The sequence below is a fragment of the Elusimicrobiota bacterium genome (assembly GCA_026388095.1).
Taxonomy (GTDB): Bacteria; Elusimicrobiota; Elusimicrobia; order UBA1565; family UBA9628; genus UBA9628.
This window is the reverse complement of record JAPLKL010000043.1, coordinates 1-56694: the sequence shown is the minus strand read 5'-3', so window position 1 is coordinate 56694 and position 56694 is coordinate 1. Positions and strand designations below refer to the sequence as shown.

The following is a 56694-nucleotide window of genomic DNA, read 5'->3' as shown; positions in this document are numbered from 1 at the left end:
CGCCGCCTCCGGCTCGTCGCGGGTGAAGCGCTCCAAAGGGTCCTTTTCCCAATAGCCCTTGATCTCTGCCGGGTCGCGGTCGTCGTCGCCCTTGGAATGGGCCATGAGCCGGTAGGTGTCCACCACGAAGAAGATCGGCTTGCCGGCCTCGCGCACGCGGCGCACGACCTCGGCGCAGCGCTGCGCCAAGGCGGCGTGGTCCCAGGTGTCGGCGCGGAATATGCCGATGCCGAAGGCCGCGGCGCGGCTCAAGATGTCGCCGGCCAGGCTCTGGGACTGGGGCGTGCTCTGGGCGTAAAGGTTGTTCTCCAGGACCACCAGCAAGGGCAGCTCCCACTTGGCCGCGATGTTCAGGGTCTCGTAGACCACCCCTTCGCCCAAGGTCCCGTCGCCGATGACGGCCACGGCGATGTCCTGGCGGCCGGAGAGCTTCAGCGCCAGCGCCATGCCGGCCGTGACCGGGACCATGCCGCCCTGCACCCCGCTGCTGAAGAAGTTGCGGGCCCCGATGTGCTGGCTGCCGCCGCGGCCCCCGCTGGCGCCGGTGCGCTTGCCCATGACCTCGGCGATGAGCCCTTCAACGTCGTTGGTGCGCGCCAAGTAGTGGCCGTGGCAGCGGTGCGGGGCCACCACGATGTCGCCCTCGCCCAAGGCCGGGCCCAGGGCCGCGGCGCAGAGTTCCTGGCCGATGCAGGTGTGGATGGTGCCGGATAGCTTGCCCTGCTCGAAGAGGTCCAGCAGGCGCCGCTCCACGGCGCGGATGAGCAGGCCCTGGCGGAAGAGCTCGCCGCGGTCCGGGGCCTTGTTCTCGCGGGCCATATCCGGGAGATTCTAGCAGGTTTGGCGCGGGCCGGGGATGCCGGCCCGGCCGCCCAGGCGCAGGGTCTTCTGTCCGGCCGCGGCCTGGGCGAAGACGAGGGCGGCCCTGAAATCCCGCGCTTTGAGGTAACGGGCGAGGAAGGCGCCGTGGAACACGTCCCCGCAGCCGGTGGTGTCCAGAGCCGCGTAGCGCTTCTGGGGGACATGCTCCACGCGGCCGCTGGACTCCGCGAAGTAGTAGAAGCCCTTCTCGCCCGCGGTCACCGCGATCTGGAAGCCGAACCTGCGGCGCAGGCGGCGCACCGCCTGCGGGATGGGCAGGCCGAGCTGGCGCGAGAACTTGTGCGAGGCGATGAACACGTCGCTCAGGGCCGCGAGACCTTCCCAGCCGGGCTTGACCGAGCCGCAATCGTACGAGGTGAGGATGCCGCGACTCCGGGCCAGCCGGGCCAGATTCACGGAGAGCTTCATGAGGTGGCCGTCGAAGTGCAGGCAGCGCGTCTGGAGCAGGCCCTGGCGCAGGAGCATGGGCACGGAAAGGCGCTGTCTGTGCACGTTCTGGTTGTTCCAGATGATGGTGCGGGAAGCGTTGCGGCGGTTGACCGCGATGAGCGAGACCGGCGTGGAAATGGACGGGGTCGTCTGGATGAACCGGGTGGAGACGCCGAAGCGCCGCAAGCCCTCCCGGATAAAGTCGGACCAGAGGTCGCGGCCTATGCAGGAGAGGACCGCGGTCTTCAGGCCGCAGCCGGCCGCGGCGCAGGCCGCGGTGCCGGCCGGCCCGCCGCCGTCCACCACGATGCGCCGCGCGGCCAGCTTCTCGTCCTCGCGCAGGCGCCGGTCCAGCAGGGCCAGCACGTCAACGGTGCTCAGGCCCACGCAGACGCAGTCGAAGCGCTTGGCCACGGGCAGGATTCTACCAATTAGAACAGAGCGCGGTCGTAATTGAAGCGGCTGCCGTCTTTCCGGGGCGAGGACTCCCATTCTGCGGCGGGCGACTCGCAGCCCACGAGGTCCATGACCAGGTGCTTGGCCCGGATGTCGGGATCGCGCAGGCCCCGCCAGTCAAAGGGCTCCACGGGCCTGAACGTCCAGAGTCCCCGTTCTAGGCGCGGCCGCATGCGGATGCCTCGGCGGTCAGCGAAGTCCTTGCCGAGCAGCTCGGGCCGCAGTCGGGCGCGGGTGGTCATCAAAGGGGGCCGGCCGTAGACGACGAGGGACACCGGCGCCGGGCAGGCCTTGGATATCTCTTCGATCTGTTCGCGGTCGGCCTCCATGGAGATGGTCACGCCGCGCAGTCCCATGTCCAGAAGCTGTTTGGCGGCCAAGGAGTTGAGGACCGGCAGGCCGGGGCCGCCTTCCATGGCCGCGCCCGCCTCCTTGGCCAGAAGCCAGCCCCCCAGGCTGTTGACCTCCACGCTCAGGCCATGGCGTTTGCAGCCTTCCAAGAGCGCCTGGAGTCCGGGGATATCGGCTTCGAAGAAGATGGGGGGCAGTGCGGCGGCCACGGACTTGCTGTGTCCGGACACAGTCTCCAGGGCCTCCGCCGAGAGCCCCTCCACCACGGCGCCGCCGGGCGGCAAAGACCCGCGCATGGCCGCGAACTGGCCGGCCTCGATGCGCAGCCGGTCCGGAGCGTCGCCGAGGCGCAGGCGGTTCTCGGGACTGGGTGCGGACTTGGCCAGGAGCTTGCGCACCTGCTCAGGGAGCTCGACTTTGACCTTGCCGTCCGGCTTCTTGCGCATGAGCCGCAGCTCGACGGAGAGCCGGTCCTTCAAGGCGTTGGCGGCCCGGGGCGGCAGGAGCAGTTCAGGCTGGCTGGCCCGCCTTCGGCCGAGCCTCAGGCCTTGGACGGACTTCTCGGACAAGTCCTGGAGCACCTCGGCCAGAGACACGGCCTTGGCCTGCCGCACGACCTTGGTCTTGGGCAGGCTCCACTGCCGGGCCTGTCCGCAGAAGCTGCATCGGCAGGACAGGCTCTTCTCTTCGACCTCGATGTCGAGGTCATAGGAGTCGTCGGCCTGAGCTTCGGCAGGCTCTGCCGGGGCCTCGCCCTTCTTGCGGCCCCAGACTCCGGTGAGGTCATCCCGTTTTCCTTCGAGATAGGCGCTGGTGTGCTCGCGGCCGGCCACGGCGCCCAGGCGCTCCGCCTCCGCGGCCAGGGTCTCGGGGGCCTCTCCGGAGAGGGCGCGGCGGTAGAGGCTCACCGCGCGCCGCACCCAGTCCGGGTTCTTGAGCCGGCCTTCGATCTTGAGGGCGGAGACTCCGGCCTGACGCAATTCCTTCAGGCTCCGCCAGGCCGCGAGGTCCTTCATCGATAGAGGCGTCCCAGCCGGCTCCCCCGCCGCTGTCCAGGGCACGCGGCAGGGGCTGGTGCAGGCGCCGCGGTTGCCGGAGCGGCCTCCGGCCCAGCTCGACAGCAGGCAGCGGCCGGACACGGAACAGCACAAGGCGCCCTGCACGAAGACTTCGATTCCCATACCCGGGATGCCCGAGCAGGCGGAGATCTCGGCTAAAGAAAGCTCGCGGGCCAGGACCGCGCGGCGCAGGCCGAGCTCGGCCGCGGCGCGGATATCCGCGCTGCTGGCTGCGCAGGCCTGGGTGCTGAGGTGGAACTCGAGCTCGGGGAAGGCGGGCTTGAGCGCCAGAAGCGCGGGGTCGCGGATGAGCACGGCATCAGCCTTGCAGCTTCGGGCGAGCTCCAGGATGCGGGCGGCCTCGCCGAGCTCGCGCTCGGAGAGGTCTATATTGAGGGTCAGGTAGACGCGCGCGCCTTTGGCGTGGGCCGCGGCCACGGCGCGGGCGAACTCGTCGGGGCTGAAATTGCGGGCGCGGCGGCGGGCGTTGAGGCTCTCCAGGCCGAGGTAGACGGCGTCGGCGCCGGCTTCCAAGGCGGCTTGCAGGCAGGCGAAGTCTCCGGCCGGGGCGAGAAGCTCCATGGGATTGCTCAGAGACATTTTGACTTATCGTCGTCTTGGCTTTCCAGGGAATAACGACTATAATCCGCTGTAGTCGGGGTTTCGAAAGGGAGGATCCCATGAATTGGATTTTACCTGCCGCGCTCGCCGCTTTTCTGGCCCTGCCGTCTGCCGCCCAAAGCCAGCCGAAGCTCACGGCCATGCTCGGCGCGCAGGCGCTTTTCTTCACCGTGGACGATCTGGAGAAGTACCCCCTGGTCCTGCTCCTGCTCAACGAGGGCGGCGCCGCGGTCGAGCCCGCGAAACTAGGGTCTCAGCTTTTCCTGGATGGCCGGCCGATAAAGGGCGAGCTGATCGACGCGTTCTTCTACAGCAGTCCGCTGGGGCCCGGGAAGAGCCTGGCGCCGGGCGACCATGCGAGCACCGGCCTGCTGCTCAGCCTGGTGGTGAAGGAGCCGGGCGCGCACCGTCTGGTCTGGAAGGGCAAAGGGTTCAGTTCGAACGAGGTCCGGCTGCTGGTGGTGGAAAAGGTCCAGAAATGAGCGCGGGGTGCGCACCATGACATTCATCCATGTCGTCCTGGCCGTACTGAATATCTGGAGTCCGCCTTCTTGCTCCGCGCAGACGGTGGATGCCCGCGAGATGTACCGGATCATCGACACGTACGGCCGCACGATCCGGGCCACGACTTTCTCGGACCCCGCGCGCATGGCCCATGCCTTCGAGGACCAGGAGTGCTATATCGGGGTCTACGACCGGGACCAGAAGTTCGCCAAGGACGCGGGTGGGCTTCTGACGGGCAACAACCTGATGTGCCAGGTCCTGCGGCGCAGGCAGGGGGTCCAGGTCTCCTTCATCGACGCGGGCTGTCTGGGCAAACAGATCCTGCCGGAGGGAGCGCCTGAGTCGCAGTTCCAGCCGATTTTGGACGACTGCGGCAAGCGTCTGCTGGAGTCGTTGCTGAGCGTTGCTTGGCGGGAGTATGTGACGCTGAAGGGGATCTCGAAGAAGGGCTGGGACCGCAAGAAGACGGATTTTGTGGATATGGAGGCGGACCCGAGGTCTGGGAAAGTGAAGACGCGGCCGGGCCGGCGGCCGGGGGGCCTGGCGGATGTGCAGGCGCGGCTCTTCGATCTGGGCAAGGCTTACGATAGGTTCTTGGGGCGGCCGGCTTTGGAGGGGCTCGCGACGAACACGCTTTGGGCTTTTGCGGCGGGTGAGAAGACAGTCGCGCTCGATGTGTTCAAGAAGGCGCCTTGGTGGGGCCGGGCCCAGACTCAGCCGCAGACCCAAGCGCCGCAGGCGCCCGCCCAGCCGTCTTCGTCCGGCGGCGTGGTGCCGCTGCTAAGATGATGAGAAGGACGATGCAGCCGATCGCGACTTCCTATGGCGAGATCCGGCCGTGGCGCGACAGCGATGCGCCCGCGCTGGTCAAATACGCGAACAACCGCAAGATCTGGCTGAACCTGCGCGACGGTTTCCCGCACCCTTACACGGCGGACAGCGCGCGCGCTTTCCTGGCCCTGGTGAAAAGCCAGGCTCCGACGACGTTCTTCGCCCTGGCCACGGCCGAAGAGGCGATCGGGAGCATCGGCATCAGCCTCAACAAGGACGTGCACCGCTTGACCGCGGAGATGGGCTATTGGCTGGCCGAGCCTTTCTGGGGCAAGGGCTTCATGACCGAGACGGTGATGAAGTTCACCGAGCAGGCGATGAAGGAGTTCGGCCTGGCGAGGATCTACGCCGAGCCATACGCCGGCAATGCGGGCTCCTGCCGGCTGTTGGAGAAGGCGGGATTCACCTTGGAAGGCCGACTGCGCAACAGTGTCATCAAGGACGGCAAGATCTTGGATCAATTCATGTACGCGAAGGTGAAACACGATGGCTGAGAAGAGGGGCGTCGGCGGGCTCATAACGATCGCCGTTTCCTTGCTGGTCCCTCTCTGCGCTTGGGCGAAGGACATCCCCAAGGTGGAAGATGACTGGGCAACGGAGGAGATCCTCGAATCTGGGAACCGCTCCGGCTGGCTGGTCTCGGCCCCGACCCGGGCCATGGCCGAGCATTTGGCAGGGAAAGCGGCGCCGCATGTGGTGACCGGGAAGCTGCTGCGCAAGGCTTTCCCGCTGGTCATGCCCCGGCGCACCTGCGAGTATTCCTGGGACATCAGGATCTTCCCGAAGGACATGGCGGAATACGCCTCGCTGAAGAGCGTGGCCGACAGCTTCATGAAGGGCAAGGCCCGCTCGGCCGATGAGCCGAAGCAGGTGATCCGCCTGCGCAAGCAGGCGGGCAGACCGGCCAATCAGGTCACGCGCTCCGAGCCCGGCGACGAACGGCATCCGTATGTGACGCATTCCTACCTGGCCGTGGACATCGGCACTCGGATGCTGATCTTCAGCTGCATCACGCAGACGCGCGCCGGCGGGGACCTGGCGGCGTGCGCCGAGGCGTATGCCGAGGGATTCCTGCGCGTATCCAGCTCGATCAAGCCGGTCGCCGCGCAGCCGGATGAAGGGCCCGGCGCGGCGCCGCTTCTGCGCTGAACGGCAGCCGCGGACGCGGCAAGGGCATCGAGGGCGGCCGACAAACACTGCATAGCGGGCGGTGTTGGCATATGCACTTCAGTCACCCAATCCGGGATTTGCGATGCCCGTTGCGAGAGGCATTGAGCCGATGGTGCGGGCCACGGTTCCCGTCATCTTTACTCGGCGAAGCAGCCCGGGCCGAGGGGGATCGATGCGCATATGCCGCGTCGGTCGTGTCCGACAAGCGCCTGCTGGAGAAGCGCCTCCCTTGCGAGCGCGAATGAGGCGCAATTGAGCGCCATGCGAGGGCAGATGGCCTACGTTTTTACAAAAATAACGCTGAAAATACATATGCTATTCACATCGCGCGCGCGATGCGAATAGCGCTGCAAAACAAAGGACAATTTTTTTAAAAACGAAGGGAACGAAAGCCCGTCAAAGAAATGAGAAGCCTGCCCAGGAAGGCGGAAGGCCGCCAAGACCGGTTGGCCGTCGAAAAAAATACAAAAAGAGCGCCCATTGAATGTGAGAACTGGCGGCATAAATGCGCACTCACTATCTGTCTCCGTTGGCCACCGCCTTGCTTTGTCCATACACTTGTATTACACTATAATCGATGGACATCCGGTAGGATCAACGCAAAAGCGATTGGCTTATGCGCACGCGGGGCGTTTCGTTCGAGGGAATTACCGACCGGAAGTTCACCAAGAAATGGATACAGGGAGAGCTTTCATGAAAAAGACCAATCTCAGCCGAAGCGAGAAGGCCATCGAGCGGGCATTGCTTCGTGGCGAGTATCGTCCCGTGAAACAGGCGGAATTCAACCGGATCGCCGAAGCTGTAGCCAGACGCAAGAAGGATGCCGTCTTGAATATCCGCGTCAACAGCCAGGACTTGGCAAGCATCAAGGAAAAGGCCAGACGAATGGGCATCCCGTACCAGAGCTTCGTTTCGGAGTTGATCCATCAGTACGCGGCTTGAACTGACAGGATTCCACAATATGACTAAGGGCAGATCCATGAACAGAATCGTCCCGATTTCCCATGCGCGGGCGCACCTGCCTGAGCTTGTCGCTTCCCTCGGGCAGAAGAAGCGCGACCGCATCGTCATCACCCGCAACGGCACCGCCTCGGCCGTCCTCGTGTCTCCCGAAGAACTGGAAACCCTAGAAATCCTGGCCGACAAAAAGCTCATGGCATCTCTCCTAAAGGCCAAGGAAGATGAGCATGCCAAACGTTTCATCGAGCACAAAGCCATCTTCGGGAACGCCTAAGGCCGATCTGATGCTTGAAGGAGAGACCGTCAGGTAGGCAGGAGCCGTTCAATGGCCCGTCGGCTTCTTGGGAACCGCCGCAGAAGCACATCCCTGCGCCCCAGCTCGAAATCCCTGAACTCGAAGCCCGGCGCCACGGTGCAGCCCGCCAAGGCGTAGTCCGCCCCCGGCCCCAGCCGCGCCCCGAACCAAGTCCCCGCCTTGACCACATGCTGGACCTTGCCCGGCCCCAAAGTCGTGGAGCGCGTCCGGCCCGTCCTCGGGTCGAGTTCCACCACGATCAACGGCCCGCCCGAGTGGAAATGCCAAAGCTCATCCGACTTGATGCGGTGCAGGCGGGAGACGCAGCCCTTCGGCAAAAGGAACAGGATCGCGGTCGAAAAGCACCGGCCATCTGGCAGACGCCCCGCCGCCCGATAGGTCTCCCGGTAGAATCCCCCCTCCGGATGAGGCTCAAGGCGCAGGCGCCGAACCAAGCCAGCACCTCGGCGAGACATCATGCTACTTGGCCTCGGCGGGCACGAAGGCGCCCGCACCCTGCAGGTTCTGACGCAAGCTCGCGGCCATGGCCTGGGCCAAGGCCGGCATCAGGGCCTGCCACTTGGCGACCAGATCCCCCGGCTCCTTCTTGAATCCGCCGGAAGTCCTCTTGCCGGCCTTGTCGTCCACCACGTCCTCATGCCGCCAGAGCAAAGTCATGTCCGAGGCGCGATAGAGCTTCATCACCGCGGAGAGCTCCGGCATCCAGCGCCCCTCCCCATCGGACGGCGCGCCGTAGGCCAGGTTCGCCTCCAGGACCAGCGCGTCGCGCAAGGACGCCAGGCCCCGGTAGCCGCGCGGCGCCGGCTCCGGGTCGACGCCGCGCACGTAGTAGCGCAACTGCCAATCCGAGATGTCCTGCGCCCGGTTAAGCTCGCTGAGCGCCGCATCCGGGACGCCGGCCTCGGCCGGCGTCAGCAGCCGGCCCGGCAAGCCGCTGCCGGCCAGCGCCTGCATGAGGCCGGGAGCAAAGAGCTGGGCCGGCTGCCACGCCGGCAGGAACCTCTGCAAATCCTGGGAGGCGTCGAAGTCGCGCTTGTCCTGGGACGCCTTCATCAGGATGCCCAGCCCGGGCACCACCTTGGCCGCCTGCTCGAGGTTCGAGCTCCTCTCGCTCATCACCGGGCCCGGCGCGGCGAACACGAACACCACTGTGCTCTGGCCCTGCGCCATGGCGCCCTTGACCATCGGAGCGTCCTCCAGCGACACGCAGGCGCCAAAGGACGCGGCGGCCGCCAAAACGAGCAGGCGAGGGCTCAGCAAGGCCGGTCAGCCCTTCCGGTTCTTCTTGAGGTAGTCCAGCAGGCTTGCGTAGGCCTTGCGCAGGACCTCTTCCTGCGGCAGGAACACCACGCGCAGATGCTTGGTCCCCGGCTTCTCCCCGAAGCCCGAGCCGTGCACCGTCACCACCCCCGTCTCACGGATCAGCCCCTTGACGAACTCCTCGTCCGAGCCCTTGATGTCGAGCTTGGGGAATGCGTAGAACGCCGCGTCGGCCTTGACGCAGGAGATGCCCGGCGCGGAGTTGAGCATCTCATGCGTGATGTCGCGCCGCCGGACCAGCTTCTCGCGGACATGCGCGATGAACTCCTTCTGCCCGTCCAGGGCCGCGGTGATCGCGTGCTGCATCGGATGGCTAGCGCACAGCCGCGCGCGCAGCAGCTTGTTGATCGCCGCCACGTAATCTTTCAGGAGAGCCGAATGGCCGCTCACCACGCCCCAGCCGATGCGCCAGCCCGGAGCCAAAAAGCCCTTGGAAAGCCCGTTGAACGTGATGACCGGCGCCTCCGGGTCCAAGGACGCGATGGAGACATGCTCCTGGCCGCCGAGGATCATCTTGTCGTAGATCTCGTCGGCGAAGACCAGCACGCCCTTGGACGCGGCCAGCGCCAGGATCTTGCGCAAGGTCTCGCGCTGGTAGACCACGCCGGTCGGATTGTTCGGGTTGATGAGCACGAGCGCCCGGGTCTTGTCGTCGATGCGCTTGCGGATGTCCTCCACGTCCGGCTGCCAGCCCTTCTCCTCGGAGAGGAAGTAAGGCTTGGCCACGGCCTCGAGCTTGGCCAGCACCGCCTCGTAGAGCGGATAGCCCGGATAAGGGATGAGCACGTTGTCGCCCTTGTCCACCAAGGCCGTCAGGCAGACCTCGATGGCCTCGCTGCCCCCGCTGGTCACGAACACGTCGCGGATGTTGGCGATCCCGTGGCGCGCGGCCTCGCGCTCGACCGCCTTGACCGCGGCCGGTATGCCGGAGGACGGCGAATAGCCGTTGTGGTTGTCGCGCATGGCCTTCAAGACCGCCTCGATGAGGTGCGGCGGCGTCTCGAAGTCGAAGCGGTTCGGGTCGCCGATGTTGAGGAAGAGCATCTCCTTGCCGGTCTTGGCCACCTCGTGGGCCAAGGCCACCACGTCGCGCACCGCGTAGGTGATGCCGGCCGTGCGCCGGGCCGGCCGGATAGAGGAAAGGGTATGCGCCACAGGGCCTCCTTTGCGTTTGCGGATGGTGTTTCCGCTCATGTTGAAAAGAATATCATTTCAGCCCCGGACATTGACTTGCCCGCGCCATCCTTGATAGATTGCACTTGGCAGCGCTCCCCCAGGCATGAGACAACTGGCTCTCTTTTCAGCGCTAATCCTTATGACCGCGACCTCCTGCTCCCGAGCCGAAGACCATGTCAAGCCCGCCGGCCTGGCCGGGAGCTGGTATCCGGCCGGCAAGGACGAGTTGTCGGCCATGGTCGACGGGTTCTTCGCCCAGGTGCAGTCCGTGCCCAAGGGCGCGGACATCGGCGTCATCATCTCCCCGCACGCGGGCCTGGTCTTCTCCGGGCCGGTGGCCGCCTACGGCTGGAAGGCCGCGCAGGCCAAGAAGATATCCACGATCGTGATTCTGGCGCCCAGCCACCACATCTCGTCTTCAGGCGCCTCGATCTGGCCGGACGGGGCCTTTTTGACGCCGCTGGGGAGCATCGCGGTCGACGCGGAACTGGCCAAGAAGATCACGGGGGCCGACAAGCGCTTCGGCTTCCGCCGGGACGTCTTCGAAGGGGCTCCGGGCCAAGCCGAGAATTCGGTCGAGACTCAGCTCCCCTTGATCCAGAAGGCATTCCCCGGCGCGAAGATCGTCCCCATCATCGTGGGCTTCCCGCCCGACCTCGATGTCCTGCGCGCCCTCGCCGGGGCGCTGGCCGCGGCCCTCAAGGGGCGCGACGATGTCCTGGTGGACGTGAGCGTGGACCAGTCGCATTTTCATCCCCTGAAAGACGCCCAAGCCATCGACGCGCGCGGGCTCAAGGCGATCGAGGCCATGGATGTCGACCGGTTCTGGGCCGGGCACGAGAAGGGAGAGATGGAAGTGGACGGCTTCCATGTCGTGACGGCCGCGATGCTCTACGCCCGGTTGGCGGGCTACACCAAGGCCAAGGTGCTCAAGCGCGCGACCTCCGCCGATGTCACGGGGGACCCGTCCAGCGTGGTCGGCTACGCCTCGATCATGCTCTACCGGGACAAGAAGGCCGTAGCCGCCGCTTTCCAGGCCGAGAAGGGCGTAGCTCCTTTGAGCGCGTCTCAGAAGTCCCGGCTTCTGGCCATCGCCCGTTCGACCGTCGAGGCTCTCGTGAAGACCGGCCACGCGCCGGAGGTCGCGGAGACCGACAAGCGGCTCAACGCGGAAGAAGGGGCGTTCGTGACCCTCCAGAAGCGGGGCCAGCTGCGGGGCTGCATCGGCAACATCCTGGGCAGCGGCCCTCTATGCAAGACCGTGCGCGCCATGGCCATCGCGGCGGCCTCCGAGGACCCCCGCTTCCCCCCGGTCTCGGCCGATGAGCTCAAAGACATCCACATCGAGGTCTCGGTCCTGTCCAAGCCCCGCGCGGTCAAGAGCGCCGATGAGATCGTCCTGGGCAAGCACGGCGTGATCGTCAGCCGCGGCTTCTCCAACCGCGGCGTGTTCCTGCCGCAGGTGGCCACGGAGACCGGCTGGAGCAAGGAGCGGTTCCTGTCGGAACTGTGCTCGCAGAAGGCGGGCTTGCCCGATGATTGCTGGAAGACGCCGGGCACGACTTTGGAGGTCTTCACCGCGGAGGTGTTCGGGGAGAAAAAATAGCGCAGCGCAGGCTCACTTAGAGTATAATACGGCCAGAGTCGTGTCCGGCAAATCTCAAGGAGGATTCATCATGAAAAAGTGGTTCGCGTCAGTCCTGATGTTCGCGGCTGTCTCCGGCTGGGCCCAGGCCCCTGCGGCCCCGGCAGCACCGGCGGCCACGCCGGCCGAGACCAAGGCCGCCCCGGCCCCGGCCGCAGTCAAGGTCGAGAAGATCCTCGTGGCCACGGGCGTGGAGAACCGGGAAGCGACCGGCGAAGCCACCACGTTCGGCGCCGAAGTGGGACAGGTCTACTGCTGGACGAAGCTCGCGGTGACCGAGCCCCCGGCCAAGGTCAAGTACGTCTGGTCCATGAGCGGCAAGCCGGTCTACGAGCACCCGATCGAGATCAAGACCTCCGGCCGCTGGTGGGCCTCCAAGAAGGTCCAGCCCGGCTCCTGGAAGGTCGAACTCCAGTCCGAGAGCGGCGAGAGCCTCGGCTCCGTGGAATTCACGGTGAGCGCTGAGGCCGCGGCTCCGGCTGCCGCCCCGGCCCCGGCTCCGGCCACCAAGTAGCCGCCGGCGTCGATGTCCTTTCTGACGTTCTGCTGCCTGGGCTTGGCCGCCTCCTCTTGGGCGGCCTCGCCCCAGGCGGAGCCCCGCTTCAAGGACCTCTCCGAGCCGGAGATCGCCCAGGCCCTGCGCGCCATCCATAAGTCCCATCCGGATTGGCCGGAGCGCTTCGAGGCCGTGAGCGCGGCCTTCCTGGGGATCCCTTATAACCTGGGGCCCATGGGCGAAGGTCCGAACGGCGAGTTCGACCACAGCCCCACGTACAGCTTCCGGTCGCTGGACTGCACGACCTTCGTCGAGGAGGCGATGGCGCTGTCCTGGGAGAGCGACCTGGACCGGGCCAAGGCGCTCCTGCAGAAGATCCGCTACCGGGACGGCCAGGTCTCATACGAGACGCGCAACCATTTCCCGGAGACGGACTGGAGGGTCAACAACGAAGCCGCGGGCTTCCTCAAAGACATCACCCGCGACGTGGCCGGCGGCCGGGCCATGGTGATGCACAAGCGCATCTCCAAGCGCGCCTGGTACCTCACCCACACCTTCAACGACATCAAGGGCTTCTCCGACCTGCCCAAGCCGGAGCTGGAGGCCAAGCTCAAGCGCATGCGGGAGCTGGGCGCGCAATTCCAAGACGAGGTCTCCACCATAACCTACGTGCCCCTGGCCGCGCTTGCGCAAGTCATGGACCGGATCCCTTCCGGCACGGTCGCCAACCTCGTCCGCGAGGACCTGCCGGACAAGCCCCAGGCCATCACGCACCAGATGCTCATCGTGGCCAAGGACGGCAAGCGCTTCGTGCGCCACGCCGCCTACGGCAAGACGATGGAGGAGCAGCCCGCTGACAAGTTCTTCTCGCGCTACGACAACGCTGCCTGGAAAGTCGTCGGCGTGAACCTGGAGCAGATCCTCGCCCGCTGATCAAGGAGCGTTCCCATATGAGAATCCCGAGAATCCTGGCCGTCCTGATCCTCTGCGGCGCGGCGAACGCGGCCCGCGCCGCCTTCACCGTGCCCGGCTTCGAGCTGGTCTACAGCTATCCGGTCGAGACGACCTTGGAGCGGCCGGAGCTGCGCCGCGCCGCCGAGGTCTGGCCCGAGGCCATCGCCGCGGCCCGGAAGACCATCGACATCGCCCAGTTCTACGTCGCGGTCTCCACCAAGCCCGAGCCCATCGACGCGGTCTTCTCCGCCCTGGCCGCGGCCGGCGCGCGCGGGGTCAAGATCCGCTTCCTGGTGCAGAAGAGCGGCGCCACCACTCCCGAGGGCCTCGACCGCCTCAAGGCCATCCCCAACCTGGAGCTGCGCGTCATCGAATGGGCCAAGGTCAACCCGGCCGGAAGCGGCATCATCCACGCCAAGTACATGGTCTTCGACGGCAAGACCGGCTACGTGGGCTCGCAGAACTTCGACTGGCGCTCGCTCAAGCACATCCACGAGATGGGACTTCTGGTCAGCGACGAGAGCATCGTCAAAGGCATGCGGGCCATCTTCGAGCAGGACTGGAAGGCGCAGGCCCTGGCTGCGGCCGGCAAGCCCGTGACGCCTTTGGCCAAAAAGCCGCAGCCCGCGGCCACGGACCGCCGCGCCTACTTGGTGGCCAGCCCCTGGTCCTTCGACCCGCCGGGGGTGGGAGACTCCCAGACCGAGCTGCCGCGGCTGATCGGCACGGCCCAGAACGAGATCGCCGTCACTTTGCTCGATTACGAGCCCCTGAGCTTCTCCCGGCCGCGCCGCTTCTACCCCCCCATCGACAACGCCCTGCGCGACGCGGCGGTTCGCGGGGTCAAGGTCAAGCTCCTGGTCTCGCACTGGAACATGGAAAAGCCCGGCATCGACCACTTGAAGAGCCTCTCGCTGCTGCCCAACGTCGAGATCCGCATCATCACCATCCCCGAGGCCGCCGAAGGGACCATCCCCTTCTCGCGCACGGTCCACTCCAAGTTCATGACGGTGGACGGCAAGACTCTGTGGCTGGGCACCAGCAACTGGAGCGGCGGTTATCTCGACGACTCCCGCAACCTGGAGGTCGTGGTCAAGGACGAGGCCCTGGCCAAGGAAGCCGCGGCGGTCCACGACCAGCTCTGGACCTCCAGCTACACCGAGGCCCTCGACATCGGCAAGGATTACCCCAAGCCGCGCAAATAGGCCAGCGCCATCCCGATGGCACGCTCGCACGGTCGCGGCCCGGCTCTGCCGGTCGAGCCCAGCCGAAAGGCCGAGGAGAGACAGACCACAAAGCTCATCGCCTCGGCGCTGCTCATCCTGCTTTGCCTCTACCTCGCCTTCCCCGACAAGATATACGTTTTCGATGGCGTCATGTTCTCCTTCGTCATCGAAAGGCACGTGCCCAACCTGGCGTTGGCCTTGCTCAACCGCAGGCATCTGCTCTTCATGCCGGTCATGCTGGGACTGCGCGACCTCTTGGTGGCGGCCGGCCACCCCGTGGCAGGCTATGAGCTCGTCCAGAAGGTCAACGCCGTGCTCGGGACGCTGGGCGTGTGGCTCTATTACCGCCTGCTCCTGCGGCTGACGCGGGACGCCGCGGTCTCCGGGGTCTGCGCCGTCTGCCTCGGGCTCTCCTACGTCTTCTGGGGCCGTGCCGCGGAAGGCCAGGTCTACCTCATCATGACCGTCGGCGCCTTGGCGACGGGGTGGGCGGCCTTGGAGGTCGTCGAAGACCCGCGCCCACGCCGGGTCGCGGGCTTGTCGGCGATCTTCGCCGCGGCGGTCCTGTTTCACGCGGCCAATGCCGCTCTGCTGCCCCTGGCGGCCGCGGCGCTATGGTTCGCGGCGCCGCAGGGAAGGCGCGCGGCGTTCTTCGGCGCTCTGCTGGCAGCCTGCTTGGGAATCGCCGCCGTGTACGCCGCGGCTTTCCACATCCGGGGGCCCGCTTCGCTGCTGTCTTTTCTGCTGGCGGCGACCGAGTTCCGGGCGACGCCCGGGACGGGAAGCTGGGGCTCGCTGCTGTGGGATTTTTTCTTCAGAGGCGGTCTTCGGCCCTGGTCGCGGGTTGAAACGGCGCTGCAACAGCTGAGCGGTTCGCTGGTCTTCTCGCCGGCTCAAGGCCTCGGCGCCGCGCTGGCCGGCGCCGGCCTCTTGGCGGCGCTGGCCGCCGCCGCCAAAGCCTCCTGGCCCAGGTTGGAGGCGGACCAACGACGAGCCGCGGCCCTGTTGGCGCTCTTGGGCTCGTCTTTTGCCCTTTTGGACTGCTTCTGGGGGGGAGGGGTATTCCTTTGGGGCCCGCCGGCGTTCGCGTTCCTCGCGCTGGCCGGCTTGTTCTGGGCGAAGCTCTTGGCGGGAGCAGCCGGAGCCAGCCGCAACAGGCAGTTGGGCCTGGGGCTGTGCCTGGCGTTGGCGATGGGCGGGTGGAATCTCAAGACCGGGATCTCCCCCCAAGGCCGCATCGAGAACAACTCCGGCTATCGCCAGGCTTTGTTCGTCAAGGCTCACACGGTCCCGACCTCTTGGGTCGTCACCTCCGGCTTCGGCTTTCCCAACTCCAAGGTGTACCTGACCCAGTTCTCCAAGCGCTCCAATTGGGCGCTGGAATATTTCTTGCGTGCCGCGCCCAAGCCGCAGGCCTTGGCCAACTTCCACGCTTTTCTGCAAGACGTGATGCGCCACGGCCTCCCCGTCTACGCGCTCTCCGACTTGCTGGACGACAAAGCCGTCCAGGACAGTTTTCGCGCGCTCTGGGGCGTCGAGCCGCAGGAGGTGCGCGATTGCTTCGGTCCCGGCCGCTTCTTGAGCGTCGCGGAGTACGGCCATGGATTGCGGGTCTATTTCTTCCTGCCTGACGAGCATCGGGAGGAGCTTTTCGCCGGTCTGGCGTTCAATCTCCTGGACACCAGCGACCCCGTGCTGGCCCAGGAGGCGCGCGGGTTCCTCGCGCAGATCGGGGCCGCGTTGACGCCGCAAGGGCGCCGGCGCGCCGCAGCTGTGCTTGAGGGCAGCCGCTATGGCGCCCAGCTCGCCTTCTCGGGCATGGAGCCCTACCTTGATGAGAACACCAAGCTCTACGCCCGGCAGTACGCCGAGCGGTTCATGCGGTCGCCGGGGCCGCGGGACAGAGAAGCCCTGTCCGCGATCCACGCCATCCTTGGCGCCGCCAAGAAACCCTCCATTTAGCTATAATCGGCTCATGGAACCCATCAGCGCTTTCCAAGCCTTGCTCCTCTCCGCGCAGCTCGCCGGCGTGGACGGCCGCGTTGCCCCGCCGCCCTCAGCCGCCCCGGCCCTAGCGCCTTTGGCCGCCCAACCCGCCCCCAGGGAAGTCCTGCGCATTCCGCTCCAGGAGATCGTCTCCCAGGCCGACCGCGCCGCCGAATCGCGCCAGGTCGGCCGAGGCGACATCGGCTTCAGCCTCGGTCTCGATCCTCAGGCCGACCTCTGGGTCAAATTCCGCCAGGGCAGCCGAGCCGCGGCCCACCCAGTCGCGGACCTGGAGCAGGGGCTCGACGAAGCATTCCCGGTGGAGGCCTATCATTTCGCCGTGAAGGACTGGATGATCCGCGCCTATCCCGCGGCCCAGCCGCAGACGCCGCAAGCCGATGTCTCGGTGGCGGCCTTGCTGCGCCGGACCTACGAGCTCGCCGAGCACGTGCTCTTCACGCCCGTGGAATACGCGGTACTCTACGAGGACGGCGGCCTCGTGCCCGGCTCGGTCTCGCTGATCCGCGAGGATGCGCAGGGCCAGCTGATGGTCAACTACAACAAGCTCGCGGACGTGCAGAAAGAGATCCAGTGGTTCCTGGGCGTCAACGGCGTCCTCTACGGCATGAAGGTCGAGGGCGGCCAGCTGGTGTTCTACTCCGAGCCGGTCCCGCCCAAGACGCTCTGGCGCGCTCCCGAGAGAGCACTGCCCTAGCAGGGCGCAGACGGACCGGGAAGAGCCCCAAGGTCGCATGACCACTATGTCCGGACACAGCCCGTCCTAGAACTGGCGAGCCGAAGGCTCGCCAGTCGCGCCGAAGGCGCCATTCTCCGCTCGACCACCGACCAGCCGGAGAGGTTCTTCTGCCCCGCTGCCGTGCGTTAAGGAGAACGCCAGGGACGCAAGGTACCTGCGCGCTTTCCTTACGGACAGGTGCGCGGGGCGGTTGCGGGCGAGCTGTCGCTCGCCCGCTCGTAAAGGGCTGGTACAGCCCCCGGCTAGGGGTGCGGGACGGGCGCGGCCGGAGCCAGCGCCGCCGCCGGCGTCCGTGGCTTGGTGCCCATGCGCGTCAGCCAGATCGCTCCCAGGCCCACGACCACGCCGCAGGAGAGCACGACGAGGTTGGCCACCACGAATATGCCGCCCAGCAAGACCCCGGCGGAGCCGAAGATCTGCAGGAACTTGCCCACGACCATGAGACCCACCAGCAGGCCATAGCCCAGCGCCGCTCCGGCCAAAGTCGGAGGCGCCGGCATCTGGCGCACCTCGCAGAAGCGGCCGGTCAGAACCAGGCCGCAGGCGGCCATGGACATCACGATGGCGGCGCAATAGACGAGTATCGCCACCGGGATGAGCGGGATGCCCAGGACGGACACCACCATCAAGAGCAAGCCCGGGAAGGTGAGCATGACGACCAAAGCCCCGACCCCGGCCGTCTTCCAGAAATCGGCCTTCATCAGCGCGGCCGTGGCCTCGACCTGCTTGGGCAGGAACACCGTCAAGAGCACGGTCATCAGGCCCATGCCGGCCGCGAAGATCAGGAACATGACGAACTCCAGGACGCGCTTGAAGGGCGAGAGCCTCTCGGCCAGCTTCGGGGCGTAGCGCAGCGAGCTCGCCAAAGGCATGAGAGTCTTGGCCAAGCCCAGGTCCGTCAGGCTGACCGTCCCCTTGATCACCGCCCCGTCGGCCTTGTGCAGCTTGCCGCCCAGCAAGGACAGGTCGCCGTCCACTTCGGCCTTGGGGTCCAAGGTCACGTCCCCGCCCATGTCCGCGGCGTCGCCGCGCACCGTGCCGGAGATGTGCAGCGGTCCGCCCATGACCGCCAGGTCGCCGTTGACCGTGCCGGACACGTCGGCGGGGCCTCCCAGAGCGGCCACGTCGCCGCGCACCTCGCCGTTGATGGTGACCGCGCCGCCCAAGGACACGCAGTCTCCGTCCACCACGCCGTCGACGACGATGGCGCCGGTGGCGGCCAGGTTCTCGCGCAAGGTCTCGCCCTTGGGGACCAGGACGTCGCCCTGGCGCGTGTTCCTGGCCTCCACGTTGAAGCTGGTCCGGTGCCGGGCCCAGGACGGGGCCGGCAGCGCGGCCGAGGCCGCCAAGGCCAAAGCCGCCAGACAAGCGCCGCGCGCGCTGCGATCGAAGTTCATAAATACCTCCCTAGTTGCGGCTCCGGGCGCACCCGGTCGATGAGCGAGATCACCAAGAGTATGGAAGCCATGACGGCGAATAGGACCAAGGTCAAAGCCGTGCCCCCGGTCAGGCCCAGCAAGGAGGGCCTCAGCCAAGCCGCCTCGGCCGACCACCACTGGCCCAGGACGACGCACTTGTCCATGAGCTGCAGGCGCAGCATGCCCCAGGCCAGCTCCGGCTGCCGGAACAGGTCCAGGGCGGCCATGCCGTTCTGCAAAGTCAGGCTGCGGTCCAAGAGCCACAAGCCGGAGGCCAGGCCGCAGGAGACGAAAGCCAGCGCCGCGGCCGAAGTCCAAAGCAGCCAGGTCTTGCTCCGGCGCCGCGCGGCCCAGGCCGCCAAGATCCGCGCCCGGGACTCCGGAGCCAGGCTGTAGGCGGGCAGCCCGGCCAAGGACCTCGCCACAGCGGCGAACGTCCTGAAGGCGCGGCCGCAGGCGGCGCAGGCGGCCAGATGCGCGCGCAGGAGCTCCTCCTCATCGGCGGCCAGCGCCCGGTCTAGCAGCTCCTGCATCTTAAACGCCGCTTGTCTGCAGTCCATGGCTTGCCTCATCAAGGTATACGGATGAACCGCGCCAAAAGTTTCATGCCCCGTAGCCCAGCGCCGCGAGTCTCCGGCGCAGAAGCTCCCGGCCCCGGAACAGGCGGATCTTCGCCGTGCCCTCGGGGATCTGGAGGACTTCGGCCAGGCTCGCATAGTCGAGGCCCTCGTTGTGGCGCAGGACCACAGCCTCCCGATAGAGCGCAGGCAGCTCCGCCATCAGCCGCTCCATGGTCTGCTGATCCCAGGCCGCCTGCGCCGCCCCCTCCACGGACTGCCCCGGGTCGCCGAGCTCCAGCGCGTCGGCCTCGTCATCCAAGGACACCGCGGCCTTGCGGGAGCGCAGGAAATCCACCGCCGTATTGTGCGCGATGCCCAGCAGCCAGGATCCCAAAGGCCGCTGCTGGTCGTAAGCCTCCAGGTTGTCGAAGGCTTTGAGGAAGGTCTCCTGGCAGAGGTCCTCGGCGTCGGAGGCGTTGCCGGCCAGCCTCAGGATGAAGCTGAAGACCCGCACCTGATAGCGGCCCAGCAGGGCCTCGAAGGCCGCGGCCTCGCCCACCAGGCAGGCCAGCACCAGGTCCCGGTCGGTCTTGGATTCCATCCTGCTAAAGCTTACGAAAAATCCGGTCGGGAAGTTTCGGCTCATGACAGGATTTTATGAAAGGCCGCTGATCCGTCCTGGCACTCCGGCGCGCTGTTGCGCGTCGGAGTCGCGGGCACGAAGCCCGCAAAAGCCCCGTTACGCAACAATGGCAACGGCTCCGCCCCCTTCGGGGGCGGTTCCGCGCGCCCTGCGGGCGCGCGTTCGTTTGAGGTCCTCGCGCTCGGCCATAGTCCCGGCAGGCTCCTATTCCGGGACTTATCCACCGACTCGTCCCTGGGCTAAGTTGGTGGATAAGTCAGCCCAGGATGCCGTTTGAATTCACAGTTTTATGCCATGTGCCGAAGTTTCATCGGATACATGCGCGGAACGCTCCTGTGGTACAATTACGCACGCGCATGGCACGACACAAGGACGATCCACGCACAGCAGACCCAGCGCCCACGAGCGACGGGTCCGCGGCATTCTCCCCGCTGATTCCGGTCTTGGTCTGCCTGTTGACGGCAGCAGCCTTCCTCCCGGCCCTCAAGGCGGGCTTCGTGAATTTCGACGATGACAAGATCATACTAGGGACGAAAGATTTCCGCGCGCTTTCTTGGAGCAATATCCAGCAGATGTTCGGGACCTTCTATGGAGGCAAATATCAGCCGCTGTCCTATGTGACCTACGCGCTGGATCATAGGCTCTGGGGCCTCAATCCAACCGGCTATCATCTGACCAGCCTGCTCTTGCATGCGGCGAATGCCGCTTTGTTCTACCTATTGAGCCTAGGTCTGCTTAGACTGGTCATGCCTCAGACAAAGGTCGGGATGTTGCGGCTTGCGGCGGGTTTCTCTGCGCTCCTCTTTGGGGTGCATCCCTTGCGAGTGGAGTCGGCCGCATGGATAAGCGAACGCGGCGACGTGCTTTCGGGTTTCTTCTATCTGCTGACTCTCATCGCCTATTTAAAAGCGCAATCCGGTTCCGGAGGGCAGGGCAGCCGCAGACTCTGGCTAGCCCTGGCGATAGCGGTTTTTCCCTTGTCGCTCTTGTCCAAGGGCATAGGGATCAGCATCCCGCTGACGCTGATTCTTCTGGACATCTACCCCCTGGAGCGTCTAGGCTGGGATGCGCGAGCATGGTTGGAACCGGCGAAACGAGCCATACTGCTTGAGAAAGTCCCCTTTTTCCTGCTGGCCCTGATATTGGGAGCGGTTGGATATATCGCCCAGGATCGATCCGGCGTCGTGACCTCTTTGCATGACTACGGACTGGGCCAACGCCTGGCGCAATCCGGTTATGGTCTGATCTTTTACCTTGGCAAGACGCTGTTTCCCATCCATCTTGTGCCATTGTATCGGATGCCGCACCGGATCGATCTTCTTTATTGGCCGTTCACGCTGAGTGCGCTGCTGGTATTGGCTATCAGCGGCGGCCTCATTTTGCTCCGCCACCGCTGGAGAGCGGGGATCGTCTTGTGGGGCTTCTATGTCGTGACCCTACTGCCGGTCCTTGGTCTGGTCCAATTCGGACCACAGATCACAGCGGATCGATACACGTATCTTTCCTGCCTGGGCTGGGCCGCGCTAGCCGGGGGATGCTTGGCGTCTATACTGGCCAGAAAAAACGACTCGTGGCATAGAAGCTGTGGCTTGACCGCCGCTGGGCTGCTGGTGGTCATATCAGGCTGCCTCTGCTGGAGACAAACGGCAGTCTGGCATGATTCGGAGAGCCTGTGGCGATACTCCTTGTCGGTCGATCCGACGAATGCGACGGCTCATTTCAATCTAGGCTCCGCGGTGATGGAAAAAACACCAGCGGATGCCATCACGCGATTCAAAGAGGCTCTTATACTCGATCCGCATTTCGCGGAAGCGCGGTACAACCTGGGCAATACGCTCGGCCGTCAAGGCCTATTGGATCAAGCTGTCTCTGAATATCGGATGATCCCCTCCGCCAGCCCGTATTACATGTTCGCGCGCTTTAATGCGGGCATCATCCTGTATAACCAGGGGAAGCTCGATGGATCCATCCGCGCATTTGAAGAAGCGTCGCATGCGAATCCTAATAACGCTCTGGCTTTCATAAATTGGGGCGCAGCGCTGGTCAAACAGGGGAAAGTAGAAGAGGGGATCGGCAAATACAAAAAGGCCCTGAACATAGACCCCAGTCTGGTTTTGGCCTATTACAACTGGGGCGCGGCGCTGATGCAGGAGGGCAAGTTCGATGAGGCCGTCTACCCTTATCAGCAGATCCTCAAGCAGGATCCCTCCTCCCAACAAGCTCGTGACCAATTATCCGCGCTCCTGCGGCATTTAGGGGCCCATAGAACAAGATGATTTGGTAGACTTGTCACGGATGGTCAAGACCGACGCCCAGCACCGCGCCGACCTCGTCAAATTCGGCCGGCTCCTATTCGAGAAAGGCTTCTGCCCCGCCACCTCCGGGAACCTCTCCGTGCGCCTTGACGACTGCCGCATCCTCATGACGCCCACCGGGGTCTCCAAGGGCGACATGAAGCCCGAGGACCTGGCCGTCATCTCGCCCCAGGGCCAGCACCGCTTCGGCCGCAAGAACGCCTCCTCGGAGAAGCAGATGCACCTGCTCATCTACCGGCTGCGTCCGGACGTCAGAGCCGTGGTCCACGCCCATCCGCCCAAGGCCACGGCCTTCGCCTGCGCCGGCATCGCCCTGGACCAGCCCATCGCCAGCGAGTTCTCCCAGGCTTTAGGCTCCGTGCCCCTGGCCAAGTACGGCACCCCCGGGACCCCGGACCTGGCCGCGGCCTTGGCCTACCTCGTGCCGCACCACAGCGCAATCCTCATGGGCAACCACGGCGTGGTGACCTACGGCCCCGACCTCTTCGACGCCCACGGCAAGATGGAGCTCGTGGAGCACTTCGCCGAGATCGTCCTGGGAACCTTGATCGCCGGCAAGCAGAACCTGCTGTCCCCGGACGAGCTGAGGCGCCTCAACGAAGCCGCCGTCCGCTACCGGGCGGCCGGCCAAAGGCCGTAGGCCGGACCGAAAGACCTAGCCCCAGGCCCTCCCCATAGCCCCATGCGGGATGCTCTACGATATCCTATCCTGATAGCATGAACAGAACATTCAAGCTGGCACTCATCCTCGCCCTCGCCCCGCAGCTCGCCGCGGCGCAGAGCCTCATGGACATGGTGCGCGCGCATCCCATGGACGTCCCCTCCGCCGGCATGGGCGCGCCGGTCATCATCCAGGCCGGCTTCAAGCAGGTCCCCAATCCCCAGTACCAGGACCCCAGCCAGCTCCCGCCACCCACTTTGACCAAGGAGCAGATGGAAACCCTGCTCCAGGGCATGGTCGCGGCGGAAGCCGTCACCTTGCCGCGCGGCTCCAGGCAGCTGACCCTGAGCGAGGCGGACGTGATGCGGCTCATCGCCAACTGCGTCACCATCGACCAGAACTACGTGGACACCATCCCCAAGGAGGTCTGGGACAAGGCCATCGCGGACATGAACATGACCGCGGCCAGGGAGTTCTCCAAGACCAAGAACTGGGACAGCACGGTCAGCGCCATGATCAAGGTCGCGACCGGCAAGATGCTCGACCCCTTCTCCGTGTACTGGACCAAGGAGGAGTTCAAGCGCTTCCAGGACTCCATGACCAACTCTTTCGTGGGCATCGGCGCCATCCTCAAGCCGGACGGGACCATCGACATGCTCGTCCCCGGAGGCCCGGCGGAGAAGGCGGGCTTGAAGGCCGGCGACAAGATCGTCAACGTGGACGGCACCGCCGTGAGCACCTCCGAGCAGGTCATCAAGAAGACCCTCGGCAAGGAGGGCGTGCCGGTGAACGTCCAGGTCCAGCGCGCAGGGCAGACTTTGCCTCCTGTCCGCATCGTCCGGGGCCAGGTCAGCACCCGCAACGTCTACGCCAAGATGGCGGCTGCGGACATCGGCTACATCTATCTCGGCCAGTTCAGCCCGGACTGCGACAAAGAGATGATCGCGGCCATCGGCCAGCTCAAGGAGAAGGGCGCCAAAAAGCTCATCATCGACGTGCGCGGCAACCCCGGCGGCACGGTCGACTCCGTCTCCTCGCTGGTATCCGAGTTCGTGAAGGACCAGCAGACCATCGTCAGCTTCAAGCGCCAGGGCCAGGTGATGTACTCCACCGTAGCCGACGGCGACGGACGCTTCCTCGACATGCCGGTCGTGGTGCTGGTCAACGGCGGCTCGGCCTCGGCCAGCGAGATCCTGGCCGGAGCCATCCAGGACGTGCGCGGCCCGGTCATCGTGGGCAGCCGCTCCTACGGCAAGGGCACCATGCAGACCGTCCTGCCCGACCAGCAAGGCCGGGCGCTCAAGCTCACCATCGGCCGCTGGTACACCCCTCGCGACCGCAGCATCGACGCCCAGCACGACCCCGTGACCAAGGAGAAGGTCAAGGATACCGGCGGCGTCATCCCCGACCATCTCATCGTCCTCACCGAGGACCAGGAAGCGGCAGTCATGAAGCAACTCTACCGCGAGATCCAGGGAGCGTCCCCGGACGGCGCCCCCGTGGCCGACCCGGTCTTGAGCAAGGGCCTGGAACTGCTTTCCAAGTGAGAAGAGCCGGATACTGGCTGCTGGCCGCCTGGCCCCTGCTGCTGGGGCCGGCGGCCTGCACCTGCAAGGGCAAGCCCCAGGAGGCCCGCTCCATGGCACCCGTCCCGGAGACCTTCAACGAGAAGCGCAAGCCTGAGGATTTCCCTGTCGAGAAGATCGAGAAGGCCAAGGACTTCGAACGGGGCGAAGGCCTGCCCGAGGACATCAAGAAGGCGGTCAAGAAGTCCCTGGAAAAGGCCAAGAAGCCCAAGACCGGCTGAGTTCCTCCGGACCCTCCTTGCCAGGCCGCCCTCCACAGAGGTAAACTGGCTCACCGTTCCCTATTGGAGGAGCCATGGTAAAGACCGAGACCTTGCTGGACCGCTTCGTGCGCTACGTGGCCGTAGACACCCAATCCAAGGACGACGTCGAGGATTATCCCAGCACCGCCAAGCAGCTCGACCTCTCCCGGATGCTGGTCAGCGAGCTCAAAGACCTCGGAGTCAAGGACGCCAAGCTCGACGAGCACGGCTATGTCTTCGCCACCATCCCGGCCAACCTCCCGAAATCCGACAAAGCCTACGGCAAGGTCCCCGTGGTCGGGCTCATCGCGCACGTGGACACCTCGCCCGAGGTCACGGGCGCCGGGGTCAAACCCCAGGTCATCACCTACCCGGGCGGCGACATCATCCTCCCCGGCGACGCCTCCATCGTCATCAAGGCCGACGAGAACCCGGAGCTCAAGGACTGCGTCGGCAAGACCGTGGTGACCACGGACGGGACCACGCTGCTCGGCGCCGACGACAAGGCCGGCGTGGCCGTCATCATGTCTTTGGCCGAGACCCTGCTGAGCAACCCCAAGATCCTCCACGGCGACATCCGCATCGCCTTCACCCCGGACGAGGAGGTCGGCTCGGGCACCAAGTTCTTCGACCTCAAGGCCTTCGGCGCCCAGGCCGCCTACACCATCGACGGAGAGAAGGCGGGCGAGCTCAACAAGGAGACCTTCAGCGCCGACAGCGCGGTCGTGACCGTCACCGGCCGGGACATCCACCCCGGCATGGCCAAGAACGTCATGGTCAACGCCACGCGGGTGCTCTGCGAGATCGTGGCGCGCACGCCCAAGGACGTCTCCCCCGAGACCACGGACGGCTACCAGCCCTACATGCACCCCTACATCATCGAAGGCGGGGTGGGCAAGGCCACGCTCAAGGTGCTCTTCCGGGACTTCAAGACCGAAGGCCTCGCCGTCCTGAAGAAGAGGCTGGAGGACATCGCGGCCGAGGTCCAGAAGCTCTTCCCCAAGGCCAAGATCGAGGTCAAGGTCACCGAGCAGTACCGCAACATGGGCCCCATCCTGGAGCAGAACCCGCTGGTCCTCGACACGCTCTTCGAGGCGGTCAAGCGCGCCGGCCTGCAGCCCAAGTGGTCCCCCATCCGGGGCGGCACGGACGGCTCGCGCCTGACCGAGATGGGCCTGCCCACGCCCAACATCTGGACCGGGGGCGTAGGCGCCCACAGCAAGAGGGAATGGCTCTCTTTGCACGGCATGGAGACGGCGCTGGCCACCGCGGTCAACCTGGTCCAGGTCTGGGTGGAGAAGAGCCGCCAGTAGCGGCCGGGCTTACTGGCCGCCGGCGAAGAGGCGGACCATCCCGGTCAGGTAGGCGTAGAAGCGGTCGACTTGGGCCGGGCTCAATCGATCCCGGCTGGGGTCCAAGGGCTTTCCCTTCGCCGGGTCGTAGAGCGCGCTGTCCGCGATGAAGCCCGCGGCGTCCGCGTCCAAAGCGAAAAGCTGCAAAGTGAGGGCCGGCCCCACGCAGTCCGAGACCAGGCGCACCGGATAGACCGCGTTTCCCGGTCCGCTGACGGCCTGGGAAACGTAGAGCGCGTTGCGCGGCTGGAAGCCCGCCGCGCACTCCTGCCCCGGGACCACCGATTCGGAGACCGCCACGAAGACCTTGTAATCGGTGTCTCCCACGCGCAGGTCCTGCGTCAAGGTGGGGTTGCGGCGGGCGCGCTCGAGCATCCTGGCCCAGGTCTCGGGGTCGCTCACGCGCTCGGGGCCCTTCGGGGCGGGCCTGGGCCTGGCCTTCAAGGCCCCCCCCAGCGCAAGCGGCTGGGAGCGGACCGCGGCGCGCAGCTCGGCCAGAGGCGCCTCGAACTCGGGCAGACCTGAGGCCCCGGCGGGAGCCGCGCCGATCAGGACGCAGAAGAGCAGGACAGCTCGGGTCATGGCGACAGCTCTCCGTCGAACATGGCCTGCAGGCCGCCGGGCTCGAGGTCGAAGACCGGCATGGAGGCGACCTTGGCCTGGGCCGCTCCGGTATGGGGCTGCTGGGCGATCAAGGGGACGGCCGGCGCGGCCACGGCCTTGCGCAGCTCGCCCAGGCGCGCGTAGAGGATGTCTCCCGGGCAGGTCGTCTGCTCCTGGTCGCGGTGGCCCAGGATGCGGTCCGCCGGGATGCCATAGGTCGCGGAGAGCCAGCGCGCCAGCGCGGTCAAGGATTTGAACTGCGCCGCGGTGGGCTTCTGGTACTTGGGCTTATGGAAGTCGCCCATCAGCGAGATGCCCACGTTGCCGTCGTTCTTGTCCTTGACGTGGGCGCCGATCACCGTCATCGGCCGTCCCTCCCAGATCTGGCCGTTGCCGTCGATGATGAAATGGTAGCCGATGTCGATCCAGCCCCGGCCGTGCTGATGGAAGCTCTGGATGGCCTGCAGCTCGTCGATGGCGGCCTCGCGGCCCATGGGCTGTCCGGATTCCGTATGGTGCACGGTGATGCGGTCGGGAAGCATGGGCTCGTAGGGCTTGGTGGCGGGCTTGGCGCTCCAAGCCGAGCGCGGCTGGACGTCGGGCTTGAGCCCGGCGTCGGCGGCGACCGGAAGGGTCCCCAGGGGCTGAAACGACGCGGAGGAAGAACCTCCGTCCTCCTCCTCCATGGCCGAGGCGTCCAGGCCGAAGAATTCTATCCAGCCCGGCGAGCCGGCCCCTCTGGACTTGGCCCGCAAGCGCACGAGGTCGCCCTTCTTGCCGGACACGGCCGCTTTAGCCCAGAAGCGGCCGCTCTTGAAGCGCTCCCCCTCCGCCGCGGCCCAGGGGCCCCAGTCCGGGCCGCTCTTGATGGACGCCTCGAAGAGCAGCCCGGGCCGGCTGGCTATGCCCTGGAAGAGCAAGGCCTTGAAATCCGCCGCGACCGGCTCGCTCGCGCCGGACTCCCACACGACGCCGTCGGGACCGGGCTGGGCCGGCAAGGCCGCGCGCTTCTTCATCGCGAAATCGCTGAAATCGACGCCCCTGCCGACCTCTAGAGCTTGGGCAGGGAGGGCGAGCCAGGCCGCCAATGAGGCGGCAAGGAGTATCTTCATCTGACTGCTCATATGATATCTTTCAAAGGCCTTCCGGACTTGGGTCCAAGGGCCCCCTGGGATCTGGACCTTAAGACCCATCACCTATAATACGGCCCAGGAGCGTTTTAGTTCCCCGCGGGCCACACCGAGGAGGGAATTACCCCATAGCCGCCCGTATAATTCCGCATTGCGGCCCAATGCGCAAGAAGAGTATTGTGTCAAGAAAGGAGGCATATGAAAATGAAGCGGAATGCAGTGATCCTGGGTCTGGCCTGCGTCGTCGCGGCGAACGCCGCGTGGCTCGGAGCGCAGCCCACGTCCGGCCAGAAAGCGAAAGACGACGTCAAGCAGACGGCCAATGACGTGAAGACGTATGTCGGCGAGAAAAAAGCGGACTACGAGAAGCGGACCAAGGCGGAACTGGACGAACTGGACGCCAAGATCGATCAGCTCGGCAAGAAGATGTCGGCCCTGAGCCAGGAAGGCAGGAAGAAGGCCAAGGCCCAAGTCAAGGCGCTGAAGCAGAAGAGGAAGGCCGCCGGGAAGAAGTTCGACAAGGTGAAGGCCGCCTCAGAGAAGGAGTGGGACAAGTTCAAGGCCGGGGTCGACGACGCGGTGAGCGATCTCAAGAAGGCCTTCGAGGACTTCAAGGCGGATATGAAATAGCGCCACCGGCCGCGGCGTCTTAGTCCCCCGCGAGCCTCCGTCCGAGCTCCTGCAGGTCGGTGCGCGAGGTCAGGTCCAGGCTCAAGGGCGTCACGGATACCACCCCTTGCCGCGCCACGGCATGGATATCCGAGCCCTCCTCCAAGGCTTCGAGGTCCACGGTGATGCGCACCTTGCCGTCGATCATGGGGGTGCGGGAGGACATCTCGTCGAACTCGAACACGAAGTAGGGCTGGCGCGAGACCTTGGTCACGCGCCAGGGCGTGTCCGGGCCGGCGCCGGCCGGGACGTTGACGTTGAGCACGTCTACGTCCGGCCCGAGCCGGCCGGCCAGGAGCTTCTCCGCGAAGAGGCGGGTGAAATGCCGGGCCGCGGCCCAGTCGAGTTCGCCGTAGGCGAAGTGGTGCTCGACGCCGGTCTGGCGGGACACGGCCAGCGCGGGCACGCCGTAGCTGGCCGCCTGCAGGGCCGCTCCGACCGTGCCCGAGGAAGTGATGGTGGTGCCGACGTTCTCGCCGTAGTTGATGCCGGAGACCACCAAAGCCGGCAGGCCCACTGGGAACAGGGCCCGAACGGCATGCTGGACCAGGCGCGCCGGCGCGCAGTCCGCTTGATAAGCCTCCAGGGGGCGGCCGTCGACCCGGAAGTCCACGGGCTCGAGCACGGCGTCCGGGTGCGCGGTCAGGCTGCGTCCGGACGCCGTCTGCTGGCGCTGGGGCCCGACCACCACGACCTCCCCCAGGCCCAGGACCGCCTCGGCCGCGGCGCGCAGTCCGGGGGAGCCGATGCCGTCGTCGTTGCACACGAGGATCTTCGGCGCGGCCATGGGATATTATAGTTTTTGGAGACGTTGCCCGTGGACCAGCCGATGCCGATGACATGCCAATATAATAGAATGTCTCGGTGGAAGCCTCCCCAGCGCGGCCCCCTCTGCGCGTCCTCGTCGCGGAGGACGACCCTTCCATCGCCCTCCTGATGCGAGACTGCCTGGCTCGGGCCGGGCATCAGATCGACGTGGCGGCGGACGGCGGCGATGCCGTCGCGCGTTTCTCCTCCGGACAATACGACTTGGTCCTCATGGACATGCGTATGCCCGTGCTGGACGGTCCCGCCGCGGTGGCCCAGATCCGTCAACGGGAGAAGGAGCGCGGCGCCGCCCGGCCCCTGCCCATCATCGGCCTGACCGCCGGGACCGCGGCTGATGAAGCCCAGCGCTGCCTGGCGGCCGGGTGCACCGCCTTTCTGCGCAAGCCCTTCAGCAAGAAGCAGCTGCTGGCCGCGGTCTCCAGCGCAGGCGAAGCCCGCCCTCCCCTGGCCGCGGACGCCGGCAGCCCGGGCGGCCCCGCCTCCCTCGACCCCGGATTGGCGGACTTGCTGCCGGCGTTCATCTCCCTGCAGCGCCGGGATATCGAATCCATGACGGCGGCGCTGAGCCGCGCCGATCATGCCAAGCTGGCGGACTGCGGACACCGCCTGATCGGGGCCGGCGCCAGTTACGGATTCGCGGCGATCAGCCGCATCGGCCGCGACCTGGAGCAGGCGGCCAAGGATCAGGACGCGCCAGGCATCGCGGCGCTCCTCCGGCGATGGGCCGAATGCCTGGACCGCGTCCCCGTCCCCGCCGGCGGCCCAGGACCCGCCGTCCCTGACGGTCAGACGGGCTCCGCTGCCGGAAAGGACGACGGCCGGGCGCAGGTCATCCTGGTCGTCGAAGACGACCCCAGCCTCCTGCTGCTCATCGACAGTTGGCTGGCTCACTCCGGCTTCAAGGTGCTCGTCGCGGGCGACGGGCAGGCGGGCCTGGCGCAAGCGAAGATCCTCAAGCCGGACCTGATCCTCAGCGACGTCATGATGCCCGGCCTCGACGGCTACGGCATGTGCGCCAAACTGCAGGCCGACCGGGAGCTCGCCGTGGTCCCGGTCATCTTCCTGACGGCCTTGGACCAGGAGAAAGACCGCGCCGCCGCCCTCGCGGCCGGAGCCGTCGAGCACATCGCCAAGCCCGTGGGGCGGGAGACCCTGCTGGCTGCCGTGCGCAAGCACCTCGCCACCGGCAGCCGCTGGCAACGCCTGCGCCGGGAAACCGTCTCTTTCCCGGCCCGCCGCGGCGACGACTTCAAGCGCTTCCTCGCCTTCGTCTGCCGGCAGAGCGGGGCCCCGGCCGAAGCCCGGGACCGCGTCGCTCAGGGCGCGTCCCGCGACATCTACGCTCTGGCCGCGGAACTGGGCCTGAGCGCCGCGCAGATGGCGCGCCTGGCCTCGGAGTTCCTGTCCTTGGAGCATCTTCCGCATATCAATCCCAATTCCGTCCAGCTCGGCGCCCTGCCGCTCCCCTTCTGCCGCGAACATCAGGTCATAGTCATCGAGAAGGAACCGGGGCGCAACGCCTTCGTGGTGAGCAATCCCCTGCAGGCCGAGCTCTTCGACATCCTCAAGCGCTATCCCGAACTGGGTGACCCGCGCCGGCCCTTGGTGACCGACCCGGCGAACATCCTGCGGCTGCTCAAGCAGCCGGACCGCGAGGCCGTGACGGAGCTCCTGCGCACGGACAGCAACAAGGTCTCCGTCAGCGACATGGCCCACAACATCCTAGAGAGCGCGGTAGCGGACCGGGCCAGCGACATCCACATCGAGCCCAAGGAGTCGAGCACGCTGGTGCGCTTCCGCGTCGACGGGGACCTCCGGGAGGTCTACGCCCTCAGCCGCGACTCGGGGCAGATGCTGGTCAGCCGGCTCAAGGCCCTGGGGAGGATGGACGTCGCCGAACGGCGCAAGCCCCAGGACGGGACCCTGCAGACCACCATCGCCGGCCGCTCCTTCATCGTGCGCCTGGCCACCACCTCCACTCCCCAGGGAGAAAGCGTGGTCATGCGGCTGCTGGAGCCCTGGGCCAAGCCCAAGTCCTTGGAGGAGCTGGGCATGGCGGCGACCCAGGTCGCGCACATGCTGGAGTTCGCCCGGCGCCAGCACGGGCTGCTCCTCGTCGCCGGCACCACCGGCTCGGGCAAGACCACCACGATCTACAGCCTCCTGCAGCACATCGATTGCCTGACGCGCAGCCTCATCTCCGTCGAGGACCCGGTGGAGTACCGCATCCCCGCGGCCAACCAGCAGCAGGTCGACGAGAAGGCCGGACTGGACTTCGAGGCCCTGCTGAAATCCTCGGTGCGCCAGGACCCGGACATCCTCTTCCTGGGCGAGGTCCGCGACGCCTTCTCCGCCAAGATGGCGATCGATTTCTCCAGCACGGGGCACCTGACCCTGAGCTCGGTGCACACCACCAGCGCCACCAAGGCCATCTTCCGTCTGGAACGCCTGGGCATAAGCCGGGGTTCCATGGCCGACAGCATCCTGGCCGTGATCGCCCAGAAGCTCATCAAGCTCGTCTGCCCGCACTGCAAGGAGCTGTCCCCGCCCTCCCCGGAGGAGATCGAGATGCTGGCCGCCTTCACCAAGGATATCCCGGAGCGGGTGGCGCACCCCAAGGGCTGCCCCCGGTGCGCCCAGACCGGCTATCTGGGGCGGGAAGGCGTCTATGAGATCGTCGCCTTCTACCCGGAGATCTCCGAGATGGTCCGCCAAGGGGCGCCCGTCACCAAGATCCGGGACTTCGCCCGGCAGCGCGGCGACTACCTCATCAGCGACCACGCCATGACCAAGGTCCGCGCCGGCCTCTTCGCGGTCAAGGATGTGGTCCGGCAGGTCCTCATGGAAGATGCCGAGCAGCCTCATGAGGGTCCGGAATCAGAGACGCCGGCCGCCCAGGCCCAACCGGAATCGGAGATCCTGGTAGTCGAGGACGATCCGGCCACCCTCGCCTGGGTCCAGCGCGTCCTCGCCAACGGCGGTCACCGCGTCACGCCGGCCGGAGACGGGGCCGACGCGCTCATGCAGCTCGCCGTCAGGCGCTTCGACCTGATCCTTTCCGACATCAACATGCCCAACCTCGACGGCCTGAAGCTCCTCGAGATCAAGAGTCTCAAGGGCATCGACACGCCGGTCATCTTCCTGACCGCTCAAGCCAGCCCGGAGCTGCAATCCCAAGCCTTGCGGCTGGGGGCTGCCGGTTATCTGCGCAAGCCGGTCGCCAAGGAAACGCTGCTGCTGAGCGTCCGCCGCGCGCTGGCCGAGAAGTCGTAGGAGAAACAACCCCTCCTCGCTCCGCGCGGCCTGCTAATACAAAGCGCCGCGGCCGGTGTAATGGGAACGACGCTCCCCCGTATCCAATGATGGAGGTCTATCTGCCATGAAGAACTTCCAGCGGCTGGCCGGAGTGCTGTCATTGGGGATCTGCGCCCTCGCCTACGGCGGGACGCCGCAGGAGCGGACCCTGCGCCCCGGGTATCTGGGGCTGGCGGTCGCGGTGCCGGCGGCCGACGCCGACGCGCTCGACCGGGCCGGACGGGCCGACGTCACGGCCCTCTGCCCGGCCGTCGGGACCGATCCGGCGCGGCAGGAGCCCGTCACTCCGCTGCGAGGAGTGCCCCTGGGGACCGTCTCCCGGAGCGGAGGCGCGGCGGTGGCGGAGCTGCTGTTCCCGTACTCGTACGACGCGCTCTACACGGCGCTGCTGCTCAAGCGCTGCGCGGCCGCGCGCCTGGCTCCCTCCGCGACCGGGACCCCGCCCTACCGGACCGCGGGAGACGTGCCTATCATGACCGAGTGGGTGACCGCGCCGGAGAAGCACGGTCCGGCCCCTATCGCCCCTCGCGAAGCCCATGCCGCGATGAGCTTCCGGGTCGCCGAGAGCCAACTGCGCTTCCTGGAGCCGGGAGACCGCGTGGACACGTACTTCGTCTGCCCGAGGTGGCCGGAGTACATGCGCAAGCCGGGGGAGGAATGGGTATCCATCAAGCCCGCCAACGCCATCCGGGTCCTCGACCTGTCCCGGACGCCGGGGCAGGAGAGCGCCACACTGGAGATCTGGAAGCCAAGCGCCAAGGATCTCGGACAGATGGCCCGGGACTGCACCTTGTTCCTGGCCCGGCGCGCTCCGGGCGACCAGAGCTCCGCCGGGATGACTGGGGTGACGCTGACTTCCTACGGGTTCGACCAGCGCTGGGAGCATTGGGGACGACGGGCGAAGGAATAGGGCTGGGCGCTAGGCCTTGCGGCCCTGCCCGACATCCGGATAAACAGCTAGAATGGATGGGCTTTATGAGCATAAAGGGGAAGAGGTCCGGATGAAGCGCTGCGGCTGGGGCGAAGGCCACGCCGACTACCTGGCCTACCACGACGAGGAATGGGGCGTCCCGGTCACGGACGACCGCAAGCTCTTCGAGTTCTTGATTCTGGAAGGGGCGCAGGCGGGGCTCTCCTGGCTGACCATCCTGCGCCGCCGCGAGGGCTACCGCAAGGCCTTCGCGGGCTTCGACCCGGAAAAGGTGGCACGGTTCGACGAGAGGGACGCGGCGCGGCTCCTGCGGGACACCGGCATCATACGCAACCGGCTGAAGGTCCGGGCCGCGATCCGCAACGCGCGGGTCTTCCTCGACATCCAGAAGGAGTTCGGCAGCTTCAGCGCCTATCAATGGCGCTTCGTGGGCGGCCGCCCGATCCAGAACCGCTGGAAGAGGCTCTCCCAGCTGCCCGCCAATTCCAGGATCTCCGATGCCTTCAGCAAGGACCTCAAGGCGCGGGGTATGAGCTTCGTGGGCTCGACCGTGATCTACTCACACATGCAGGCGGTGGGCATGGTCAACGACCACCTGGTGGGCTGCTTCCGCCACCGAGCCGTGCCCCGGCTCGCCGCGCGGCTTGGATCGTAGATCAGGAAGCAGCTCGAACCTCGTTGGCATGCGCGTACGGCCTCAGAATGGGATGACGGCTCCTCGTTATGATACGATGGTGCGTATGACGTTTAAGACGTTGCTGTTGATCGCGGCCGCGGGGGCCCAGCTCGCGTGCAAGGCCGCATTCCATCCTCCCATCAAGGTCGGCATCCTCCATTCCCTCTCCGGCACGATGGCCGCCAGCGAGAAGCCCGTGGCCGATGCCGTCCTCTTGGCCGTCGATGAGGTCAACAAAAGCGGCGGGGTGCTGGGCCGGAAGCTCGAGCCGGTCGTTGCGGACGGCCGATCCGACCCCGATGTTTTTCAAAGAGAAGCCGAGCGGCTGATCACGCAGGAGCATGTCGCGGTCATTTTCGGCTGCTGGACCTCGGCCAGCCGCAAGGCGGTCAAGCCGATCGTGGAGAAATACCATTCCCTCCTCTTATATCCCGTCCAGAGCGAAGGGCTGGAGCAATCCCCGAACATCGTCTACCTGGGGGCGGCGCCCAATCAGCAGCTTATTCCGGCTTTGGTCTGGGCCCGGGAGCATTTGGGCAAGAGATTCTTCCTGGTCGGCTCGGATTATGTTTTTCCCAGAATGGCCAACGCCATCGCCAAAGACGTGCTGCGCTACATCGGGGGCCAAGTCGTCGGCGAGGATTATGTCCTGCTGGGCGGGACGGATTTCGCGGGGATAGCGGAAGCGATCAAAAAGGCGAAGCCGGACGTTGTTTTAAACACCGTCAACGGCGACAGCAATATTTCCCTTTTTGAGGCTTTGCACGATGCCGAACTCCCCTCATCGAAGATCGCGATATTCTCCCTGAGCCTGGATGAGAATGGGATCAGCTCCATTCAGGAACACTTCCAGGCCGCTCGTCCCCAAGAAGCCGCTCACTTCATCAAGCAGCATCTGGCGGGCACTTACGCCTGCTGGAACTATTTTGAAAGCATCGACACTCCGCTTAATGCAGACTTTATTGATAAATTCAAGAAAGAATATGGAAAAAATCGCAGGGTCACGGATCCCATGGAGGCCGCTTACATCGGAGTCCGGCTGTGGAGCCAGGCCGTCAACGAATCCGGGAATGCCGATGATGTTCAAGAGCTGCTGGGCCACTTGAAGCTCATCACCATGCCTGCCCCCGAGGGCGTCATCAGCATCGACGACAATCTTCACGCGCGCAAGACCACCCGTATCGGCAGGCTCAATGACGCGGGGGCTTTCGATGTCCTCTGGACTTCAAAAGGCTCCGTCATCCCGGTTCCCTACCCTGATTTCCGTGATAAGGCCTATTGGGAAGGCTTGCTCGACCGGCTCTATCGAAGATGGAACGGCCATTGGGCCGCCGCCCCTGGAAACGGAGCATGAGTTTTTTCAGGAGATCGAGCCTGTTCGTAAGCATATTCTGGCGTTTTTTCCTGGCCGCGCTGGCGCCCCTCCTGGGCCTGACCCTCATCACCGATCATTTCTTTTCCCGATCCCTGCAGGAGCACATCCAGAACAAGCTCCTCGCCATAAGCGACTCCAGGCAGACGCTGGTGAATACAACGACGGACTCCCTCATGGACTTCGTCGCTGAACGAGGCTCCGATCCCGTGACCCTGACGGCGTTTGAGAAGCTCAGCGCGCCTTTTGAGAAAGCCGGCATCCGCGGCAAAGAATACGCGGCCCTGGAATCGCAATACAGAGGAGTTTTTCAAAAATACTTCAACATCCATGAATCCTTGGATGACATGCTTTTGATCTCAGCCCAGGGAACCGTTTTCTTTTCCATGCGCCGCGGCGCTGATTTGGGAGAAGCGATCCGCGGCCCGGCCCTCAAAAACACCATCCTGGCCGATGCGGTCGGCTCCGTGCATGCGCATCTGAGCCCGGTGATCTCGGATTTCGACTTCTACCCGCCCGCCCAAGGTCCCGCCTTGTTCGTCGCCGCTCCGGTCTTTGGCAAGGAGAAGCTCTTCGGCGTCCTGGCGGTCCGGATCAAGCCGGAAACCCTGTATCAGCTCGCCCGGAATTATGCCGGACTTCCCGGCACCGGCGAGTTCTTCTTCGTCAAACAAGCCGGAGACGAGGTCGTTTCCACCACTCCGCTGCGCCTGCGGCCGGATGCCGCGCAGACCTTGCGGGTGCGGATCGGCTCTCTTGACGCCGTCCCGGCGCAGAGGGCCATCAACGGGCAAACGGGCGCCGGGGTCGCGAGGGATTACCGCGGAAAAGCCGTCTTTGCCCGCTGGCTGTATATCCCGCAGTTGCGCTGGGGCATGGTCGTCAAGGCGGATGTCGAGGACATTTTCGCTCCGGTCCGGCGTTTGAGACGGATCACATGGCTTTTCTGCGCGCTCATGGCCTTGGGCGTGGCCTGGATCGCGGCGGCCGTGTCCCGGATGGTCACCGAGCCCATAATGGCCCTCCAAAAAGGGAGCGAAATCATCGGCCGCGGTGATCTTGATTTCAAAGTGGGGCTCCCATTGGACAATGAGATCGGCGACCTGTCCCGGGCTTTCGACCGGATGACGGAGAACCTGAAGACCCAAACGGCCTCCAGGAAGGCTCTGGAGATCCTAAAAGCCGATCTGGAAGCGTCCAATCAGGGGCTTGAGGATTTCGCCTATGTCGTCTCCCATGACTTGAAAGCGCCTTTGCGCGGCATCTCCTCCCTCTCCACATGGATCGAGACCGACTATGCGGACAGATTGGACGATGAGGGCAGGCATCAATTGCAGCTGATAAGGCAGCGCGCGGTCAGGATGGATAATCTGATCAATGGGATCTTGCAGTATTCCCGGCTCCACAGGCTGCAGGAGGAATACGCCCTGACGGACCTGAACCTCCTGGTGGACGAGGTCCTCTCAGCCCTGGATCCGCCCGCGTCCATCCGCATCATCCGGGGAGAGCCCCTCCCGCAGGTCAGCTGCTCCCCGACCCGCGTCAGGCAGGTCTTTCAAAACCTCCTGGACAACGCCGTCAAGCATATGGGCAAGGAAACGGGCGAGATCAAGATCAGCGGCGAGGACAAGAACAGCCATTGGCAGTTTTGCGTGGAAGACGACGGCCCGGGCATCGCGGAGAGATATTTCGATAAAATATTCAAAATATTCAACACCGTGGCCCCGCCCGGCAAGACGGACAGCACGGGCATCGGCCTGGCGCTGGTGCAGAAAGCGGTGACGTTCCATCATGGGAAGGTCTGGGTGGAATCAAAGGTGGGGGTCGGAAGCAGGTTTTTCTTCACGCTTCCGAAATGAGCGCAACGCAAAAGGAGAAAGCCATGATTGAGAATCAAACGATCCTGCTTGTGGACGACGACGAGGTGGACGTCATGGCGGTCAGCCGCGCCATCAAAGAGCTCAATGTGAAGAACCCGGTCGCCACCTGCCGCAACGGCGAGGAAGCCCTGCAGTGGCTTAAGACCCATCCCAAGCCCGGACTGGTCCTTCTGGATCTCAGGATGCCCGTGATGGACGGCCTGGAATTCCTGGCCAAGGTGAAAGGCGACCTGGACTTGAGAAAAGTCCCGGTCGTCGCCCTCACGACCTCGCGGGAGGAAACGGACCGGGCCCGCGCGTTCGACCTGGGGATCGCCGGCTTCATGGTCAAACCCGTGGACCCCAAGCTCTACATCTCGGTCATGAGGACGATCTCGATCTATTGGAAGACGAGCGAATTACCGTATTAGAATAGAGGGACCAGACGCCAGGAGCCTATCATGCAGCCGAATTCCGAGCCTAAAAAGAATCCCCCAAGCCAAAGCCAGGTGAAGATATTGCTCATCGAAGACGACGAGGTGGACGCGAAATGGGTGGAGCGCGCGCTCCGGGATTCACCGACATTCCGCCTGACCCACGCCGGCACCATGGCTGCAGGACTCGAATTCCTAAGAACGGAGACTTACGACGTCATCCTGAGCGACTTGCACCTCCCGGACGCGTCCGGATTGGAGGTTTTCAACGCTTTGTCCGAACAAAAGCCCGATGCCCCGATCGTATTGCTGACCGGCAGCATCCTGGATGAACAACACGCCATGGAAGCCATCCACCAAGGCGCCCAAGACTATCTGATCAAAGGGCAGGTGGATCAACGCTCCCTGCTGCGAGCCTTGAATTACGCCATGGAAAGAAAAAAACTCCTGCTGATGCGGGATCATTTCGTCCATGTGGTCAGCCACGAGTTGAAGAATCCGCTGACCACCCTGCAGACCTCCATCTGGATGCTCCACGAGGGCATGGTCGTGGACGCCGCAGAGCAGAAAGAGATCCTCCAAATCACCCTTAACGCCATCCGCCGGCTCGTCAGAACCACCGAGGATCTATTGGATCTGGCGAAAATGGAAAAACAAAAATATTCTTTCCGACGCGCGAATTTCAGCTTGAATTCCCTGGTCCAGGAGATCGGACAATTCTTCCGCCGGGAGATCGAGAGCAAGGGCCTGGCCTTCAAGGCGATCGCGCCTGATCATGACGTCGAAATATTCGCCGACCGCGATCAGATCGCGAGGGTTCTCACGAACCTCATCCATAACGCGCTGAAATTCACCAGGACAGGACAGATCGAGATCCGGGCGGAGGAAGACCAGGATCTCATCCGCTGCAGCGTGGCGGATACCGGTCCGGGCGTCGCGCCGGAAGATATACCGAGGCTTTTCCAGAAATTCAGCCAGCCGGGGAAAGCGCATGCCGCGAAGGGAACGGGCCTAGGCCTCTCCATCTGCAGGGAGATCCTGGAGGCGCATCAGGGAACAATCTGTGCGGAAAGCACGCCCGGCAAAGGGGCGCGCTTCATCTTCACGATCCCCAAAGCCGCGGCGACGAAGGGACAAGCCGCAGCGACGGCTCAGTAGGAAAGGGAGCTGCCCATGAACTGGTTTAAAACCGGAAATCTGCTTCTGACGGTCTGGGGGATGACGCTGCTCGGCGCCTTCGGCGCCTGCCGCTCGACGCCCGCGCGCGAATCGCCCGTCGATCCCAAGTTCGCTTTCGACGCCTTGGACACGAACAAGGACGAGAAGCTCAGCGTCGAGGAGTTCTCGAAGCTTCCCCTGGACAAGGACGAGGCGCGCAGGATCTTCAAGCAGTTGGACAAGGACGGCAACGGCTACCTGACGCGGGATGAATTCAAGCCCGTCGGCGTGGTCTACAAATGGTAGCGGAGACCGGATACTGCCCCAGGGAGGTCGCGGCCAGCCCCTCCACCCCGCGCACCGCGCTGCTCAAGAAGCGCTATCTCGAAGCGCCTTTGCGCGTGGACGTCGAATACATCCGCCTGCTCACCGAGTCGCACCGCCGGACCGACGGCCTGCCGGTCCTGGAGCGCCGGGCCGAAGACCACGCCTATGCCCTGGAGCGGCTGACCCCGGTCATCCATGCGCAGGACGAGATCGCGGCCAACAAGACCCGCTTCATCCGCGGCGCCATCCCCTACGCCAACTACGCGGCTGGTCCCTTCCTCAAAGAGATGCGCCGCCAGGAACAGGACGCCCAGCAGAAGCACGTCGATCAGGGCCAGGGCGGAGGCATAGCCGGGGCTCTGGCCCAGGCCGAGAAGGAAGGCTGCCGGGTCTTCTCGGGCAAGTTCCTCATCTCGCCGGAAGACTACGAGTCCCTGCGCGAGTCCTGCTCGTATTGGGAGCACAAGGACTTCATGTCCGCGGGAGAGAGGCTCTGGAAGGCCCATTTCCCGGACGCGGGCTTCATCGAGCAAGGCTGGGCGGTCGGCCTCTACACGGCCCCCCACGAGCCCTGCCCTGAAGGCCGCCTGATCCTCGATTTCGAGACTGCGCTGGCCAAAGGCTACCTCAGGACGATCGAGGAGATCGATGAACGCCTGAGCTCCTGGCGGCCCGGCCGCATGCAGGAGACCGGGAAATTGCAGTTCTGGCGCGCCTCCAAGCGGGTCCTTCAAGGGGCTCTGGCCTTCGCGGGCCACTACGCCGACGAGGCGGCCCGGCTGGGGCTGGGGCGGCTGGCCGAGACTTGCCGCCGCGTCCCGGCCCTGCCGCCGCGCGATCTCCAGGAGGCGGTGCAGTCCTTCTGGTTCACCTATCTCCTGGGCCATCTGGAAGGCTCGCACCTGGGCTATTCTCCGGGCCGCCTGGACCAGACCCTTTTGCCGTATTACCGAGGCGCCGGCTACGCCCAAGCCGTGGAGCTCTTCGAGGAGCTCTTCGTCAAGATGACCCAGATCGAATACCTCGCCAGCCTCAGCTGGCAGGGCCTGGGCCACGGCAACCTCTACCAGAACCTCATCCTGGGCGGCCTGGACGCGGACGGCAAGCCGGCCGACAATGAGCTGTCCTTGGCCATCCTGGACGCCCAGATCCGCATGCAGATGACCCAGCCCACGCTCTCGGTGTGGCACGACGACTCCCTCTCCGAGCGCTTCCTGCTCAAAGCCGCCGCATGCGTCAAGACCGGCGTCGGCTACCCCGCATTCTTCAACCTCAAGACCTATATCCGCCACGAGACCCGGACCAGCGGGCTCCCCGTCGCGACCGTGCGCAAGCACGCGGCCATGGGCGGCTGCACCGAGCCGGTCCTGCAGGGCATGTCCTACGGGGTGGTGCAGGCCGGCTTCGTCAACCACGGCAAGCTCCTCGACCTCACCCTCAACGACGGCGCGGACCCCGTGACCGGCGCGCGCCTCTTCGCGCCCCGCTCCCCCAAGAGCTACGCCGACCTGCGCGACTCCTACCTCGACAAGATGCGCGTCTCGGTGCGGCGCTGGCAGCAATACTGGAACTACGCGATGGCCGCGCACCGGGACACCGTGCCCTTGGTCTTCTGCTCCGTGTTCGTCCAGGACTGCCTCGGCCGAGGCCTGTGCATGGACGACGGCGGCGCGCGGCTCAACCGCACCCCCACCACGCTCTCCTCCGGGTTGGTCAACGTGGCCAACTCCTTCGCCGCCATCCGCAAGCTCTGCTTCGAGGACAAGGCCTGCGGCCTCGGAGAGCTCAAGACCGCTCTCGCCGCGGACTGGAAGGGGCACGAAGCCCTGCGCAAGCGCGCCCTGGCCGCGCCCAAGTGGGGCAACGACGACGACCGGGCCGATTCCATATTCCTCGACCTCTTCGCCGAGTACTGCCGCTGGGTCCCCGGCCAGGACAACTACCTGGGCGAGCCTTACGATCCCTCCATGCTCGCCATCTCCACGCCGGTGCCCTTCGGCAAAGCCTGCGGGGCGTTTCCGGACGGCCGGCGCGCGGGCGAGCCCCTGGCCGACGGGGTCACCTCGCCTTTCCCCGGGACCGACGTCCAGGGCCCGACCGCGGTCGCGCGCTCCAGCTCCAAGGTGGACCATACCTTGATCCGGGGCGGCCTGCTCAACCTCAAATTCCATCCCTCGGCCCTGCGCGGAGACAACGGCTCGCGCAACCTGCTGGCCTTCATCAAGACCTACTTCGAAGGCCCGGGCTTCCACGTGCAGTTCAACGTGGTGGACTCGCGCATGCTGCGCGACGCCCAGAAGCGGCCCGAGGCCTACCGGGACCTGGTCGTGCGCGTGGCCGGCTTCTCCGCCTACTGGGTGGAGATGAGCCGGGCCCTGCAGGACCAGGTCATCTGGCGCACCGAGCACGGGCTGTGAGCCGCGGCCGGATCTTCGACCTGCAGCGCTACGCGGTCCACGAACGGGCCGGGCATACGGTCCTTGGTCTTCCTCAAGGGCTGCCCGCTGAGCTGCGCCTGGTGCTGCAACCCCGAATCCCAGCAAGCCCGGCCCGAGCTCATGCGCAGGCCCGGGCTCTGCGTCGCCTGCGGCCGCTGCGCCGCGGCATCCCCGGATCTGGCCGCGGTGGAGGCCTGCCCGAGCGGCGCCCTGGGCCTGGTCGGCCGCGAAGTCGCGGCGGAGGAACTGCTCGACGAGATCGAGCGCGACCGGGACTTCTACCGCAACTCCGGAGGCGGCGTCACTTTCTCGGGAGGAGAGCCTTTTTCCCAGGCGGTATTCCTGGGGGAATTGCTGGCCGGCTGCCGCGGCCGCGGCATACACTGCGCCGTGGAGACCTGCGGGCAGGCCCAGCCCGGGACCCTAGCGGCCCTGGAGCCGGCCGTGGATCTTTTTCTGTTCGATCTGAAGGTCTTGGACCCGGAGCGGCATCGCCGGCTCACCGGGCAAGACAACCGGCTGATCCTGGACAATTTCCGGTTTCTCGCCGGCCTTTGTCCAGGAAGACTCGTGCCCCGTCTGACCGTGGTGCCGGGCATCTCGGACACCCCGGAGAACCTTTCGGCCCTGGCCGGGCTGCTCCATGAGCTCAAGCTCGGGAGGATCGAACTGATCCCGTACCATCCCCTGGGGCTGGGCAAGTGGGAGGGGCTCGGCCGCGCGCCCGCCTGCCTGCCGGACGCGGACCCTCTAGGCGGAAGGACCGAGGCGGCGGCCCGCACCTTCGCTCAACAGGGCTTGGCCTGCTCCGTGCCCTGAGGGCTCTTCTTGGCCTGGCCCGGCGGCGGCGCAGGCGCAGGTCCCAAGACCACGGCCCCGTCTTTGTCGTGCGCCAGACCCTTGGGGATGGTGAAGGTGAAGCGCGAACCCTTGCCCTCCTGCGAATCCACCCAGATGCGGCCGCGGTGCGCCTCCACAAAGAACTTGGCTATGGCCAGACCCAGCCCCGTGCCCCCGCGCCTCTGCCGCGCCACCTGCTCGAATTTCTGGAATATGCGCGTCTGGTCCTCGAGCGGAATGCCTTCGCCCGTGTCGGCGACCTCGAGCTCCGCCGCCGGCCCCTTGTCCGTGACGCGCACCGTCACCACCCCCGCCTCGGGCGTGAACTTGATGGCGTTGCCCACCAGGTTGACCACCACCCGCAGCAAGAGCTCCGCATCGGCCGTGACGACATGGTCTTCGACGGTCTCCAGAGCCAGCTTGATGTTCTTGGGCCGGGCCAGGGGCGCCATCTCGGCGACCGCGCGGCCGGCGATGGCGGTCAGCGAAGCGGGGCGCAGGTCCATCTGGATGCGGCCCGAATCCATCTTGGCGATGTCCAGGATGTTGTTGATCATGCCCATCAGGCGGCTGGCCGAGCGTCTGACGGAGGCCAGCATCGATTTCTGCTCGGGGTTGAGCTCGCCGACCGTGCCCTTGAGGAGCACGTCCACGAAGCCCATGGCCGAGCCGACGGGATTGCGCAGGTCATGGGTGATGTCGTGGAGGAAGTCCTCCTTCATCTTGTCGAGGTCCTTCTCGAAAGTGGCGTCGCGCACGGCCGTGATCACCCCCAGCGTCGCGCCGGTCGCCGGGGCCACGACCGGCACCGCGCTGATGCGCAGGTAGCGGCGCCTCTCCTCCGTCGAAAGGTCGATTTCCCGGAAGACGTTCGGACGAGGCTCGGCGCAGGCCTGGAGCACCGCCTCGCGCAGGCGCGAGTCAGGCATGACCTCGCGCAGGCTCTTGCCTTCGATGTTCAGGGCCGGGCTCAAGTCCAGGAACTCGCGCAGCCGGCGGTTGGCGAGCTGGATGAGGCCCTTCTCGTCGAGCATCAGGATGCCGTCGCTGATGGAGAACAGGAGCGCCTCGGCCTGCTGCTTGGCCCGATTCTGCTCGGCGCTGATCCGCTGCAGCGAGGCGGCATTCCACCAGATCAGGATGGCGAAGACCAGCAGGTTGGCCAGGCCGAAGGTCGTGGAGCCCGAGACGCTGTAGTACAGGCCGGTGTTCGCCGCGGCCAACCGGATCGCCGCGAGGCCGGTGGGTATGATGATCATCGCCGGCAGCAGCACCCGCACGGTCGAGCCGCCGGGGCCCTGGCTGATGGCCAGGGCCATGAGCCCCCGGTCGGGCCGGACGCACAGTATGCCGAGATTCAGGATGGCGATGGTCAGGGCGATGTTGAGCTGCATCACGTCGAAGGAAAGGGCTTGGTGCAGCAAGGGCTTGATCCCGTAGCCGTATCCGACCAGCGTCAACAACCCTAAAGACAGGCCCGCGATGCACAAGTACTGGGCCGGCCAGAACCCGCGCGGCCACTCGACGTCCAGGGCGATCAATGCCAATCCAGCCCCGAGCAGGCTCAGGGAGGCCAGGGGATCCAACTGCATCATGGCGCTCCCCGGCCCGCGGAAGAACCGTTCGAACCAGCTGACCGGCACGGCCATGATGATGAAGACCAGCAAGCCTGCGCACAGCTGCCCGGCGCGCCGCCACCGGACAGAGGTCAGACCGGAAAGGCGCAGCGAAACCCCCGCCAATATGAACAGGATCGCCGTAGCCGGGTGCACGGCGAGCAAGCCTGCGGGGAGCTTGAGCAGCGCGTTGTGATTCGCGAGCCAGCAGAAAAGGATGAAGCTGCCGAGCGCGACGGCGCCGGTTCCGGCCAGCTTCGAGAACTGCAGGAGCAGGAGGATCATGGACAAGAAGTTTCGCCTGAAAACATTATTATATCATAGCCCATTGATGACCATGGGCCATTTGGACCCCTCCGGGCGGGGACTGGAGACCCAAAGCGGCCAGCCGGAATCATGTTATCATAGCTCCACTATAAAAACCCTGCTCTCGCTTTCCGCCCTGTTCCTGTGCACGCCGCTCCTCGCCGCCCCATCCCTGGAGGAAGCCTTCTCCCAGGCCGCTGCGGCCGTCGTCCCCGCGCGCGCCGAGTCCCAGGCGCCCGCGGCGTCTCCGACCCCGCGCGAGACCTACTCCGAGGTGAACGCCTGCTGGACGCGCCCGCCGCAAGCCGAAGCCGACGCCTTGGGCCTGCCGTTGCGGATCTGCATCAAGCGCGCCGGCGTGGCCGTGGAGTCGGGCTGGGACCTGCCGTTCAGCGACAAGGGGGCCCTCATGGTGGAAGGCGAGCCGTCCTCCGGGCGCTTCCATGTGAGCGGGGGAGCGCGCGAGGCCGACGGCTGGAACGTCGTGGCGGAGATATGGTCCCATGAGAAGCCGGCGGCCTGCGGCGAGCTGAACCTGGCTTTCGCCGCGGTCTACGTGGACATCGATGCCGCGGGCCATATCCTGCCGGCCCGGCCCGTGGTGCGGGGCTTTCTCATGGACGGCAGCTCCCTGTGCGCCCGGCCGGCCAAATCCGTCGAGATCCTCTACACGCCCGCCGGCTGAGCCGGCGTCTTGGGCCGGCGCGCCGGCAGGACCGCGATGCAGACTCCCGCCAGGATGGTGGCGATGCCCGCGCCGGTGGCGGCCGTCACCTTCTCGCCGAGGAAAGCCCAGCCCAGGACCACGGCCACGATAGGGATGATGAGCGAGATCAGGCTCAAAGGCGTGGCGTCCATGGTCTTGATGAGGTGGTAGTAGCTCAGGAAGGCTGCCACCGAGCCGAACAGCGAGAGATAGACCAAGGCGATGACGTTGGACTGCGACCAGCGCAGGCCCGAGTAGGACTCGCTGAGCGCGCTGAGCCCCAGCAGGCAGGCCGAGCCGATGGCCATGCCGACGCAATTGAGCACGTAGATGTCCGTATGCCGGGAGCGCTTCTTCATGGTGACCAGGTTGACGGCGGAGGCGAGGCTGCCGGCCAAGGCGGCCAGCATGCCCGCGCACTGCCGCCGCTCCAGGCCCCCCGCGGGCCAGAACAGGATCACGGTGCCCGCCATGCCCACGCCGATGCCGGCCAGCGTGCGCGCTCCGAGCCTCTCGGCCTTGGTCCAGTAGGCGCTCAGCACCGCGACGAAGAGCGGCATGGTGCAGTAAAGGATCGCGGTCAGGCCGCTGGCGATGTACTGCTCGGCCCAGTAGACCGCGGCATAGGAGACCGTGAAGCCCATGAAGCCGCAGGAAGAGATGGCGGCCTTGTCGTCCGGGGTCAGGGCGCGGCGGGGCCGCGCCCAGGCCATGGGCGCGAGCACCGCGGCGGCCAGGGCGAAGCGCAGGCCGGCGCCGAGCAGCGGCGGCACGCCGTCGATGCCGAACTTGATGCCCGCCCAGGTCGAGCCCCAGATCAGGCAGAGCAGGCCGTAGAGCAGGCCGTTCAACCAGGCCTCAGGACCAGCCGCAAAAGGTCCAAGGTCGCCTGATGGATGCCGGGGCACTTGCTCTCGCGCGGGCCGGCGACGTTGAGCGTGCGGGGCTTGGCCTGGGACAAGAAATAGCGGATGCTGAGAGCGGCCTGCTCGACCGAGACTTGCTCAAGCTGCACGACGCTGTAAGGCTTGTCGTGCTCCTGGCAGAATTCGACGGTGCCCGAGGTTCCGCCGTCGAGCTTGCCGCGATTGAGGATGAGCGTGGCGTCCGAATGGATGACGTTGAGCTCGGTGCGCACCGCGTAGTCAAGGGTGTCGCATTCCTGAAGCGGATAGCGCTCCGGGATGGGACCGTCCTCGGCGCGGCGGCCCTTGGGCACGAAGCCGCCGCAGGACAGGCCCGCCTCCAGGGCCGCGTCGAGCGCGGCCCGGTCCACGCCGGTCTGGCCGCCTGAGACGATGCGCTCGGGGATCATGCTTTGGGGTCGATGCCCCGGCGGGATAGGAGCTTCAACCTATGGCCTCCTTAGAGAACGGGACCATCTCGGCCTCACCCGAATCTGCCGCTGCTGAGGTTCCGGCGCGCAGCGCCGGAACCCGCCCAGACACCCTGAGGGTGTCTGGGACATACTATGTCCGGACACAGTTCATCTGTTCCGCGCCCCGTGCGCGGGATTCCGACGGGCTTCGCCCGTCGGAATGTCAGGACGGCATGCGGTCTGCTGGCAGTGCACACAAAGGTTCCGCAGCGAGGTCCGTCATTCGACCGCAAGGTCGACCTTGACGTCCGGATGCAGGCTGCCGCCCACCGGACAGGCCTTGATGTAGGCCTTGAGCTTCTCCTTCTGCGCCGAGGACAGGTGCGCCGGCAGCACGATGCGGCCGACGAAACGCGCCACGCGACGGGGGCTGGACTGCATCTCCTTCTCCACTTCCACCGACGATCCCTTGAGGTCCAGGCCGTCCTTCTTCGCCGACATGGACATGATGGTCAGGATGCAGGAAGACAGCGAAGCGGCCAACAGGTCGGTGGGCGAGAAGGTCCGGCCCCGGCCCCCGTTGTCCGCGGGCAGGTCCGTCAGGATCTTCTTGCCGCTGGGACCGTGCTCCAGCTCCACCGTATCGTCGCCCATGTATCGCGCCGTGATCTTGACTGCCATAGCCACCCCCTCACTTGTGAAGTATGATATCACACATGACGGGACGGAAGCTTCCTCTGATGGTATTCCTGGGCACAGGGGCCCTGTGCGTCGCCCAGGCCTTATACTATCATCCGCTCCTGCCCGCGAGGGTCGCCTCGCACTTCGGCGCCTCCGGCGCCCCGAACGGCTGGATGCCCAAAGGCGCGCTCGTCTGGACGGACATCATCGCGGCCGCTCTGCTGGCCCTGCTCTTCTCGGCCACGACTTGGTCGCTGCCCAAGTACCCGGACTCCCGCATCAACCTGCCCAACAAGAGCTATTGGCTGGCGCCGCAGCGCCGGGAGGAGACCTTCTCCGTCATCACCGCCTACTTCCTCTGGTTCGGCGCCGCGACCTTCCTGCTGCTCTTCGACATATTCCATCAGGTGTTCCGCTTCAACCTCGGCCAGGCGACGAAGCTCGATCACCCGGTCGAGAGCCTGATCGCCTATGTGGCCTTCGCGCTCGGCTGGCTCATAAGCTTTTGGACGAGGTTCGCGAAAGCTCCTGGGCCTTAGGGCCCAGCCCGACCCGGGTCCCCGGGCCCGGGAAGAGCCGGGCCGCTCGGCCTATGCTAGGGATATGAGCCTCCTGACCTTGCTGCTGCTGGCCTGCTCCTCAAGCGCTGCCGCGGATGCCGGCACGCACAGGCTTGACCTCTCCGCGGCCGCGGGAGCCCTCGCGCGCACCTCCGCCGAGGTGGGGGCGCACGCGCCGCCAGCCGAAGTCCCCCAAGTCTCGGCTCAGGCCGCGGCCCCGGCCGAGGCCTATGACCAGGACCGCGCCTCGGCTCTGGCGGCGGCGGCCCGCGCCGTGGCCAAGCGCCGCGGCACCGTCGGCCATTGCTATGAAGGCGTGGCGGAAGCGCTGGAAGCCGCGGATATCGTGCAGAGCGACAACGACCCGGGCGCGGCCAGGAGTTGGTACGCGCTGGGCATCGACTCCGGCTACGGCGACCGCGCCTTCCAGTTCACCCTCTGGGCTAGAGACATGCCGGACAAGCTCGCGGCGATCAAACTCAAGGAAGTGGCCGTCCCCGAAGACCCCGCCCAGCTTCTGCCCGGGACCATCTTGGTCTACCAGCGCGGCCAGTGCTTCAGCCGGGACTCAGGGCACATCGAGGTCGTGGCCCCGGACCCGGACGGCTCCGGCGCTCTGGTGGGCTGCAGCGACCACTGCCAGCCCCTCTACGCCGACTGCACCAACGGCGGCCCCGACAAGGTAGCGGCCTTCATCCCCTACCGCTGAGCTCAGTACCGGAGCCGGTAGATGAGCCCCACGCGCTCGCCGCGCAAGCGGCCGCCTTGCGATCCCCATTCCGCGGCCAAAGCCAGGGGCAGGTCCCGGTAGCCCAGCTCCAAGCCCGCCAGCCTCCCGGAGGAGGCGCCGTTCTGCAGGGCTTGCCGAAGGCGCGCTCCGGAGCGCAGGTCCACGGCGAGCGACCAGCGGCCCATATGGGCCACGGCGTGCATGCCGTTGACGTAGAGGAGGGCGCCGCCCACGAGCCCGGCCATGGTCACGAGGCCAGGGTCCCAGTTGCGCCGCTGCAGGGCGTAGGCTTGGGCGGAACGGCCGAAGAGCTCGAGCTGGTAGCGCTCGAGCAGGGTGTCCTTGAGCGCGTCGACCGTCACGCTGACCTGCTCCTCGACGGCCCAGGAGCGCCATTGCTGGAACCGGACCGGATCCGGGGGGCCGTCCCTGTCGTCCAGGACCGGATAGGCCTCGCGCGCGCGCTGCAGGAAGCGCGACTCCTTCCCGCGCAGGTTCTGCTCGAACAGCGGGGCCGAATCCTCTCGGGGGGCGGCTTTGAGGTTGCGGGTCATGCGGCCCGGCATGATGCTGCCGATGACGTGCTCGCGCATGAAATCATAGACCCCGTCCGATATCCCTTCCACGAAGCGATAAGCCGGCTGGACCGTCCCCGCCACGGCTCCGTCCCAGCGCTCGCCGAGCGCCGGCGCGGGATCCGGGCCCGGCCCCAGCGGTGGCTCGCCCCAGGCCCCGGCCGGGCAGAGCGCGGCCAAAGCCAGGCAGATCCCGATCTTGGTCGCGCAAAGCATGGGCCTCATCTCCGTCCCGGGCTGCTTATGTTATGGCTGGAGGATGTATCGGATTTATTCCAAACCGAGGCCGCTATGGCGGCCCTCAGCCCAGGGCGAACAGGCTGCGTATGCGCGAGAGCAGATCGCCCTGCGCGCTCTGCAGGCGCTGACGGCCGGCCTCCTCATCGAGGCCTTCGCGCGCGCTCTCGAGCTCCAGCTTGCGCTGGGCCAGCACCGACGAGATGGCTTCCGCGATCTGGGGGCGGTGGAGCAGGATGTCCTTGAAGTCCTGCCGGTCAAGGCGGTAGCAGCCCATATCGGTCACGGCCACGACCGTCGCCGAACGCGGCTCGCCGGTCATGAGGCTCATCTCCCCCAGGAAAGCGCCGGCTTTGAGCCGGGCCACGCTCTGGAAAGCCTGGCCGCCGGAGGCGTGCAGGCGGATATCGGCCTCTCCGTCATAGACGATGTAAAGCCAGTCGTCCGGGGCCCCCTGCCGGGTGAGGGCCTCCCCGCGGGCGAACGGGGCGGCATTGAGGCGGCCGGCCAGCGTGCGGATCTCCTCGTCGTTGAGGCTCCGGAACAAGTCCACGCCGCGCAGGGCCTCGATGCGGCGTTCCAGCTCGAAGCGGCCCCTGCTCTCCTGGACGTCGGCGTCCTTCTGGGTGACGACGATGGAGCGGCTGGGGATGGAGAGCTTGATGCCGGCTCGAGCCAAGGCGTAGTAGATGCGCACGCGCACCTCGGAGGCCGTGGCCTCGGGCCGGTCGATGGCGGTGAGCCAATAGCGCGCGGCATAGACCGCATGGCTCTCGGCGAAGTCGAGGAGAACGCAACCGGGCGCCGGGTCCGCGGCCACGCCCGGGGGCGGGTCGGCGCGCAGGGCCGCCTCCACGGCGGCGATGACCTCGTTGGGCGGCCGGTCATAGTACACGTTGAAAGGGATCTTCATAAGGCTGCGCAGCGGCGGCCCGCCGGCGCGGCCCAGGACCGTCACGGTCCCCTTCATGAGGGTGCTGTTGGGGATGACGATGATGTCGCCCGAGCCCGTGTCCAGCGTGGTCTGCCGCCAGCGGATCTCACGGACCATGCCTTCGTCCTTCCCGGCGCGGATGCAGTCCCCGGGAGCGAAGGAGCTCTCCAAGTGCAGGACCATGCCGCCGATGACGTTGCCCAAGGTGTCCTGCAACGAGAAGGCGACCACGGCCGTGACCATGGCCGAGGTGGCCAGGATCCCCGTGAGGTTGGCGCCCTCGTGTCCGGCTACGGTCAGGGCGGCTCCGACGTAGACGATGGCCAGGACCAGGTCGCTCAGGAGCGCCGGCAGGGGCAGGCGCAGGGCCGGCAAGATGATGTCGAAGGCCGTGGCGGCCGCCGTGTTGATGGCGGCCAGAGCCAGGAGCAAGGCCGAGAGCCCATGGGTGATCCGGTAGAAGCCGGCGTCCGGCGCGAAGCCGACGCGGCGCAGGACCGCGGCCGCGAGCAGGCCCGCGGCCGAAGCCAAAGCCAGGAGCGCGGCGGCGGCCAGGCGCCGGCGAGCCGGGGGCGCCGCCGCGTAGATGAGCAGGATGGCCGCCAAAATGAACGGATAGAGCCAGAGCAAGGTCGGGGTGAAGACGGCGGCCAGGCAGTCCCGGAGACCCATACAGGGATTCTAGCTAATCGCGGGCGGGACGCACAGACCAGACCTTTTAGGGATAGTGGTCGTTGAATGCCCCAGCAACTTCGAGAGGGTCAGCAAGTCTCCTCCCGGCATCACGAAATGCGTGGCATAGGGCGGCCTGCCCCAGGCCGCTACTGCAGATAAATGGGCTTCACGTAGCCCGTACTTCAGGCATTGGTCCAGGCCATTCCGCGGCGAGCGTGAAGCGGAAGGTCGCTCCTTCCTGGACTTTGCCTTCGGCCCACACGCGTCCGTTGTGGCGGCGGATGACATTTTCGACGATAGTCAGGCCGATGCCAGTACCCACAAATTCATTCGACCCATGGAGTCTGGAAAATGGCTGGAAAAGTTTGTGGGCGTCAGCCATGTCGAAACCCGCTCCATTGTCCATTACGAAATAAACGGGCACTCCGTCGCGTGGGGACATCCCGAATTCTATGATTGGCTTTTCGGTCTTCGCCGTGAACTTCCAGGCGTTTCTGAGCAGATTCGATAACGCCATGCGCAAGAGCCCGGCATCGCCCTTGGCAACCAAGCCATCAGCGATGCGCCAATCCACGCGCCGTTTGGGACTGCTTGCTTGGAGGCGGGCAGCTTCCGCATGGGCAAAAGAACTCAAATCCACTGACTCGCAGTGTATCTCGGGGCAAGAGGCATTACAGAGGTCCTGTAGGTCCGCGACGATCCCGCTTATCCTATCGACCGCATGTCCCGTCATCTCTAGGATGTTCTTCCCTTGGGAGTCCAGCTTGTCCCCATAATTTTTAAGCAGAAGGAAGACGTTGCCCTTGAGAACTGTCAGTGGATTGCGCAACTCGTGAGCGATGGCACGGCCGAAGGAATCAAGTATTTTGTTGGCGGACTCAAGCTGTATGTTCTTGCGGAGAGCCTCTTCGAGGCGCCGGTGCCCAGTGATGTCCCTGGCAATCGTGGAGGCACCGGTGACCACCCCCTTAGCGTCAAGAATCGGCGAGATGGAGATGGACACGTAGACAAGAGAGGCGTCCTTGCGTACGCGCCCCGTTTCGTAATGTTCCACATGCTCGCCCTTGCGGATTCTGGCGAGAATGCCCGGCAGCTCATCGTTGCGATCCGGCGGGGTCAGAATGGAGACCGATTGGCCTATCGCCTCTTTCGCTGTGTATCCGTATATCTTCTCAGCACCTTTGTTCCACTGGGTGATGATCCCATCCAGGGTCTTGGCGTAGATGGCATCCTCTGATGACGCAACGATTGAAGCGAGGATGCGGGTCTGGTTCCCCGATGTCTTGCTAGTGGTGTCCATGTGTCTCTTATTTGGATTCTAGCAAATCCGCATATTGCTGTCCTCCTGCCGGAGGCTGACGGGGCCCGCGCACTCATTGACGCGGGCCCCGTTTATCACCTGGTCAGTGCCTATTTCTTCGGCGGCGTCCCCTGCTGGGGTGTCTGCGGTGTGGACCTCTGCTAGCTCGGCTTCGCTTGGAGCTGAGGCTTGGCGGCTGTCGCGCCAACCGGCTGGGCCGCGCGGTGAAGGTGAAGGTTTCGGCCGCAGCCGGGGACGTGGCGGCGGCCAGGAGCGGCAGGACAGTCCATCGCTTCATGCGTTCAATCCCTTCCCTGCCGATGCGCATGCGGCCAGGGCTGGCTGTGCTCGAGCTCGCGCGCCTTGCGTTTGAGCTCCTCCGGCAGGGTCTCGGTATCGAGCGCCGTCTGAGCCATGAGGTCAGGCTCGGACATCTTCAGGCCCCACAGGACGAAGACGCTCAGGATGCCGGGGATGAGATAGTACGCGACGCGGTAGAGCAGGACGGCCATGAGCGCGTCGTCCCAGTCCAGTCCGAGGCCGCTGAAAGTCGCGGCTACGGACCCCTCCATGGCGCCCAGGCCTCCGGGCAGGCCCGGGATGAGCGTCGTGGCCTGGCCGGCGCTGAAGCCGGCGACGAGGTGGCCGACCGGCATATGCACCATCCCCACCGCGCACAGGCAGAAATGCAGGGTGAGCATGGCCAAGACCCAGTCGAGCCCGGTGAAGGCTATGGCCTTGGTGAGCCTGCCCTTGTGGTGGTGGATGGTGCCCAGTCCCGCGGCCAGCTGGTGCTCGAACTCCACGAACTCCTCACGGGGGATATCCCGCTTGGAGAAGGAGAAGACCACCCGATTGAGACGGTGGAAGGCGCTGCGCATGACGCGGCCGCGCAGCTTGTGGTTGAAGACGAAGACCATGAGGACGATGGCGGTCCCCAGCAGCAGACCCAGCCCCACGATCCCCTCCATGATGGCGATGCGCGCCCCTTGCAGGTGCATGAAAAGATAGATCAGCCCTTGGCCGAGGATGCCGGCCAGGACGAAATAGAGGATGGCTGAACTGACCACGGCCGCCATCACGGTCGTGGCGTAGGGGACCTGCCTCTTGCGCAGCAGGTGCGCCTTGAGCGCGAATCCGCTGACACCCGCGGTGGAGACGAAATAGTTGACCGAGGTGGAGACCAAGGCGATGCCCAGCACGACGGGGAAGGGCAGGGAATGCCCGAGGAGGGCCAGCACCTGGCGCAAAACCAGCCCCACCATGAAATAGCTGGCCAGCGCGCAAAGCACCGCCGCGGCCACGTACGACCAGTCCAACTGGGTGCCGATGCGCAGCAGGGCCGTAAGCCGGCCCCCGATGAGATAGGCTAGCAGGCCCAGCGAAGCCAGGAAGCCCCCCGCGATGACGAGCCGGCGGGTCATGTTCCTCCCCGCAGGCCGGCGCCTGCGGTATCGGAAGTTCCGCAGGCACCGGCCGGACGGATTTCCTTACGGCCGGCGGCGGCGGTCAAGTCCGGGGCTATCATCGGAAAAGTTCAGGCGCCGATAGCCATCAGGGACCCGGTTTTCTGGCGTTCTGGTGTCTCATGGCTACTCCAGGTAGTCCCGCAGGGACTTGCTGCGGGAAGGATGGCGCAGCTTGCGGATGGCCTTGGCCTCGATCTGACGCACGCGCTCGCGCGTCACCCGGAAGATGCGCCCCACCTCCTCCAAGGTCCGGGGATAACCCGAGTCGATGCCGAAGCGCAGCTTGATGATCTTGGCCTCCCGGCCGGTCAAGGTCGCGAGCACCTTCTCCACCTCGCGGCGGCGCAGGAAAGAGCTGGCGGAATTGGACGGCGCCGCTTCGGCCCGGTCCTCGATGAAGTCCTCCAGATAGGAATCCTCGTTCTCGCCGATCGGCGTGGACAAGGACACCGGTTCCTGCATGATCTTCAGGACGTGCTTGACCTTGTCCATGGAGATGTGCAGGAAGCGGGTGTATTCCTCAAGGTTCGGGTCGCGGCCCAGCTCCTGCCGGTAGCGCCGCGTGACCTTGGTGAGCTTGGAGATGAACTCTTTCATGTGCACCGGGATGCGGATGGTGTGCGCCTGGTCCGCGATGGCGCGGTCGATGGACTGCCGGATCCACCAGGTCGCGTAGGTGGAGAACTTGAAGCCCCGCTTGTACTCGAACTTCTCGACCGCCTTCATCAGCCCCAGGCCGCCCTCCTGGATGAGGTCGGAGAGCTCGATGTTGGAGTGGACGTGCTTCTTGGCGATGGAGACCACTAGGCGCAGGTTGGCCTTGATGAGCTTGAGCTTGTCGATCAAGATGACGTTCTCCAGGGCCACGATCTTGTCGTTGAGCTCGAGAAATGTGTCCACGGAGATGGGCAAGGTGTGCTGGAGGCGCGCCAGGTGGTCGGCCACGCCCTGCATGTTCTCCAGGGCCGCCTCCACCGCCGTGGGCGAATAGCCGGTCTTGGCCCGGAAAGCGTCTGGCTTCATGCGCCCCTTCTTGACCTGGTTGTAGTAGGCGCGCAGCTGCTCGAAGCTCATGCCGAAGCGGCGGTGATAGCGCCCCAACTCGTCGCGGCACTCATGGATCTTGGCGGCCAGGTTCTTGATCTTGTTGGTCAGACGCTTGATCTTGTCCTGGTTGAGATTGAGGCTCACGATCTTGGCGATGACCAGCTTGTTGCGGGCCTCGATGACCTTGGTCAGCTTGATGCGCGCCAGGGGCTTGAGCCTGGGGTTCTTGAGCTTCTCGCGCAGGGCGTTCATCACCTTCTCGGACTTCCCGATGAAATCGGCCACGGACTTCATGCGCCGACGCATGCCCGAGAGCTCCGAGGCGGTCTTGCGGCCGCGCGGCATGAGCTCCTTGGGCGTCATCTCCTGGGCCTCGATCAAGGTCTCCCAGGAGCGGATCTCGCGCTGGGTGACCGGCGACTCCAGCACCAGCAGGCGCAGCTCCTTCTCGCGCTCGCGGACGTTGCGGGCCAAGGTGACCTCTTCTTCACGGCTCAACAGCGGCACGCGGCCCATTTGGGAGAGATACATCCGGATGGAGTTGGAGATGTCCGAGCCCGCGCCCCACTCCTCGGCGAAGCGCCCCTTCTCGACTACCGTGGTCATCGCGGACTTCTTGTGGTCCACGATCTCGATGCCGAGGTCCTCGAGCGTGCTCATCAGCTCGTCGACCTCCTTGAAGCTCACGTTGGACATGGACAGGGTCCGGCTTATCTCATCGAGGGTGAGATAACCGTGCTCCTGACCCAGCGCGACGAGATTCCTGATCGCCTGACTCGCATGCAGTGCCATGGGCGTCTCTCCTAATGCACGTCCTCCGCAATTACGGGGACACCATACTCAATTCCAAGACGCCCAACCGGCCTTGACCGGATCAGGCATGGTAGCCCCATTCATTTCTTCGGCGAACCTTTCAATTCACGTATGAGCCGGGAGTATTCGGCTTGCTGGACCTCGCCGAGCCTGCCGTCGCGGCTCAAAGCCTGGCGGAGCTCCTCCCATCGGGTCTGAGCCCGCCGCCGGGCCAGCGTCGCATCCAGGCGCGACGCCACTTCGGTCCGGTCGAACTCATCCGACCTGAGCAGGAGCCTCTGGACCAGAGAGTTCTCCTCCGGCGCGAGCGTCTCGCGCACTCTCCGGGACCAGTCGCCCGGCCAAGGCTGCAGCTTGGCCAGGGCCCGCCATATGCGCCGGCCGGTCTCGGAAGAAAAATCCTCTTCCCGCACCAATGCGAAGAGCCCCGGCTCCATGAAGACGTCGGTGAGGATGTCCTCCTCGCCGCCGGCCAAGGCGGCCTGCGGGAGCACCGCAGGCGCCGTCCCGGCGGAGGGCGGCCGCAGCGGACGGACATGCCCGCGCTTGGCGAGCTGCAGGCGCAGAGAGCCCTCGTCGATCTTGAGCCTCTGCGCCAGGCGCGTGAGCCACCCGCTCTTGACGATCTCGTCCGGGCAGCGGCTGATGGTCTCCAGCACCGCCCGGGCCACGGCGGACTTCTCGGTCGGGCTTAGGGCCCCGGGGCGGCGCTTCAAAGCCAGCTCGGTCTGGAACTGGGCGAGGTCCACGGCCCCGGCCAGGCATTTCTGGAAGGCCGGCAGGCCGTGGGCATGCAGGAACTCGTCCGGGTCCTTGCCCTGGGGCACGGTCGCCACGCAGACGCCCAGCCCCTCGGCCAGCAGCAGCTCCGCGCTGCGCAGGGCGGCGTTCTCTCCGGCCTGGTCGGCGTCGAAGACCACGACCGCCTCGCCGGCGTAGCGCTTGACCAAGGCGACCTGGTCCACGGTCAGCGCGGTGCCCAGCGGCGCGCAGGCGGTCTTGAGGCCGTGCTGGTGCGCGGCCATCACGTCCATGTAGCCTTCCATCAGGACCACGCGGCGCTGCTTGCGCACTTCCGGCAGGCCGAGGCAGAGTCCGTAAAGGACGCGCCCCTTGGAGAACACGGGGGACTCGGGAGAGTTGAGGTACTTGGGCATGGCCTCGCCCAGGGCCCGCGCTCCGAAGCCCACCACCGAGCCCTTGGCGTCCTGGATGGGATAGAGGACCCGGTC

Annotated in this window: 54 protein-coding genes (1 of these 54 only partly in view); 31 read left to right on the top strand and 23 right to left on the bottom strand. The window is 65.8% G+C overall.

Going from position 1 to position 56694, the window contains the following annotated elements:
- The 3 genes in view from NTY77_10300 to NTY77_10290 are tightly spaced (at most 17 nt apart) and all read right to left on the bottom strand, a layout consistent with a single transcriptional unit that may run on beyond the window.
- Nucleotides 1-819 carry the start of a thiamine pyrophosphate-dependent enzyme gene (locus NTY77_10300; protein MCX5795874.1) on the bottom strand. Its footprint begins 1143 nt before the window's first position, so only the first 819 of its 1962 coding nucleotides appear in the window; it begins with the start codon at nt 817-819; its stop codon lies off the left edge, out of view.
- A gap of 12 nt (nt 820-831) precedes the next feature.
- Entirely contained in the window at nt 832-1725 is an 894-nt protein-coding gene (locus tag NTY77_10295; GenBank protein MCX5795873.1) for a PfkB family carbohydrate kinase, read from the bottom strand.
- Nucleotides 1726-1742: 17 nt separating this feature from the next.
- Nucleotides 1743-3758, bottom strand: a complete 2016-nt coding sequence (locus NTY77_10290) for a U32 family peptidase (protein MCX5795872.1) — start codon at nt 3756-3758, stop codon at nt 1743-1745.
- A gap of 98 nt (nt 3759-3856) precedes the next feature.
- On the opposite strand from NTY77_10290, the gene NTY77_10285 reads away from it, so the two are divergent.
- Genes NTY77_10285 through NTY77_10270 form a run of 4 tightly spaced genes read left to right on the top strand, consistent with a single transcriptional unit; the run spans nt 3857 to nt 6281 of the window.
- The gene (locus tag NTY77_10285; GenBank protein MCX5795871.1) at nt 3857-4279 is read left to right on the top strand and encodes a hypothetical protein; all 423 of its coding nucleotides are present in this window, start codon (nt 3857-3859) and stop codon (nt 4277-4279) included.
- 7 nt (nt 4280-4286) lie between these two features.
- Nucleotides 4287-5090, top strand: coding sequence for a hypothetical protein (locus tag NTY77_10280; protein MCX5795870.1), 804 nt, complete (start codon nt 4287-4289; stop codon nt 5088-5090).
- Nucleotides 5090-5626, top strand: a complete 537-nt coding sequence (locus NTY77_10275) for a GNAT family N-acetyltransferase (protein ID MCX5795869.1) — start codon at nt 5090-5092, stop codon at nt 5624-5626. The genes NTY77_10280 and NTY77_10275 overlap by 1 nt, the downstream gene beginning before the upstream one ends.
- Nucleotides 5619-6281: a hypothetical protein gene (locus NTY77_10270; protein MCX5795868.1), complete on the top strand. Its 663-nt coding sequence runs from the start codon at nt 5619-5621 to the stop codon at nt 6279-6281. The genes NTY77_10275 and NTY77_10270 overlap by 8 nt, the downstream gene beginning before the upstream one ends.
- A 299-nt stretch (nt 6282-6580) precedes the next feature.
- Here NTY77_10270 and NTY77_10265 read toward each other — a convergent pair whose 3' ends face one another.
- Nucleotides 6581-6856: a hypothetical protein gene (locus tag NTY77_10265; protein MCX5795867.1), complete on the bottom strand. Its 276-nt coding sequence runs from the start codon at nt 6854-6856 to the stop codon at nt 6581-6583.
- Between the two features lie 139 nt (nt 6857-6995).
- Between NTY77_10265 and NTY77_10260 the strand changes: the two genes are divergently transcribed.
- Entirely contained in the window at nt 6996-7244 is a 249-nt protein-coding gene (locus NTY77_10260; GenBank protein MCX5795866.1) for an antitoxin, read from the top strand.
- A 37-nt stretch (nt 7245-7281) separates the two neighbouring features.
- Nucleotides 7282-7536 carry a type II toxin-antitoxin system Phd/YefM family antitoxin gene (locus tag NTY77_10255; GenBank protein MCX5795865.1) on the top strand — a complete coding sequence of 85 codons (255 nt, stop codon included), beginning with the start codon at nt 7282-7284 and terminating at the stop codon, nt 7534-7536.
- Nucleotides 7537-7565: 29 nt separating this feature from the next.
- Here NTY77_10255 and NTY77_10250 read toward each other — a convergent pair whose 3' ends face one another.
- The 3 genes from NTY77_10250 to NTY77_10240 are packed head-to-tail and all read right to left on the bottom strand — an operon-like array spanning nt 7566 to nt 10092.
- Nucleotides 7566-8012 (bottom strand): cupin domain-containing protein, encoded by a 447-nt coding sequence (locus NTY77_10250; GenBank protein ID MCX5795864.1) that lies wholly within the window; start codon nt 8010-8012, stop codon nt 7566-7568.
- Between the two features lie 25 nt (nt 8013-8037).
- Nucleotides 8038-8838, bottom strand: a complete 801-nt coding sequence (locus NTY77_10245) for a hypothetical protein (GenBank protein MCX5795863.1) — start codon at nt 8836-8838, stop codon at nt 8038-8040.
- Nucleotides 8839-8844: 6 nt separating this feature from the next.
- Complete coding sequence (locus tag NTY77_10240) at nt 8845-10092, bottom strand: aminotransferase class I/II-fold pyridoxal phosphate-dependent enzyme (protein ID MCX5795862.1); 1248 nt, start codon at nt 10090-10092, stop codon at nt 8845-8847.
- Nucleotides 10093-10213: 121 nt separating this feature from the next.
- On the opposite strand from NTY77_10240, the gene amrB reads away from it, so the two are divergent.
- From amrB to NTY77_10210, 6 genes are all read left to right on the top strand, one after another.
- Entirely contained in the window at nt 10214-11680 is a 1467-nt protein-coding gene (gene amrB, locus NTY77_10235) for an AmmeMemoRadiSam system protein B (protein ID MCX5795861.1), read from the top strand.
- A gap of 70 nt (nt 11681-11750) precedes the next feature.
- Nucleotides 11751-12233 carry a DUF2914 domain-containing protein gene (locus NTY77_10230; protein MCX5795860.1) on the top strand — a complete coding sequence of 161 codons (483 nt, stop codon included), beginning with the start codon at nt 11751-11753 and terminating at the stop codon, nt 12231-12233.
- Nucleotides 12234-12245: 12 nt separating this feature from the next.
- Nucleotides 12246-13148, top strand: a complete 903-nt coding sequence (locus tag NTY77_10225) for a DUF1460 domain-containing protein (GenBank protein ID MCX5795859.1) — start codon at nt 12246-12248, stop codon at nt 13146-13148.
- A 17-nt stretch (nt 13149-13165) separates the two neighbouring features.
- Nucleotides 13166-14374, top strand: coding sequence for a phospholipase D-like domain-containing protein (locus NTY77_10220; GenBank protein MCX5795858.1), 1209 nt, complete (start codon nt 13166-13168; stop codon nt 14372-14374).
- Nucleotides 14375-14389: 15 nt separating this feature from the next.
- Entirely contained in the window at nt 14390-16357 is a 1968-nt protein-coding gene (locus tag NTY77_10215) for a hypothetical protein (GenBank protein ID MCX5795857.1), read from the top strand.
- 13 nt (nt 16358-16370) lie between these two features.
- On the top strand, nt 16371-17096 hold the full coding sequence (locus NTY77_10210; GenBank protein ID MCX5795856.1) for a hypothetical protein: 726 nt from the start codon (nt 16371-16373) through the stop codon (nt 17094-17096).
- Between the two features lie 284 nt (nt 17097-17380).
- Here NTY77_10210 and NTY77_10205 read toward each other — a convergent pair whose 3' ends face one another.
- Genes NTY77_10205 through NTY77_10195 form a run of 3 tightly spaced genes read right to left on the bottom strand, consistent with a single transcriptional unit; the run spans nt 17381 to nt 19717 of the window.
- The gene (locus tag NTY77_10205) at nt 17381-18535 is read right to left on the bottom strand and encodes a polymer-forming cytoskeletal protein (protein MCX5795855.1); all 1155 of its coding nucleotides are present in this window, start codon (nt 18533-18535) and stop codon (nt 17381-17383) included.
- Nucleotides 18532-19116: a zf-HC2 domain-containing protein gene (locus tag NTY77_10200; GenBank protein MCX5795854.1), complete on the bottom strand. Its 585-nt coding sequence runs from the start codon at nt 19114-19116 to the stop codon at nt 18532-18534. The genes NTY77_10205 and NTY77_10200 overlap by 4 nt, the downstream gene beginning before the upstream one ends.
- 43 nt (nt 19117-19159) lie before the next feature.
- Nucleotides 19160-19717, bottom strand: coding sequence for an RNA polymerase sigma factor (locus NTY77_10195; GenBank protein MCX5795853.1), 558 nt, complete (start codon nt 19715-19717; stop codon nt 19160-19162).
- 497 nt (nt 19718-20214) lie between these two features.
- On the opposite strand from NTY77_10195, the gene NTY77_10190 reads away from it, so the two are divergent.
- The 5 genes from NTY77_10190 (at nt 20215) to pepT (ending at nt 25876) form a co-directional block, all read left to right on the top strand.
- Nucleotides 20215-22035 carry a tetratricopeptide repeat protein gene (locus NTY77_10190; protein ID MCX5795852.1) on the top strand — a complete coding sequence of 607 codons (1821 nt, stop codon included), beginning with the start codon at nt 20215-20217 and terminating at the stop codon, nt 22033-22035.
- A gap of 19 nt (nt 22036-22054) precedes the next feature.
- Nucleotides 22055-22714 (top strand): class II aldolase/adducin family protein, encoded by a 660-nt coding sequence (locus tag NTY77_10185; GenBank protein ID MCX5795851.1) that lies wholly within the window; start codon nt 22055-22057, stop codon nt 22712-22714.
- A 77-nt stretch (nt 22715-22791) separates the two neighbouring features.
- Complete coding sequence (locus tag NTY77_10180; protein MCX5795850.1) at nt 22792-24282, top strand: S41 family peptidase; 1491 nt, start codon at nt 22792-22794, stop codon at nt 24280-24282.
- Entirely contained in the window at nt 24279-24542 is a 264-nt protein-coding gene (locus NTY77_10175; GenBank protein ID MCX5795849.1) for a hypothetical protein, read from the top strand. The genes NTY77_10180 and NTY77_10175 overlap by 4 nt, the downstream gene beginning before the upstream one ends.
- A 74-nt stretch (nt 24543-24616) precedes the next feature.
- A complete protein-coding gene (gene pepT / locus NTY77_10170; GenBank protein MCX5795848.1) occupies nt 24617-25876 on the top strand; it encodes a peptidase T in 1260 nt (419 codons plus the stop codon).
- Nucleotides 25877-25885: 9 nt separating this feature from the next.
- On the opposite strand, the gene NTY77_10165 is transcribed toward pepT, so the two are convergent.
- Both NTY77_10165 and NTY77_10160 read right to left on the bottom strand, forming a co-directional pair.
- On the bottom strand, nt 25886-26497 hold the full coding sequence (locus NTY77_10165; GenBank protein MCX5795847.1) for a hypothetical protein: 612 nt from the start codon (nt 26495-26497) through the stop codon (nt 25886-25888).
- A complete protein-coding gene (locus NTY77_10160; GenBank protein ID MCX5795846.1) occupies nt 26494-27630 on the bottom strand; it encodes a peptidoglycan recognition family protein in 1137 nt (378 codons plus the stop codon). Before NTY77_10160 ends, NTY77_10165 begins: the two co-directional genes overlap by 4 nt.
- 222 nt (nt 27631-27852) lie before the next feature.
- Between NTY77_10160 and NTY77_10155 the strand changes: the two genes are divergently transcribed.
- Nucleotides 27853-28278, top strand: a complete 426-nt coding sequence (locus NTY77_10155) for a hypothetical protein (GenBank protein MCX5795845.1) — start codon at nt 27853-27855, stop codon at nt 28276-28278.
- Between the two features lie 19 nt (nt 28279-28297).
- Here the strand turns inward: NTY77_10155 and surE are convergent, their stop codons facing one another.
- Entirely contained in the window at nt 28298-29104 is an 807-nt protein-coding gene (gene surE, locus NTY77_10150; protein ID MCX5795844.1) for a 5'/3'-nucleotidase SurE, read from the bottom strand.
- Nucleotides 29105-29181: 77 nt separating this feature from the next.
- Here surE and NTY77_10145 point away from each other — a divergent pair, with 77 nt between their 5' ends.
- The 10 genes from NTY77_10145 to NTY77_10100 all read left to right on the top strand — a co-directional run bounded on the left by NTY77_10145 (nt 29182) and on the right by NTY77_10100 (nt 42474).
- Nucleotides 29182-32418 carry an ATPase, T2SS/T4P/T4SS family gene (locus tag NTY77_10145; GenBank protein MCX5795843.1) on the top strand — a complete coding sequence of 1079 codons (3237 nt, stop codon included), beginning with the start codon at nt 29182-29184 and terminating at the stop codon, nt 32416-32418.
- A 106-nt stretch (nt 32419-32524) separates the two neighbouring features.
- A complete protein-coding gene (locus tag NTY77_10140; protein MCX5795842.1) occupies nt 32525-33370 on the top strand; it encodes a hypothetical protein in 846 nt (281 codons plus the stop codon).
- Nucleotides 33371-33461: 91 nt separating this feature from the next.
- Complete coding sequence (locus tag NTY77_10135; GenBank protein MCX5795841.1) at nt 33462-34046, top strand: DNA-3-methyladenine glycosylase I; 585 nt, start codon at nt 33462-33464, stop codon at nt 34044-34046.
- Nucleotides 34047-34131: 85 nt separating this feature from the next.
- Nucleotides 34132-35421, top strand: coding sequence for an urea ABC transporter substrate-binding protein (locus tag NTY77_10130; GenBank protein MCX5795840.1), 1290 nt, complete (start codon nt 34132-34134; stop codon nt 35419-35421).
- Entirely contained in the window at nt 35418-37298 is a 1881-nt protein-coding gene (locus tag NTY77_10125) for an ATP-binding protein (GenBank protein MCX5795839.1), read from the top strand. Before NTY77_10130 ends, NTY77_10125 begins: the two co-directional genes overlap by 4 nt.
- A gap of 23 nt (nt 37299-37321) precedes the next feature.
- Nucleotides 37322-37729, top strand: coding sequence for a response regulator (locus tag NTY77_10120; GenBank protein MCX5795838.1), 408 nt, complete (start codon nt 37322-37324; stop codon nt 37727-37729).
- A 30-nt stretch (nt 37730-37759) separates the two neighbouring features.
- Nucleotides 37760-38890: a hybrid sensor histidine kinase/response regulator gene (locus NTY77_10115; GenBank protein ID MCX5795837.1), complete on the top strand. Its 1131-nt coding sequence runs from the start codon at nt 37760-37762 to the stop codon at nt 38888-38890.
- A gap of 15 nt (nt 38891-38905) precedes the next feature.
- On the top strand, nt 38906-39196 hold the full coding sequence (locus NTY77_10110) for an EF-hand domain-containing protein (protein ID MCX5795836.1): 291 nt from the start codon (nt 38906-38908) through the stop codon (nt 39194-39196).
- Complete coding sequence (locus tag NTY77_10105) at nt 39190-41634, top strand: hypothetical protein (protein ID MCX5795835.1); 2445 nt, start codon at nt 39190-39192, stop codon at nt 41632-41634. Before NTY77_10110 ends, NTY77_10105 begins: the two co-directional genes overlap by 7 nt.
- Nucleotides 41635-41688: 54 nt before the next feature.
- Complete coding sequence (locus NTY77_10100) at nt 41689-42474, top strand: glycyl-radical enzyme activating protein (protein MCX5795834.1); 786 nt, start codon at nt 41689-41691, stop codon at nt 42472-42474.
- Here NTY77_10100 and NTY77_10095 read toward each other — a convergent pair.
- On the bottom strand, nt 42444-44396 hold the full coding sequence (locus NTY77_10095; GenBank protein ID MCX5795833.1) for an ATP-binding protein: 1953 nt from the start codon (nt 44394-44396) through the stop codon (nt 42444-42446). The two genes, NTY77_10100 and NTY77_10095, sit on opposite strands and share 31 nt — an antisense overlap.
- A 52-nt stretch (nt 44397-44448) precedes the next feature.
- Between NTY77_10095 and NTY77_10090 the strand changes: the two genes are divergently transcribed.
- Nucleotides 44449-45102 carry a hypothetical protein gene (locus NTY77_10090; GenBank protein MCX5795832.1) on the top strand — a complete coding sequence of 218 codons (654 nt, stop codon included), beginning with the start codon at nt 44449-44451 and terminating at the stop codon, nt 45100-45102.
- Here the strand turns inward: NTY77_10090 and NTY77_10085 are convergent.
- The 3 genes from NTY77_10085 to NTY77_10075 form a co-directional block, all read right to left on the bottom strand.
- Complete coding sequence (locus tag NTY77_10085; protein ID MCX5795831.1) at nt 45084-45974, bottom strand: EamA family transporter; 891 nt, start codon at nt 45972-45974, stop codon at nt 45084-45086. The genes NTY77_10090 and NTY77_10085 overlap by 19 nt on opposite strands.
- The gene (locus NTY77_10080; GenBank protein ID MCX5795830.1) at nt 45971-46438 is read right to left on the bottom strand and encodes a putative molybdenum carrier protein; all 468 of its coding nucleotides are present in this window, start codon (nt 46436-46438) and stop codon (nt 45971-45973) included. The genes NTY77_10085 and NTY77_10080 overlap by 4 nt, the downstream gene beginning before the upstream one ends.
- Before the next feature lie 282 nt (nt 46439-46720).
- Nucleotides 46721-47122, bottom strand: a complete 402-nt coding sequence (locus NTY77_10075) for an OsmC family protein (GenBank protein MCX5795829.1) — start codon at nt 47120-47122, stop codon at nt 46721-46723.
- A gap of 35 nt (nt 47123-47157) precedes the next feature.
- Here NTY77_10075 and NTY77_10070 point away from each other — a divergent pair, with 35 nt between their 5' ends.
- Complete coding sequence (locus tag NTY77_10070) at nt 47158-47661, top strand: DUF1648 domain-containing protein (GenBank protein ID MCX5795828.1); 504 nt, start codon at nt 47158-47160, stop codon at nt 47659-47661.
- Nucleotides 47662-47725: 64 nt separating this feature from the next.
- On the top strand, nt 47726-48391 hold the full coding sequence (locus NTY77_10065) for a hypothetical protein (GenBank protein MCX5795827.1): 666 nt from the start codon (nt 47726-47728) through the stop codon (nt 48389-48391).
- A gap of 2 nt (nt 48392-48393) precedes the next feature.
- Here NTY77_10065 and NTY77_10060 read toward each other — a convergent pair whose 3' ends face one another.
- From NTY77_10060 to NTY77_10035, 6 genes are all read right to left on the bottom strand, one after another.
- Complete coding sequence (locus NTY77_10060; protein MCX5795826.1) at nt 48394-49212, bottom strand: hypothetical protein; 819 nt, start codon at nt 49210-49212, stop codon at nt 48394-48396.
- Nucleotides 49213-49288: 76 nt separating this feature from the next.
- Complete coding sequence (locus tag NTY77_10055) at nt 49289-50830, bottom strand: mechanosensitive ion channel family protein (GenBank protein ID MCX5795825.1); 1542 nt, start codon at nt 50828-50830, stop codon at nt 49289-49291.
- 169 nt (nt 50831-50999) lie between these two features.
- Nucleotides 51000-52133 carry a PAS domain S-box protein gene (locus NTY77_10050; protein MCX5795824.1) on the bottom strand — a complete coding sequence of 378 codons (1134 nt, stop codon included), beginning with the start codon at nt 52131-52133 and terminating at the stop codon, nt 51000-51002.
- Nucleotides 52134-52435: 302 nt separating this feature from the next.
- Nucleotides 52436-53557 carry a lysylphosphatidylglycerol synthase transmembrane domain-containing protein gene (locus NTY77_10045; GenBank protein ID MCX5795823.1) on the bottom strand — a complete coding sequence of 374 codons (1122 nt, stop codon included), beginning with the start codon at nt 53555-53557 and terminating at the stop codon, nt 52436-52438.
- Nucleotides 53558-53725: 168 nt separating this feature from the next.
- The gene (locus tag NTY77_10040) at nt 53726-55441 is read right to left on the bottom strand and encodes a sigma-70 family RNA polymerase sigma factor (protein ID MCX5795822.1); all 1716 of its coding nucleotides are present in this window, start codon (nt 55439-55441) and stop codon (nt 53726-53728) included.
- A gap of 101 nt (nt 55442-55542) precedes the next feature.
- Nucleotides 55543-56694: toprim domain-containing protein (locus NTY77_10035; GenBank protein MCX5795821.1), on the bottom strand; the 1152-nt coding region annotated here is incomplete at its 5' end.

Coding starts and splice junctions, on each gene's coding strand:
- NTY77_10125 (MCX5795839.1), top strand. CDS start 35,418: ATGAGTTTTTTCAGGAGATCGAGCCTGTTCGTAAGCATATTCTGGCGT.
- NTY77_10040 (MCX5795822.1), bottom strand. CDS start 55,441: ATGGCACTGCATGCGAGTCAGGCGATCAGGAATCTCGTCGCGCTGGGT.
- NTY77_10105 (MCX5795835.1), top strand. CDS start 39,190: ATGGTAGCGGAGACCGGATACTGCCCCAGGGAGGTCGCGGCCAGCCCC.
- NTY77_10265 (MCX5795867.1), bottom strand. CDS start 6,856: ATGGACAAAGCAAGGCGGTGGCCAACGGAGACAGATAGTGAGTGCGCA.
- NTY77_10060 (MCX5795826.1), bottom strand. CDS start 49,212: ATGAGGCCCATGCTTTGCGCGACCAAGATCGGGATCTGCCTGGCTTTG.
- NTY77_10215 (MCX5795857.1), top strand. CDS start 14,390: ATGGCACGCTCGCACGGTCGCGGCCCGGCTCTGCCGGTCGAGCCCAGC.
- NTY77_10205 (MCX5795855.1), bottom strand. CDS start 18,535: ATGAACTTCGATCGCAGCGCGCGCGGCGCTTGTCTGGCGGCTTTGGCC.
- NTY77_10050 (MCX5795824.1), bottom strand. CDS start 52,133: ATGGACACCACTAGCAAGACATCGGGGAACCAGACCCGCATCCTCGCT.
- NTY77_10220 (MCX5795858.1), top strand. CDS start 13,166: ATGAGAATCCCGAGAATCCTGGCCGTCCTGATCCTCTGCGGCGCGGCG.
- NTY77_10200 (MCX5795854.1), bottom strand. CDS start 19,116: ATGGACTGCAGACAAGCGGCGTTTAAGATGCAGGAGCTGCTAGACCGG.
- NTY77_10290 (MCX5795872.1), bottom strand. CDS start 3,758: ATGGAGCTTCTCGCCCCGGCCGGAGACTTCGCCTGCCTGCAAGCCGCC.
- amrB (MCX5795861.1), top strand. CDS start 10,214: ATGACCGCGACCTCCTGCTCCCGAGCCGAAGACCATGTCAAGCCCGCC.
- NTY77_10055 (MCX5795825.1), bottom strand. CDS start 50,830: ATGGGTCTCCGGGACTGCCTGGCCGCCGTCTTCACCCCGACCTTGCTC.
- NTY77_10090 (MCX5795832.1), top strand. CDS start 44,449: ATGGGCCATTTGGACCCCTCCGGGCGGGGACTGGAGACCCAAAGCGGC.
- NTY77_10115 (MCX5795837.1), top strand. CDS start 37,760: ATGCAGCCGAATTCCGAGCCTAAAAAGAATCCCCCAAGCCAAAGCCAG.
- NTY77_10180 (MCX5795850.1), top strand. CDS start 22,792: ATGAACAGAACATTCAAGCTGGCACTCATCCTCGCCCTCGCCCCGCAG.
- NTY77_10285 (MCX5795871.1), top strand. CDS start 3,857: ATGAATTGGATTTTACCTGCCGCGCTCGCCGCTTTTCTGGCCCTGCCG.
- NTY77_10230 (MCX5795860.1), top strand. CDS start 11,751: ATGAAAAAGTGGTTCGCGTCAGTCCTGATGTTCGCGGCTGTCTCCGGC.
- NTY77_10120 (MCX5795838.1), top strand. CDS start 37,322: ATGATTGAGAATCAAACGATCCTGCTTGTGGACGACGACGAGGTGGAC.
- surE (MCX5795844.1), bottom strand. CDS start 29,104: ATGGCCGCGCCGAAGATCCTCGTGTGCAACGACGACGGCATCGGCTCC.
- NTY77_10095 (MCX5795833.1), bottom strand. CDS start 44,396: ATGATCCTCCTGCTCCTGCAGTTCTCGAAGCTGGCCGGAACCGGCGCC.
- NTY77_10130 (MCX5795840.1), top strand. CDS start 34,132: ATGACGTTTAAGACGTTGCTGTTGATCGCGGCCGCGGGGGCCCAGCTC.
- NTY77_10270 (MCX5795868.1), top strand. CDS start 5,619: ATGGCTGAGAAGAGGGGCGTCGGCGGGCTCATAACGATCGCCGTTTCC.
- NTY77_10045 (MCX5795823.1), bottom strand. CDS start 53,557: ATGACCCGCCGGCTCGTCATCGCGGGGGGCTTCCTGGCTTCGCTGGGC.
- NTY77_10065 (MCX5795827.1), top strand. CDS start 47,726: ATGAGCCTCCTGACCTTGCTGCTGCTGGCCTGCTCCTCAAGCGCTGCC.
- NTY77_10210 (MCX5795856.1), top strand. CDS start 16,371: ATGGAACCCATCAGCGCTTTCCAAGCCTTGCTCCTCTCCGCGCAGCTC.
- NTY77_10075 (MCX5795829.1), bottom strand. CDS start 47,122: ATGGCAGTCAAGATCACGGCGCGATACATGGGCGACGATACGGTGGAG.
- NTY77_10240 (MCX5795862.1), bottom strand. CDS start 10,092: ATGAGCGGAAACACCATCCGCAAACGCAAAGGAGGCCCTGTGGCGCAT.
- NTY77_10070 (MCX5795828.1), top strand. CDS start 47,158: ATGACGGGACGGAAGCTTCCTCTGATGGTATTCCTGGGCACAGGGGCC.
- NTY77_10080 (MCX5795830.1), bottom strand. CDS start 46,438: ATGATCCCCGAGCGCATCGTCTCAGGCGGCCAGACCGGCGTGGACCGG.
- NTY77_10195 (MCX5795853.1), bottom strand. CDS start 19,717: ATGGAATCCAAGACCGACCGGGACCTGGTGCTGGCCTGCCTGGTGGGC.
- NTY77_10255 (MCX5795865.1), top strand. CDS start 7,282: ATGAACAGAATCGTCCCGATTTCCCATGCGCGGGCGCACCTGCCTGAG.
- NTY77_10260 (MCX5795866.1), top strand. CDS start 6,996: ATGAAAAAGACCAATCTCAGCCGAAGCGAGAAGGCCATCGAGCGGGCA.
- NTY77_10140 (MCX5795842.1), top strand. CDS start 32,525: ATGAAGAACTTCCAGCGGCTGGCCGGAGTGCTGTCATTGGGGATCTGC.
- NTY77_10165 (MCX5795847.1), bottom strand. CDS start 26,497: ATGACCCGAGCTGTCCTGCTCTTCTGCGTCCTGATCGGCGCGGCTCCC.
- NTY77_10225 (MCX5795859.1), top strand. CDS start 12,246: ATGTCCTTTCTGACGTTCTGCTGCCTGGGCTTGGCCGCCTCCTCTTGG.
- NTY77_10160 (MCX5795846.1), bottom strand. CDS start 27,630: ATGAAGATACTCCTTGCCGCCTCATTGGCGGCCTGGCTCGCCCTCCCT.
- NTY77_10110 (MCX5795836.1), top strand. CDS start 38,906: ATGAACTGGTTTAAAACCGGAAATCTGCTTCTGACGGTCTGGGGGATG.
- NTY77_10275 (MCX5795869.1), top strand. CDS start 5,090: ATGAGAAGGACGATGCAGCCGATCGCGACTTCCTATGGCGAGATCCGG.
- NTY77_10185 (MCX5795851.1), top strand. CDS start 22,055: ATGGTCAAGACCGACGCCCAGCACCGCGCCGACCTCGTCAAATTCGGC.
- NTY77_10135 (MCX5795841.1), top strand. CDS start 33,462: ATGAAGCGCTGCGGCTGGGGCGAAGGCCACGCCGACTACCTGGCCTAC.
- NTY77_10155 (MCX5795845.1), top strand. CDS start 27,853: ATGAAGCGGAATGCAGTGATCCTGGGTCTGGCCTGCGTCGTCGCGGCG.
- pepT (MCX5795848.1), top strand. CDS start 24,617: ATGGTAAAGACCGAGACCTTGCTGGACCGCTTCGTGCGCTACGTGGCC.